A 57152-nucleotide genomic window follows, 5' to 3' on the forward strand; every position below is an offset into this window, starting at 1 on the left:
CGGGAAGTTCCACGGCGAGATTCCCTCAAGCACGAGGGGCATGACAGAAGAGCAGAAGAAGCAGATGGCGGATGATCTGAAGAAGAGCATCAAGACACGGGAGGCGGAGCAGGAGCGGCTGGGCTATGAAACCGGCCACGAGGAGAGGATCAGACGGGAAAAGGGCTTCCTCAGAAAGCTTCTAGGGGACTAGCAGCCGATGCAGACGCAAGCAGGCGACGACCTGATAGAGCGCATCCGTGTACATTCGGCCGACGACGCCGTCGTGGGCCCGGCGGCCAACGACCTGCTGAGCGAGTTGTTCGAGGGATACCCCGTCGAGAACCTCGGCAGGCTCCTCCACAGCGGCGACGACGCGGCCGTGCGGACGGGAACCTGGCTGCTGTCGGAACTCGGCGATCTCGCCGCCCCGATGATGAGCGACGTCCCCGATCTCCTCGCCCACCCGCTCCGCCACGTGCGGTACTACGCCATCGAAGTGGTGCTGGTGAACGGCGACGTCCAGCACGGGCCCACCATCGCTCAGGTCATGAACATGAGCGGGGACCCCGACAGCGCCGTCCGGTGGAAGGTTCTCGAGTTCCTGGCCTCCGCCACGGCCGACCAGCTAGTGGCCGGGGGGGCGTTCCTGGGAGCCGGTCAGGTCAGGGATCTGACCGAGTGGCTGATCCGCTACGAGATCGAGGAGCCCGACCCGCGTGACATCGCCGCCAGGCTCGAAGGGCACGATCCGGTGACCCGGCTGTTCGCCGCGGCGGCCGCGGCCCGACTGTCCGACGAGGACACGAGCCTTCTGCAGCACGCGGCCACCGTGGCGGACGAGGAGATCCGTTCGTTCGCCGAGCAGTGGCTGAGAGACCCACGCTGAGGCCGCAGATCAGCGACATCAGTCCAGGTGTCAGCCGCCGCCCTTGCTGAAGTGCTGGTAGTCACTGTCCGACCTTCTGACCTGCGGTAGCGGTGGTCAGGCTTCCTGGGAGGGCACATCGAGGGCACACGGCTCCGTTGCGTGTGCCCCGAAGACACGATCGACGGCCTTGCGCGTGCGGTCCTCGCTGGACGGCATGAGGTGTGTGTACGTGCGAAGGGTGAAGCCTGGATCATGATGCCCGAGGTACTCGCTCAGAGCCTTGATGCTCTCGCCGCCGTCAAGCAGTACGGAGGCGTAGAAATGCCGGAGGGCGTGCATGCCGTGTTCGCGATGCGACTCAGGCATCTCCCCTTTGGGCGGGGCGGGCACGATGCCCGCGCGAACAAGAGCCAACCGCCACCGCCCCTGGTTGAAGTAGGTGCAGTGGATCGCATTGCCGTTCGGCGTGGAGAAGATCAGCCGATGTGTCGTGGGCTTCCCGGCGAGCGCCAGCCAGGGCATCGTGACATCGACGGCTGGGAACGTAGTGAGGTGAGCGGCGAGCCGGAGGGCCACCGAATCAGGGAGCGGGACGTCACGCGTCTTCCCGCCCTTGGGGGGAGCGAAGACCTGACGGCCCCGGATGAGCTTCACCTGCCGTCGCACGTGGACGACCCGCCGCAGGAAGTCGACGTCATCGACGGCCAGCCCGAAGATCTCGCCCTGCCTCAGGCCGACGCCGGCCCCGATGTCGACTGTCGCGGCGTACCGCTCTCCGAGCGTGGCACGCATGCCCTCCACCATGTCGTACGTCCACGGCTTCACCTTGTCGCGAGAGATGGCGGGCGCTCGTACAACTGATGCCTTGCACGGATTCCTTGCCACGAGGCCGTCGTCCACAGCGGCGGAGAATACGGCGGAGACGTGTGCCAGCAGGACCTTGATGTAGGACGGGGCGAGCTTGCCTTGCAACCCACGAATCCACGCCTGGATCATGGATGGCCGGTTGGCGAGCACGCGCATCTCCCTGTCCCCCAGGACGGGATTGATGTGGTTGCGGAGCCGCATGGCGACCTGGTCGTGAACTGCCTCGTCGAACGGTGCTGTTCTCAGCCATTCGTCCGCACGCTGGCGGAAGAGGACCTTGCCTGCGCTCGGGTCGACGTACGTGCCAACAGCCAGTTCATTTTTGATCTTCGCGTCGAAGGCGTCAGCAGCGGCACGTTTATCGAAGTTCCTCTTCCGCTGCTCACCGCGGTCATCGCGCCAACGAACCTGCCAGCGCTCGCCTTTGCCGTGATCGGAGGTTGGTACGCGCTTGTGCTCGGGACACTTGGCGTCCCCAGGGCCCGGCCTGGACTTGTGCCATCTGTCGTAGACCGTCATGACTGCTCACGCACCCAGGCGTAGACATCCTCGGGGAGGTAGCGCACATGACGTCCGATCTTGCAGCCTTTGGGTCCTTTGCCGAGGTAACGCCATTGGTACAGGGTGGCCACGGGGACGCGGAGGTAGCGAGAGACGTCGTCGACGTCCCAGAGGCTGTCATCGGCACTCATCGGCGCTCCTCCTCTCGGCATGCGCGGCTAGAAGTGCGTCCACCGGCGAGAGGCCCTTGCCGACGTACTCCCAGTGGGCGATGACGAGGACGGTGTCTTCGTCGAAGAGAGGCAGGCGGCCGGTGGTGACCGCCTCGGCGCGGGCGTGCTCGGTGCGGTCGGCGCGGATGTTGCCCATGGTGGTGGAGTAGCGGCGGGACTTGGTGGAGAAGTGACCGCGGAAGCCGAGCATGTGGGCCCACTGGATCAACCGGAGGTCGGCCAGCTCGTCGAGGGCGCCCAGCCGTAGGCATGCGGCGATGAGGCGGCGGGCGTGGTCGCGGATCGGGAGGGTGTCGAGGTCGGTGAGTGGGTTGATGCGTTGGTCGAGGGCGCCGACGCATTCGACCGCTTTGGTGGCGTATTTGGCGACGTAGGAGGCGACCGCCTGCTCGGTGAGGTCGCCGTCCATGGCGATGCGCCGGATGTCGAGCTGGGTGCCCCACCGCAGGACCCTCGTCGGCTCGACACCCGCGGCCGGGATGGCGACGGTCACGGCTGAAGCAGCGTGCCGTACGGCGTCCGCCAGGGCCTCGGCGCTCGCCCAAGGCGGCGGTGGGGATTCGGGTCCGTCCGGGCCGTCGAGGCGGATGACAGCGTGCAGGTGGACGACGCCGCGTCGCTGGTATTCGGCCACCTTGGCGAAGGAGATCGTCACCTTCTCCTTCAGCGCCTTGAGGGTCAGGCCGGACAGCTTGGCGAAGCGCCGGCGAAGGGCCTCGGTGAAGCGACGCCACAACTCGGGGGCGACGGCGTTGAACAGGACCGAGCCGGAGTAGTCGTAGCAGTCGGGGCACAGTGGTTCGCCGAGGCGGGGGTCGTCGGCGCTGTGCTTGGCCGTACAGGACTGGACGCGGCCGTGTGGGCAGGTGCGGGCGTTGCGGCGGGGGTGGCAGGGCAGGGGCTTGGCGCCGCGCTCGCGGCGGGTGTGGACGAGACCGAAGGAGGGGGCGGTGAGGGTGACGAACAGGCAGGGGTGCGTGGCCACCGTGGCGGGCACTCCTTTGCCGCCGACGAGTCCGGCGCGGATCAGGTGGTAGGTGTCGGTGCGGTAGGTCTCGGCGCAGGACGGGCAGCGGGAGGCGCGTCGTGTCTTGCAGGGGACGCGCAGGATGCCGCCGGGTTCGGTGGCGGTGGTGTAGGTGTGCAGCCGGCGTCCGGTGGCGGGGTCGATGTGCAGGACGTGGCCGCGCAGGTGGATGGGCTGTCGGCAGCCGCCGGTACGGCGGATCTGGGTGGCCCAGCGGTCGTGGTCGGGGTCGTCGAGCCGGGCGATGAGCTCGGCGACGGTGTCGGGGCTTGCCATGATGGGGCTGTCCCTTCCGGGCTTCGCGGTTCGGTTCGGGATGGCCCCCCGACGTGACGGACGTCTTGGCGGATGTGTGGTCACGCCGGGGGCGCCGAAGGTGTCAGCAGTAGCCGTGGCCTTCGCAGTGCGGGCAGTTGTCGCCGTAGCTGTCGATGCCGGTCCCGCCGCAGGTGCAGCACTGGTGTCGAGGCGGGGCGGCGGGCGGGATCGCGTCTTCGCTCATGTGATCCACTTCCTTTCCGTCGAGCGGTCGGGGGCGGTGTTGATGAACACGCGCCAGGTGTACGGCCGGCCGGTCGTCAGCAGGCGCGAGACGGAGCCGACCGGCAGGACTGCGCGGATCTGGCGGATGGCGTGGGCGAGTTCGGCGTGGGTGCCGTCGATGCGGATGCGCATGGCTGCTTCCTTCGGGTTAGGCGGTTTCGGGGCTGTCGCGCAGGGTGCGCAGCAGGTCTGAGGCGAGTTGGCTGGATACGCCCAGCCGGGCGCGCAGGGTGTCGCGGGTGATGGGCTTGCCGTGGCGTGCCTGGTGTTCGTGGGCGACGCGGCGGGCGTAGTCGAGCAGTTCGGCGACCGGGCCGTTCTGGTCCGGTACGGCCGGCGGGGTCGTCTCCGGTACGGCGGACGGAACGGGGACGAGGTCTGAGGACGGTTCGGGACGGGGTTCGGAGGCGCGGCGCTCCAGCATCGAGACCGCGACGAGGAAGGCGCCGGCGGGTGTGGCGGCGGTGATCCATCCCCAGGGCGTCGGTTCGGCTTGGGCGAGGTTGGCGGCCAGCGACAGGACGATGCCGCTCGTCAGGACGAGGGTCGGCCAGGAGATCCAGCCGTTTCGTTCCCGTCCGTTCTTGCGGTCGCGCTGTCGTTCTCGGGCGGCCATGACGCAGGTGAGGTCGACGCAGACCGCTACCGCCCAGGCCATCCAGCCCGTCTGTCCGTGCTCGATGGCGGTGTCGCGGATGTGGGTGAAGCTGCCCGCTCCGGCGATCAGGGCGAGGATCAGCACCGGCGCGGTGTCGGCCAGGCGGGCGGCTTTGGGGGTCATCGGGGGCGCTCCTTTCAGGCGGCCAGCTCGGGGTTGCCGTTGGCGGGCAGCTCGTGGCCGAGTCCGCTGGCGGCGACCTGAGCCCAGGAGGGGGTGAGGTCGGCGAAGGTGTGGGCGGCGCGTTCGGCGGCTTCGGTGGAGACGTAGCCGGAGCGGGCCCGGTACCAGCGGCCGTCCGCGCCGGTGATCACGGCGACGCCGGGCATCTCGGGGGCGATGGAGCGGGCGGCGACCAGGGCGTCGGGGTCGAGATCGCCGAGGGTCATCACCGCGGTTTCGGGGTCGTTGACGCGGTGGCAGACGCGTCCGCCGATCTGGGCGCGCAGCGCGGTGACTCCGGGGCCGAGGTCGGAGCCGATGCGCTGTCCGGACAGGAGAAGGTGGATGCCGAAGGCGCGGCCGAGTTGGGCGATGCGCAGCAGGGCGGTTGCCGTACGGGTGACCTGGTCTTTTTCGGCCTTGTCTGCGGTCAGGAAGAGTTCGGCCAGCTCGTCGATCAGGATGACGACCGGGATGGGGCGCAGGGTGTCGGGGAGCTGCCAGATGTCGCGTACGCCGTGCCGGCGGCAGGCCAGCATCCGCGAGCCCATGACGGTGATGAGGTCGGCCAGCAGGTCGAGGCACTGTTCGCGGGTGGTGGCCAGTGCGGACAGCCGGGGTCCGTAGACCGACAGTTCGACTCCGCCTTTGAGGTCGAAGCCGACCATGGCGACGGGTTGCGGGGACAGTCCGACGATGAGGGCGTTGAGCAGGTTCGACTTGCCGGATTGGGTGGCACCTACGTTGATCCAGTGTGGGATGAGCCGGAAGTCCATTCGCCAGGCGGCGCCGGTCTCCAGTACACCGACGATGGGCCGCAGCAGATCGTCGGCGGACCAGCCACCTGACGGCTCGGTCGGGGGTACGGCCGGCGCGACGTGGGTCAGCGGGTCCTGGGTGATGCCTTGCAGGGTGACGCGGCCAGGCCGGGAGCCGACGACGCGGACCGCCTCGATACGCCAGGCGTGTGCGAGCCGTTCGCAGACCTTGGCGTAGTCGTCGGGGACCTGGCCGTCGAGGAGGTGGAAGGTGATGCGGAAGCCGTTCGGGGTCGGCTTCGGCAGGCCCATCCATGGCTTGGTGTCGACCGCGACCCGCTGGAAGCGGCGCTTGACGCGGACGACGCCGGTTGAGGCGACCAGGCCGGGGATGGTGGTGAACCACCAGCGCTGCCGCTTCTTGATGAGCCCGCACCCGGAGGCGACGTGCCGCCAGGACCAGCGCAGCCACACGGCCTTGCGGGGGAAGACGAACAGGTACCAGTAGGAGACCGGCGCCCAGCGCCGCCAAAGGATCAAGACAAGCAGTGCGGCGAGGGCCTTGACGGCGGGATGGTGAATGTCGATGTCGATCATTGGCCCGCCGCCGTTCTTCCGGCACCGGCCGGGATGAACGTCTGCGCCCGGTAGGAGATGCCCCACCGGCCGCCGGTCTCCCAGACGTAGCCGAGCAGGCCCACGGGGACGACTTCGTCACCGACGTTGATCTGTGGTTCGGGGGTTGTGCTGACCTTGACGAGTTCCATGCGGCTGGACTCGTCCTCGAACAGCAGCGTCAGTTCGTACATGACGTTGCCGTCCTTGTCGCGCTTGATCTCGCCGGTGTCCTTGCTGACCAGGCGGGGCTTGGGGGCTTTGACGCAGGTGATCTGGAGCTTGGTGACGTCGACGGGGATGGGGATGGCTCGCATGATCTTTCCTTCGATCGGGGGACGCTTAGAAGACATGGAACGCTTGGAATTCTAAGTTGTCAAGGAGTTCTTTGACCGCTTGGTTGCGGTGTGCTCAACTTGGGGTGGACGAGGAGGGCGCAGATGGTGGAGAAGTCGGGCCGACCGGCCTATTTGCAGATCGTCGACGACCTGAGCGAGCAGATCCGCCGGGGAACGTTGGCGCCTGGAGAAGCGCTCCCCTCCATCGCCCAGCTCGGCGAGCGCTACGACGTCTCGGCCAGCGTGATCAAGTCAGCCGTCAGCGTGCTTCGCACCCAAGGCTTGGTCGTCGGCCAGCAAGGCAAGGGCGTGTTCGTCAGCGAAGCCCAACCCGCGGCCGGCCCCGCCGAGGACATCGATGGCGAGGTCCTGGCCCAGTTGGCGGACATGCGCCGCACCCTCAGGGAATTGGGGGATCGGCTTGCGGCTCTTGAGTCGACGGTGTTCCCAAAGCCGAAGCGATCTCGCTGACTCGACAGGTCAGCTCCTCCAGTTCCGCCCTGATCTCTGCCAGTTCCCCGATGATGCGGTACCGGTTCGTCTCCATCGCCATCTCCTTGTGTTTCGCTCTTTCGGAGTGGCTTAAGTTCACCGTGACCTGGGGATTTCCGGTATCACGCGGATCTAGTTAAGCTTCTTCAGTTCGGCTCAACGGCATTTACACGTCTGTTTTCACATGCACGACCCGCACACCGCGCACCACCCCCCAGTGTGAAGGCGAAGGTATGCAATGAAGACGACCCAGCGAACCGGCTGGACCCCTTCCCGCCTGCGCGAACACCGCGAGGCACACGGACTTACCCTCGAAGCCGCAGGCGAGCGGCTACGTGAGGCCGCGGCCGGGCACGGCTTGACCGTCCCGGCGGCCAACTTCCAAACCCTGTGGGGACACGAGCAGGGAACGGTGTTTCCCGGCCCGCACTACCGACGCGCTTACTGCCTGCTTTACCAGGCCAGCGAACCTGAACTAGGTTTTCGTCCAGCTTTGCCCGGTGAATCACAGAAAGCGGAAATTGTGATTTCTGAATTGCCTCCACCGGCCGACCCTGCCGCGGACAATGCCGCCGCCCACGTCATCGAGGAAGCGTTCACCAGGGTCTCCATCGGCGGCATCGAGCCGGGCGACTCACCACAAGCTCTCCTGCGCAACCGTGTGGTCGACGCCTGGCGCCGGCGACACGGTGGAGGCAGCCCCAAGCCGATCCTCGTCCTGGTCGGCGGATACGCCGGATCAGGCAAGACCGAGTTCTCCCGCTTCCTGTCGGACATCACCGGGTGGGCATTCCTGGACAAGGACTCCCTCACGCGGTGCATCGTCGAACGGCTCCTGATCTCGCTCGGCGGCGACCCCAACGACCGGCACACCGATCTGTACCTCAAGGAGGTCCGCCCACTGGAGTACCGGTGCCTGATGGAGACCGCCTGGGACAACCTCAACATCGGCACCTCCACCATCCTCTCGGCGCCGTTCATCGCGGAGCTGAAGGACGAGGCGTGGTTCACCCGCCTGGAGAACAGGTGCGCGGCCAAGGGCATCGACGTCGCGGCGATCTGGGTGCGGTGCGATCCCGAGTCCATGCGCGAGTACATCGAGTTCCGCGGCGCCGCCCGTGACGCATGGAAGCTGGACAACTGGGACCAGTACGCCGAAGGGCTGGCCGTCGACGCCAGCCCACCAACCGCGCACATCACCGTCGACAACCGGCTCGGCGCCGCCATCAGCCTCGCTGACCAGACCCGCGAAGCACTCAAGCGGATCCTCGCGTGAGCCTGCAAGGCGTCGTCCTGTACGGCCCACCCGCCAGCGGCAAGGACACCGTCACCGCCGCCCTGAATCGCCTCGACCCACGGTTCGCCCTGCTGCCCAAGCTCAAGGTCGGCACCGGACGAGCCGCAGGGTACGAGTTCGTCACGAGCGAGCACCTCGACAAGCTCCGCAGCGAAGGCCGATTGCTCGTCGAGACGCGTCGCTACGGCAACGTCTACGCCATCGACTGCCAAGCGATCGAGACACGGCACGCCGCCGGCTACGTGCCGATCGTTCACATGGGCAACATCCCAGATCTCCGCCGGCTCCTCGCCCGAGTTCCCGACTCTTGGCTTCGCGTCCTGCTGTGGGTGCAGCGCGAGGTGACCGAGCAGCGTTCGCAAGCACGCGGGGACACCGACACGACCAAGCGCCTGGCCGCGTGGGACGAGACCGTTGAAGACCTCGGAGCGAACGCCGACGCGGGCTTCTTTCATCTGCGTCTCCACACTGACCAGCTCAGCCCGGACGCGGCGGCGAAGGAAATCACGAGCGCGTACGACCGTCTGCGGACCGCCGGATGTCCTCACGAGGAGGGTTCCCACCCCTGAGCCGCGCCGCGACGTCATCCGGGATCAGATCGAGCCGCCACCAGGTACCGCAATCCCCGCACCGCGCCCCGTCAGCGACGGGGCGCTGAAAGGTCCACTCGACGTTGAGGTGCTGGCAGCCGCGACCTGTTCCATAGCTCTCGACGCAGCGCTCTGGTGTCACGGAGGACTCGTCCACCGTGACGATGACCGGCGCGTCACCCCGCTCGCTGCCGCAGGCAGGACACGTGAACACTTGTGACATCGTCAGCTGCTCTTCGAGCTCCTGCTGCTGCTCGATGAGCAAGACCAACTCATGTGAAGACGTCGCGATCAACTGCCGCTTGAGACCCGCACACTCCTCCGACCGAGTCAGCTGCCGGTCAGGATCACGACAGGCCGAGAATCCTCCCCACTCACGCGCAACCGTGGCCCAACCGTCCACGTGAGGTCCACCGGTCGTCTCCGAGCTGATCCCTACGGTTGCCGCCACAGCGCCTCTCCCTCCTTGTCGAGACTCCCAGGCAAGGCCTCATGACGCCCGCCCATCGAGAATCGCCGCCCAGAGCCGCAGCACTTCGGCCGTGCGCAGCCACGAGGTCTCACGCACATTCACTGAGCCGTCCTCGCGCTCCAGGCGCCGCACGAACAGAACCCCCGCCGCGGCACACAGTTCATACACAGTGCTACGACAGCCGCAGGTGTGCTCCCGCACGCGGACCCGATCACATCGCGGAGTGCTCTCGTACCAGGCAACGGATTCGCAGTCCGGGCGCCTCGGCGCCGGGTGGGTGCCGTGATACGGCGCGAGCTCCACGTCTTGCCTGAGCATGACTTCTCCCTGCCGCTCATTGGGCTGCTATGACGAGGGCCGCCTCGACACAGCCGAGGGCGGCACATCATGCAGGAAGACTAACTCGCCTGTACACCCCTGCCTATGCCATGGCATGCCATGAGCTGCCTGATAGTGCCTGAACAGGGCTTCCTATGGTTAGAACTGTGATCGACTTCGAGCCGGATCGCCCCAGGTGGGAGCAGATATACGACGTGCTTCGAGCACGGATCGTGGACGGCACCTACCCGCCCAAGCATCTGCTATCCGAAGTCCAACTCATGCAGGAGTTCGGGGTCGCACGCGGCACCATCCGCAAGGCCATGCAGCGACTCCGCGACGAGAACCTGATCTACACCGTGCCGAACCTGGGAAGCTTCGTGGGTCAACGGAAGCTTCCAGAGGCCGACGACGCCGAGTAGCACATGTCTAGTCCCATGAGATGCCTGACGTTTCCGTCCCAGGACATGGACGACAGGTGATCTAGGAAACATGGCCGACCTTGCGGGGCCGGTGTGCTTTGACGTTGCGGACCGGTAGGTCGGTGGTGCGGTGCACGGTGCGCGGGCCTTCGTCCAGGTCGATGGTCAGCGTGCTGTCGCTGACATGGACGGTGACGACCTGGCCGGCGTACAGACGGCCGAGGGAGACGGTCTGCCGAGTGACCATGATCACGCCGAAGGAGTTGGCGCGGCGCTGCACCGTGATCGGCGACCGTTCCGGCACCGGTGGCGGGCCGGCGGGGCGGGCACCACGCAGCTGCAGGCACTTGGCCCAGATCAGCGGATTCGGGCGGGTGCGCAGCAGCTGGCGGGTATCCGGGTCGAGGAACATCAGCGTGTTCTCCTCGATCCTGATCGTGACCCGGCGCCCGCCCAGGATCTCGGCGGCCAGCAGGTAGCGGCCGGCCAGGCTGACCGAACCGTACTTGTTCACCGTCCGCTCCACCTCCACCACCGCGTCGTTCTCGGCCTGCGGCAGCGGCGACGGCCCGGCCGGGCGGCCACCATCGGCGAACAGGCGGGCCAGGTCGTTGGTCGACAGGTGCGAGCGCAGGCTCTTCAGCCGCACCCCGCCGACCAGCAGATGGATCACATTCACATCCGCCCAGAAGGTGATCACCTGACCGGCACGGGCCGGGCCGAGCCAGAACTGCTTGCCCGCCACGCCCAAGTTGCCGCTGGCCGGCACCACCCGGTCGAACTCGATCGGCCCACCTGACCACGACGCCGTCGGTGCCATCGGCCGCCTGGCCCCGTGCGTGCCCTCGTTGCTGCTCTTCCGACGCTCCGACGCCGCAGAGGCGACATCGGTGACTGTCTGATCCGCGGCAGGCGCCAGATCCGGTTGCGCGGCCAGGATCGTCGGCAGGCGCAGCGGCAGCAGCTCTCGCTCGGCCTCGCTCACGGGCGTGAACCGGTCGGCCGGGACCGCCATGTCCAGGCTCTGATGCGGCCGGGCGGTGTTGTAATGCTCCACCCACGCGTCCAGCTCGGCCTGGAACGCGGACAGATCCTCGAACGGGCCGGCATCCTCTAGCAGCTCGCGGCGCATGCTCTGATGGAAACGCTCCACCTTGCCGGTCGTCGTCGGCGAACGTGGCTGGGTCAGCCGATGGACGATCCCGTTATCCCGGCAGATCCGGTCGAACAGCACCTCACCGCCATGGCCGAACCGCGCGGTGAACTGCTTGCCGTTGTCCGTCAGCACCTCACCCGGCGCCCCGAACGCCCGCAAAGCCTCGGTGAAGGCCAGGCAGACCGCCCGGCCGGTGGCCCGCACCACCGCCTTGGCGATCACGCAATACCGCGAGTGGTCATCGACGCCGGTCACCACCTTGACCTCACGGCCATCGGCCAGAAACACGCTGCCGACGATGTCCAGCTGCCATAACTCCATCGGCGCCTCACGCTGCCAGCGGCGAAAGACACGCTTGCGGCGCCCCGCCCCCGGTTCGATCAGCCCATGACGCACCAGCGCCCGATACACCCCCATCCGCGACGGCGCCGGGTCCACACCCCTGCGCCCGGCTTCATGCGCCAACCGGACCGGACCCCACCGCGGATGCTGGCGCCGCAACTCACACACCAACACCTCCACCTCCGCGCTCATCTGCGACGGAGACGAATGCGGCCGCCGCGAGCGATCCACCAGCCCGCCCAGACCTGACTCCCGATAGCGCGACACCCAACCCGACAACGTCTGCCGCGCCACCCCCACTTCGCGCGCGACTTCGGTCACTGATGCACCGGCCAGCACTGCCAGCACGGCGCGATACCGCTGCTCGACAACGGACATGTCCACCAGGGCCAATCCCGGCCTCCTGACGCGCGACGCCGCAATGACGCACGACAGACTGGCCGAAAACAGCACCTGTCACCGATGTCTTGGGACTGACGTGTCAAGCATGTCCCGGGACAGGACAACGCCGAGTAGCACAGCTCGATGAGAACTTTCTGTTCTATCTCAAGGGCAGGTCGCCTACGGCGTCCTGCCACGCGTCGACGGTCGCTGGCCGCGCTGCGGCTCTTCGGCCGGTCGCGGCCCGCGCCGCCCACGCTGACCGATTATGGCCACTAGCCAGAACCGGTTCAGATAGGCGCTCACGTTCAACGTGGCGGCTCGCGGATACGAGCAATTGGCCTTATGCAAGATCTAAAGACCTATTTACGGGGACCTCATTTTGGACAACCAGTTCAAGAGCCTGAGGCGATGCAACTCGCTCCAACTGTAACGATCCAAAATATCTGACAAAATATCAATTGCGAGAGGTTCATCCATCTTTGCGAGCTTCTTAGATAGGACAATAAGCTCATCAACATCACTTCTTCGCTCTATAATCATTTCGGAAATGATCGAAGCGGCCCGGGCTGGATCGAGTTTCATCAGATAATCAGATGCATGATCGCGGTACATAATGTTGAGTTGTCGACTCATGGAAAGCTCGGCAAATGTATCAACAGCGCGAAGCGGGTCAAACTCGATTATCTTCTTAGATAGAAGTGCGCGATCCAGGAAGGTGATTCTCGGGTTCTTTAGAACTACCGATAGAACCTCCACTGCTGAGGAGATGTCGAGTGAAGCCAAATTCTCTGCAGCAAGAATTGTCGTTGAGAGATTACGTCCGCTCGCCATCTTTAGAAGAGTTTCAGCCACTGAATCGCGAACACCTTTGCCCAAATCGATACCGTCGCGAATGAGCTCCGAAATCCCAGCTGCCGAACTATAGTTGGCAGAAAGATGTAGCATTAGATCGCGCAGCCCCGGTGGTCGACAATCCTCCTCGAACCAGGCTGCAATAAGAAATCGATCATACGAGGTGAGATATGAGGGCGAATAGCGACCGTCTTTGTGAGACAGTCGACGGAACTCCTCTTCGCTGAATTTCGTATTCGAGGCAGCATACTTTGCGGCGAGAAACTCGCCAAGGGTCTGATGAACAAAACTGAGATCATCACCGTTAATTACCGCCAACCCCGTACGGCGCAAAACCTGTACTATGAGCGCCTCCCATCTGCTTGTTGGCATATCTTTGGGGCGCAGACAGGCAACGCTGGCTCTGATTTCCCCGAACGAATGAGAGGCGCGTTCATGCTGCTGATGTAGGGCCACATGCCCCAGGGCCTCCAAGATCTTTCCTGGCAAATCATTGATCGCAGTAATCGACTGGGCGCCGTAGCGCCGAAGCTGGTCATTTAACTGATCGCTAATTCCTGTCGAAGAGCAATCATAAAATCTATCTTTCAGCAGCTCATAGAAACGCTGGTACGCGGAAAACCGGCCTCTGGGGAGAGGGTATGCGGGGTCCGCTGCGTGGAGTTGACACAGGATGGTGGCCATTAGCGGGTTTCTGACTAGCTCGCGCAGCCGACCACGATTCACCTGCTCCATGAACGCTGCGACAGCTAACGTTGGATCAGATATACGAGCTGCTTCCATCCATCCTCTAACAAACCGGGGCAGCTCACTCAAGTCAAGAGGAAGTAGTTCGTACCTTCCTGCTGGGCCACTCTTTCTCTTCGTTCGACCTACTGAGATGTCTTCATCAAGGATCGCTAATTCAGATTCCGGTAGAGGCCTGCTCCCAATTATGAATCGATAGATCCCGTCCTTGTTAGCGTTAAGGGCCCGAAGTACTCGAAGGCGCTCATCGATATCTGATATCTCATCAAGGCCGTCTATCAGGATCAGCCATCGCGCCCCCACCTGAGGCAGGCTGCGAAAGAATCCCACAGATGGAGGGGCATAGTTATGACCTCTAAGCTGAACTTGAACCGCATTTACGATCTGTTGCGCAAATGAGCCTGGCTGTGTAAGAGTGTGCGCTGGGACGTATACAGGAAAGAGTGGCCTTTTTGTTGGTTGATCATTGTCTCTTGATGTATGGATAACGCCCGGATGGGTCGGTAATTTCGGCTTTGGTGGAGCTTGCGGTAGGCCCTCTTCGAGGAGCTGGTCCGCCAGGGTTATTATAATCATCCGGAGAAGGCTAGATTTCCCTGCACCCGGCCCACCTAGGAGCCATGTAATAGGGACGTCGCCCTTAATAATATCCTCGGCTGGCCGCCTATCCCAGCCGCCACTCGAGCGATCGGGATCCTGGTCGGAGCTCTCAACCCGTCGCAGCTCCGCTTGCTGTCGCACATAGACTTGAGACAATGGAGGAAGCGCGGCGCCCGGAAGAACCGCAGGGTACGGATGCTCGACTGCAATGACGCGGGTCGCATTTAGGAAATCAATTAGCTCCTCGGGCAGATTGTTTCTTCTCTTGGGCGCTCGGTCGGCGGCAGCGTACGCTGATTGCTTTTTGGCGGCCTCCCAGAGCCCCTTAAACTCGCTCTCTTTTCGGACCCACCAAAACTTGCTCTCTGGACCACTGGAGGATGTCCTTCGAAGCAACTCTCTTGTGAATATCCATAGGTCGGCAAATTCATCTGGAACTAATCCCCGCGCCATCCATCCGGACACGGTTTGCGGACTCAGCTTCGGCCCGTTTCCCCCGTCGTAAATCTCCTCAAGGAGCTTCTTCCGGCTATACCGACCTGGCCGTTTGGCTAGTTCCTCCAATCGGACAAGCTCTCGATGGAGTGAATGACGTTCGCTCGCCTCGCTCACCTGACCTCATTCATCCGATCCATCCGGGTGCTCATGTCGCAGACCATGGGATGACCTGCTGAAACACAGCTGAGATCTGACCTGTACGACTCTCGTGGACCTCCGGCACGCTCTGCCCTTGACTGGGATTTCATCAGCAACGCCTTGGGATTGGAAGGGCTCGGATGGACCCGGTAGTTCTGGCCGCTGCGGCAGCTGTCGGCATGGTCTTGATCGTTGCAGCTGCAGCGGTTGTGATCGTTTGGCTTACAGTTAGCCGCACGAGTTCGGCTGACCTTCCCGCAGTACTCAACGGTGTAGCCATCGTGATCCGTGCGATCCTCGGCAAGAAGTAAGGAAGCTGCGGCACAGGGGAACGTGATAGTGGTCGGTGCTACTGTGATCTTCGGCGAAGATGGTAGAAGTGCTGATATCCGCAGCGACCGCGGGCGGACATGAGCCCACGTGAGCGCTTGTGACCGTGAACATCGGCGAACCGACCTCACCTCCCGCAAACGGTGAGCCGCTCGTATGCATAGGCCAAGACCTCTACCAGTATCTGGAGTCTTCACTCTCCTCATGCGAGGGCCGGCGATCTGAGGCTGAGCTTCCGTTCTGCACCGTAGTACGGCCGTCAGCGATATCTGAGAGGGGGGTTTCCCCCTTGCATGCAGGTGGTCTGTCGGGACGGAGTGACGGCAACGTCGAGCACCGAGCCCGTACGGAGAGCACTCGCGGCGACCGCACGGCACCTGGTCGAACCGAATCGCGACTTCTGAAAGGCGGACGGTCTGACTGCCGCACGGCTTCCGGTGCTAACGACGGTAGGGCGGTCACGTCCCGTTTGACAGTAACCACGTGGGATGCCTACTTCCGGTGAAGATTTCGGCTGGCGATCAGCGCAGGCAAGCTCTTGAATTGCAGTACTCCTGCCCATGTAGGGCTTTCGCTCATGTCGAATCGAGGATATTCAACTCTTCCTCTATCCTTTTTGATTCTTCGGTATAACCCAGCTCTGCAAGGCAGGCGGCGAGATGAGATAAGGATCGAGCAAGATCTGGAAGGTAGCGGATGGGATAACGCTCGACAAGATCGCGATATATGTCGCTAGCCTCTTGGATAACCGGCAAGGCTTCGGTTGGACGGTTAAGGCGCGATAAGGTCGCGCCGAGGTTGGACAGAGCGTCGGCGAAGTCGGCCCGGTTACCTTCCGAATAGGTAGTAGGGAGCTCGCGGAGTATTATGACAGCTTCTTCGATTGCTTCAAGAGCCTCAGGCAGGCAGTTCGTGCTAGATAGCGTTGCAGAGAGGTTGGACAGCGCGATCGCAAGGTCGGAGCGGTGTCTATCCGGATATGTGACAGCCTGAGCTCGACGAATACGAACGGCCTCCTTCTCGGCGGCGAGGGCGTCCGAAATTCTCCCCAAGCGCCACAAGCAAGAACCGAGGCTGGCAAGGCATCCAGCGAAATAATGGTTATAGCGGTCGGGATAGCGCTCGACGAGCTCGCGATAGAGTGCAGTAGCTTCTTGGGCTGCAGTCAGGGCTTCCGGGGTTTGCCTTACTTTCTCGAAGCCCATACTAAGGTTAGCCAGGGCGCGAGCTAGTTCAGGACGATATCGGTCCGGGTAGTCCTCGGCCATATCCCGGTAGATGCTGACGGCCTCTTCAAGCACTAGGCGACCTTCGGTATGGCGCCCCATAGCCGAGAAACAGGCGCCAAGATTCGACAGAGACTCGGCTAAGTCGGAACGGTGAATATTTGGCCTGCTCTCCACCAGGGTCCGAAAGATGCTTACAGCTAATTCAATTGCATCGAGAGCATCGGCGTGGTGGCCTAGTTCTGAATACTGAACGCCAAGATGAGATAAGGCATTAGCGAGAGGTGCATAGTATCGGGCGGGCTGATGTTCGACTAGTTCGATATAAATGTTAGCGGCCAACTTGGCTGCAGTTAGAGCATCAGCCGAGCGTCCTAGTTGTGAGAGACATGTTCCTAGACTGCCCACCGATCGAGCAAGATCGGCACGATAGAGAGCAGGGTTCTCGTCGGCAAGATTGCGATAGTAGGTAACGGCTTCTTGATGTGCAGTCAGAGCATCAGTAGGGCGCCCCAAAGCCGTTAGGTGCATTCCGACCAAGCTTAACCACCGGGCACGCTCTTCAGCTTCTGAATCATTCGGAATGCTATCTAAAATGCGTTGCGCAAGGAGGAGATGTGTATTAGCCAGAATCACCGACTCGGAGGGTAGCACCTCATACAGCGCCACTAGCGTCTCCCGGGGTGCGGCGACAGAGCCTGCCTCCGCAGCGACCGCGGGCAACAACTGCTGCAGTATTTCCGCCGCCGGATCGAGCTCTTGGGCCGCCCGCGCCAACATTACCAACGCCCGCCGACCCTGCTCACTATCCAGGTCTTCCAGACAGGCGCTCAATAGTGCAGGGCTCCTGCACAACTGGTAGGTGACGTGGAACTCCGCCAGACGGTCTGGGTGCAATCGACCAAGCCACCCTCGACCATCATCTGGTGGATACAACTCCCGTAGCCAGTCCGCCACCCGTACTGACGCCGTCGCATCTGGAACACGCCCCACCACATCACACGCCTGTTCCCGATCTCTGGCCCCCAGCAGTGTGCCCGCTGCTACCGTCTGCTCGACCATCAGCGGACTCATCCCATACGCGCCCGCCAAAAACCCACGAGCCTGGGCCGTTTGCAACCAATACCGCCGTTCATGGCCCAACAGTTCCATCAGCACGTCCGCTACCCGCACCGTCACCGGCCGAGAATGCTCAGCACTGGTGGACCGCAATACCGCCGCCAACGCCGCAGCATGCAGATCCAAGATTCGCTGTGGCCCTTCCCCGAGCTCGACATCCACCCACTCGGGTGCCGCCACCCCCAACGCCGCAGCAAAATGCGGCACCGCCTCCAGCACGAGCTGATGATCAGCGGCGCTCTCCCTGACCGCTTCGGCCAGTACCAGCCCGTCACCAGCCGCAGCCACCATCTGCCGCACACGTGCTGCTTGCGCGCCCAATTGCTGCCACCACTCGCCGGCGCTACGAGCTAGCAGCAGCACCCGCACCTGCCTGTCCGTGTCAGAGACCACGTCTAGCAGCAACGCCGCCAAATCAGTGCGAGTCTCGGCATAGTCAACCACCAGAAGCACCCGATCCTCACTGACTGAGCGCCACCGCGAGAGCGCCTCCGTTTCAGCGTCGTCGCGGATTCCTAGAAAACCCCACGAGGGCCCCAAGCGCACTGCCAGCTCCAGTGCCAACCGAGACTTGCCCACTCCTCCCGGGCCCACCAACAGCCTCAACCGTTCCGTATCCGGATCACAGCACCAGGTCAGCAGTTCCGACAATTCTCGCTCTCGGCCGGCGAAAGGCACCACTGCTCGCAGTGGATGCAGCAAAGATGCAGGCCCTACCGGCGGTATTTCCGCCGTTCCCTCTAGTGCTTCCACCGCATCTCGACGGTCGCGCATGTACTCCCATAGCGTTGGAGCAAAGGCCGTCCCTACTCCGCCGACACCCGCCCAGATCACCGTCGCCCACGGCTTGCTGTCGGCCACCGCAGCGATTCCCGCCGCCAGTCCCGCCACCGTAAACGCCGTCAGCATCCGCCATAGAAGACCCACATTCCGTGTGTAAGGCACTCTGAGTGGCCGGCGAAGGCTGCGTTATCCAATCGCAAGGAACCAGGTGTTGCCGTAGCGAGTCTCCAGCCGGGCCGACCACCGTGGGAAGCGGAAGAGCATGCTGCCGCACGGCTTCCCTTCTTCGGGCCTGGCGGATGCCTGCAGTTCGCATCGAAGTAGTCAACGCCTTGACGATCGCTCACTTCGCTACTCGCCGACCGTGGTTGGGGCGATCGACGCCGAGGCCCTCCTTCGTCGGGTCTCGGCACCGGGTGGCCATGGCTGGGGTGACAGCAACGCTGACGGCAACGTCCCCCACCAGTAGCGCACACCCGCCATCGGCGAGCACCCTGTGTCCGCAGCTCATCGAGAAGCAGTAGGGCGATTGCTACACCTGAAAAGCGGAAGGTCGGTAGTTCGACCATCGTCCCCGGGATTGCTAACCCGCCTGCGGTCTGTGACCGTCTGGATCACTCGACGCCTCCTCCGGCCAGGTTTTGAATAGAGGTAGCGAACTGCTACAACGCCCTGAGGAGACGATCTCGATTGGCCGGACGTCCTAAGTGGTGGACACGACTGTTCAGACAGGCCGGCCCCATGCAGCGGCCGCGGCAGATCCTTGACCTCGGATTCCCTGAGGAGCTCGGCAAAGGGTTGCTGCACGACGGATTCCGTGTCGCGGCCATCGAGGCGGCCCCTGATGATCAGGAACGCTGTCGGCTGTCCTACGAATACCTCCGCAAAGTCCTCAAGCATGGCGGCCGGATGGCCGAGGAGACCGGTGACCACGAGCTGGCCGACCTGCTGAGGAAGCGCTACGAGTGGGTGACCAACCAGATTCTGCTGGCGGTCAGTGACCTCGAAGCAGACCTTCGGGAGCGCCGGTACGAGCTGGACTGACGCGTCAGCGATTAAACGCAGAGATCTTGCTAACAGTGTTGCTAACAACAACTCTGGACGCCGGTGTACGAACGTGTAAGCCGATCAAGCGAGGAGGGCTGCTGAGCAGGCGTTCATGACAGTGGTGGACACCCGTGGACGATCTCGAACTGGCTACGGATCAGAAGGTTAGGGGGCAGAGTCCTCTCGGCCGCGCCACAGCTCAAGGGACACTCCCCAGCGGGGTGTTTCGTGCACCACGGAGGTCACCCCCGAGGCGCCGGATCCACTCACCCCTGTTCTCTCGATCACCTTCTGGACGCTCGGCCATCATGACATTCAGCTCGCTGTTCACGGAGCTTGCTGCCGGTGAGCGCTGAGAGAATCGGGGGTGTGGCGGGAGATGTGTTCGGTTTTCATGTGCCTCGTGTGTGCAGGATCCGCAGCGCGCGCGATACGGCGGATTGGATTCCGCAGGCCTCCGAGGCATTTCGCACCAACGGTGAGGATGTGGTCACCGCGGTTGAGCGGCTGCGTGAGGGAGCACTGGCACTTCCCTCCGTGGTCGCGGCGGCCGGGGCGATGGTCGTGCTGGGCGAGCCGGGCGCCGGCAAGACCTCGGTGTTGACACACCTAACCAACATGCTGCCCCGCGTCATGGACGCCTGGGACGGGGACACCGACGCGTGCCTGTGGGTTGCGGGCGGGGACCTGACCGAGAACTCTTACCAGGAGGAGCTGGGTTGCCATCTCAGCTCCCTACCTTCGGAGGAAGACGCCGCCGGGGATACCGGAGTGTTGACGGTGGTCCTGGACCAAGTAGACGAGAGCCCGGTCTTCCTGCCGTACTTGCCGAGGTGGTTGAAGAGGTCGCTGCGCGGCAGGGACACCAGTCGGGTTCGTTTTCTCCTGGCCTGCCGCACGGCCGACTATCCGGCGACGATGACCTCTGTGCTTACTGAGGCGTTCGGGACGTGTCGATGCGTTGACATCGCCCCGTTGAGCCGCGAGGAGGCCGTGGCGTTGGCCGACAGCGCCGACGTGCCGGGCGAGGAACTCGTGGCGGCGGCCGAGGCCGCCGGAGCCGCCGTGATGGCGAGCATTCCGATGACCTTGGAACTGTTGGTCCTGACCTATCGGGTCGATGGTCGGCTGCATGGCAAGCCGGAGGAGCTGTTCGCGAGCGGCGTGGCACGGCTTGCTGAGGATCCCGATCCTCGTCGACTCAGCAGGAGTGTGATCACTACCGCCCAACAGCGTCTGACGGTAGCGGGACGCATCGCTGCCTGGATGCTGCTGTCCGGCCATCGGACCGTGTGGCGAGGCCCCGCTTTCGAGGCGGGCGCCTTCGACTTGCCAGGTGACGCACTGGCGGGCGGTTCTGAGCGGACCGCCGCAGGTCCGTACGAGGTCACGTTTCAGGCGTTGCAGGAAACCCTCGCGACGGCGCTGTTCACGAGGCCTGATGACAGCAGGGTGGCGTTTCGACATTCGTCCGTGGCCGCCTACCTGGCGGCGCGGTATCTCACTGATCGGGAAACCACGCAGCGGCAGTTGGAGAATCTCTTTCTCGTCGGCGCACCCGATGGCGGCACCGCGAGCATCCCGGTGCCGCTGCGCGAGACCGCCGCCTGGCTGGTGGCCATGAACCCCACTGCCACTGACTGGCTGGCCGCCGCTGACCCCGAGAGCCTTGCCGTGCACAGCGCACTGGTGCGCTCCGACGAGGTCCGCTGGCTGACCGTAAACAGGCTCCTGGAACGCGCCTTGCAGGTCGAGCTCAGTGACGCACGCTGGCAGCTCTCCCACTGGGACCTGCGCCATCCGCTGCTGGCGGACCAGCTTGCCGAGGTGCTGGAGACAGCCCCGAGTGAAGGTCCGGCGGACTGGGAGACCACAGCGCAGATCCGTTTGGCCATTCGACTAGCCCAGGAGGCCGGGACAGCTCACCCTAGACTGGCAGACGGCCTCCTGCGGCTGGTCGAGAACGAGGCTTGGCACCAGACGGAGCGCCGCTTGGCGGCGAGCGCGGCGTTCACCTGTGACGCCGACCGTTCCGTGCCCGTCCTCAAGAGAATTCTCGCGTTACTGGACGGGCCTTCCTACGCCGCGCAGACAGACCCCGAACATGATCTGCGGGGCACCGTGCTGAGCCTGCTGTGGCCTGGCCATTTGGACGTGGCGACGATGTTGGCCGCGCTCCGCCCACCCACCCCGCATACGTACAACATGTACGCCCACTTCCTGAGGAACATGCCCAGTCAGTGTGCGGACGAGCATCTGCCGGATCTCCTCACGTGGGTTCAGGAGACCGTCCTAGGAATGGGGTCTCTCGAAAGCGGCTTCTACTTCTCGCCCGAGCGCGTTGAGACCGCTTTGATCGATCCCGTGATCGACCGTGTGCTCGGCAGCCAGGATGCGGCGCAGTTCCTGGAAACCCTGGCGAAGATCATCCTTGGCCTCTATCGCGAGAATCACAAAGTCGACCTTCCCGACTGCCTGCAACCCGACGAACAGGGGCAGGAATCGCCGAAGGTTCAGTCGCTGCGCAGGCTCCTGGCCCAGGCGCTTATCGGCGAGGCCGTTCACGCCCAAATCCACCCTCGCGAGGCCGCATGGCGGATCGTGCACGACTGGCAACCCAGCTCGTCGTTGCGGTTGGCCGCGTCCTCGGCGCCCGAGCAGTCCATCCGCTACCAGCTGGTGGACGGGGCTGACTTTGCGTGGGCTTTGGAGCGGACGACCCGGGCAGCCGCGTCCGGGGACGACGCGCTTGTCGCGGCGTATGGTGAGCTGGCCGCCTATCTGTTCCCGCGCGATGACCGCGAGGCGTTCGAGCTGGCTTATGAGGAGGCGCATCCCTCCTGGCCGTATCTGTGTTCTTTCTACGAAGCGATAGCTCTCGACAGCCCGTTGGCACAGGCGCTGCGCCGAAGCCATCGCGCTGAGAACAATCTGTGGCCGCAGGCGGCGGAGTTCATCGCCGAACAGGCTCGGCTTCTCGCCCAGGCCAGAGAGGGGGACAACGACAGTCTGTGGCGGTTTTTGTGGCGCCTGCGCGTGGACCCCCGAACGGGCCGGCAGGAGGACTTGTCCGGCGCCATCCTCACGTGGCCAGGAGCCGGCGCCCTCGACGATGAACTTTCGGACCTGTCCGAACTCGCACTGCGCTACCTCGTCGTCGAACACGACCACGCCGATTCCTGGCTCCAGAGCTCCCTACACGACAAGCGCTCCTGGGCCGGATACGCCCTCTTGACTGAGCTGCACGGGGCCAACCGCCTCACTGAGCTGCCCCCGGCGGTCTGGTGCTCGTGGACCGCAGCGATCCTCACCGAGATCCTTGGCATGTCAACCAGCTACATGGAAGCCGCTCGGAGAGACCTGCTGCGTCAGGCCGCCGTGCACGCACCTGAATGCCTGGCCCGACGCATCACCCAACTTGTCCTGGCCGCACTCGCGCAAGCCCGGCAGCCCACAGTGCTCAACATCGTCGACCCGCGCTGGGCGCCGGAACTGGGCACGGCTATGGAACGCCTCGCCACCGAACTCTCCGCCTGCCTCGGAATTGTGCCAAGGCAGGTGGACGGCCCCGGGCTCCGCATTCCGGCAGGTGAAGATAGTCCATTAAACCTACCCGACAGCGACGAGGCACATGAGGCCGCCCTGCACACCTGGTACAGCCTTCTCCGCTCGCTCTTGGCCGCTGGCAGCACGACTACGAACGACATCATCGACGCCGCCCTCGATGGGCACCTAAACACGCCGGTCACTGTCCAGACCGCCGTTTTGGCCGCCCAAGCCCTGCTGATCACGGACGCCGGAGTGAATTGGCCCCGCATCAAAGCGTTCACCGCAACCGACGCGGAACTGGCACGCCGGCTAGCCGAGGCATGCGCCCACACCGAGACCACCAAGCTCATCCAGGATGCCCTCAGTGAGGCTGAGCTGGTGGATGTGTACCTGTGGCTCAGCGACTTGTACGTCCCGGAAGAAGACAGAACCCTTCTCGGAGCGCACGTGGTGAGCGCAGACGAGCAGGTGCGCAAGTGGCGTGACGACCTGCTTCTGGAGCTGAGTCAACGAGCCACCGCTGAGGCCGTCCACCAGCTGCGGCAGCTCACGAGCCGATATCCCAACCGGCTCGCCGTGGCTGCAGCACTCATCTCAGCAACGAAGCAACATGCCGCTGCGAGCTGGAGCCAAGTGCGCGCGGATGACGTGATAAGGGTCTTGCAGGACCCCGCGCGGCGCGTCATCCGCACGAGCACCGATCTCCTAGAGGTTGTTCAGGAGGTGCTGGAAGAGATCGGTGAGGCGCTCCCCTCGCACTGTGAGCTGCTGTGGGACCGGACGCCAGGCAAGCGCTCTCGGAGGAGAACTGCAGCGGCCACGGTCGACGAGGCCATCCCCGACGTCTGGCGTCCCAAACCCGAAGCGGCACTGTGCGCTTACCTCACGCACGAGCTGAGCCTAAGGCTCGCAGGTCACCGTGTCGCGGTGAACCGAGAAGTGCTGATTCACCCCACAGATCCATACGGCACTGGTGACCGTACCGACATTCTCATCGACGCGCTGTTCCCGCCCAGCGACCACCTCGGCACCGCCTCGGGTGGGCCCATAAAACTCGTCATCGAAGTCAAGGGCGCTTGGAATCCCGAGGTTATGACGGCGCAGGACGAGCAGTTGGTGGCTAGATACCTGCCCGAGGCGAGAACTGACGCGGGCATCTACCTCGTCGGGTGGTATCCGATCGAACTTTGGGACGCCCCGGAGGACGGCCGTAGGAGGCGGGCGAAGAAGCTAGTGCCCAATACGCTGCTGGCCGATCTGCAAAGACAAGCGGCGCACCTGTCCCAAGCGGGCTCAGTCCACGTTCGACCCATAGTGATCATCGTTCCGCGACCGCATAGGCAAGAGGTGGCTACGACACCGTCCTGACCAGGCGTTCGCCGGCTGCGAGGCGTGCGGAGTCCCGTATCAGTCCCCCGCCGAGTGAGCAGCCGCAAGACCTGCGCGACAGAACTACAAGCTCACCCGAGGATGAAAAGGGCTAATGATCAAAAAGCATGTGCCGTGGCAATAAGCAGCGACAAAGCTTGAACTATGTCAGGCACAACATGGTCTGGGGGCGTTTACGGGGAAGAGTTGGGCGTCGCGATTGATCCACACTGTCTTGAGTCCGGCTGCTCGCCCGCCGGTCACATCCTTGACCAGGTTGTCCCCGACCATCCAGCCGCCACCACTCAGCCGCATGCCGCACCACTTCGCAGCGATCTCGAATAGGCCTACATCCGGCTTGCGAATGCCTTCGGCGTCCGAGAGTGCCCAGCAGTCCACGACGTCGGCCAGCCCCGTGCATTGGATCTTGCCGAGTTGGTTGTCCGCCGTGCCGTTGGTGACGATCCCCACCCGCCACCCCGCGGACCGAAGCCGTGAGAGCCCGTCCAGGACTTCTTGGCGGCATTGGACAAGGTAAGGCATCCGTCGCCGGTAGTCGGCCCACAGGTCCACGGCCGACGCAGCCAGCCTGAAGTGGTCCTGTACCGCGGCGAAGAACGCCCTCTGAGGCGGTGAGGTTCGGCCGGCAAATCGTCAGACGGCGCCTACCGCTCCGGTGGTGCTGTACAGCAGCCGAATACAGCAACGCCGCCTCACCCGATCAGACGCCAGCAGTCTCCTACTGCCACTTGAGCAGGGAGAGGAGCCCTCTACGTTGTGACCGGCTCCCGTTTGCAAGGAGGCAGTCATGCCGGGTTTCGGTCCTGAGTCTGTGAGTGCGGGATATATACGGGATGACCTCGCATCCGATATGAGATATGCGGGGCGTTCACGCAGTTCACACTACGTGAGCCAGCCGTACGACCGCCGCTCTCGTTGAGATCCTGTCGGAAACTCCTGCGGACGATCAGCACCAGCAGCCACCCTTTACCGGGGCCTCCCAATCTCGACCACGACCCGGAACTAGGCGACGTCTGAGTCGACATGTGGTCCACCGAGCTCCGCAGCTACCTCGTGCACAGCGAGCCACTGCCGCCCAAATTCAGCGAGACCGAGCGGCAGATGCGCCGCCATCATCACGAGCATCCTGACACCGAGAGGAACAGCTCCTGATCATGCTGCCAGTTGTCAACTGGGACGCCGTCGCTACGGCAGCCGTGGCCGCCATCATCTTCAACCTGGCGCTGGACTACGTCGCCAAGCCCCGCCTGGAAGCCCGCAAGGAGGAGATCCTCGACGCGCACCGATCGCGCCGCGAACTGCTGGCCTCCGCCGTTCGCATCGCCCACGCGGCGGCGTTCGTCTCCGCAGCGGTACCCAGCAGCGCGGAGCCCGCGGTACGCGGCAACGTGTACGTCGAGCAGGACAGACAGTACGACCGGCTCCAGGCCGAGGTGCAGCAGCTAGCTGACGACGCGGGTCGGCACGCTGGCACCTTCCTGGGCCCCCTCCTCAACCTCGTCGTCGGCTACGTGAGCGCCTTGCAGGGGCTGCTAATGTCCGCGCGGCCACGCACCGAGCAGGCGGCGGATATCCAGAAACTCGCCGGAGCTATGGCCGTCGCGTTGTCGTCGCCCCGCCGCTGGCAGATCTGGAAGATCGTTGTGAAAGGACAGGCCATGGCGGAGGTGCGGCGCCTTGTCGCTGAGCACACCGGCGCAGCCTCCTGATCTATGAGCAAGGTGATTGGCTCCGTCTGAAGAGCGGCTTGCCATACTGCTGCCGTGCGGGAGGTTCGACGCGGCAACTACGCCCGTTTCAATTCAACACCGCATTTTGGACGTGACCTCTGGCGAAATTGGTTGCCTGAGCGCCGCTCAGGCAACCAATGAGCTGTCAGGCTAAGCCAGAAGTGCAACCAACTCCAGGGCTCCTGTAGCCAACATGTTGCCGAGGGCCCGCCAACCACCTGCGAATTCAGGATGTCGCTAGTTCAGCAACTCCGCCTCGCACAGCCTGCTCGTTCCCTACCGCGTCACATGGTTGTGCAGCTGCGCCGGCCCTCGACCGTGGTTTTCACAAGGTCTGTGATGATCACTGACTTCGGGCTTTGTCATACGCGTGAAATGATCGCTGCCAATGCTCGATAGCTGATTGAGAGAGCTTGCTGGTGTGGAAATCGAGTGCAGGCGCCAGCGTGCTTCGACAGGTAAGCCTCACTCCATCACCCCCTGGGATCCGTTCGACGCCCTCCGGTCGGCACCTCGGAACAGAGGCGCAAATCCCGATTCTAGTGCATTTGGAGCTCGAAGGACTTGAGCAAAGACCTTGAAAAGAGCCACCCTGTCACGGGATGGACTGCGCCTGAGCGTTATCGCTAATCCGATAAGCGCTACGACGTAGCGTCCAATGATCGCTGCACTTCCAGCCAACAGTACCGTGATAAGGTCGCTAAAAGTCATGGCAGGAACTCCCGCGGTCCGCCAGGGTGCCCCAGGTCTATACGCCGAACGATGATTCTTGGACGTTTATCCGCCCATCCAATCTCATGGCTGAGTGGTCGAAACGTTACGCTCCCTAAATCGTCTGGTGCTGTACCGTTGATTCCTTTAGAGGAATCGCACCTCGCCAAGAGACGGGACTTTTGAAGTTTGGTGGCGAGCTGAGACAGGGATGAGCCACAGCACCACTCGACGACGATGTCAGAATGGGCGTGATCGTAGAGGTTAGCCCCACCGTGAGTAACGCCAACCGCGTTGAGCAGCATCGCCCGCCGCATTAAGCTGCTGAGCATGCGGTCTCGTTCTTTGCGCTGATGATCCAGGCCGGAGCCCCAGAAGCGCAGTGTGTCCTCCTCGACATCGGTCAGCCGGCCCGGACTCGTTTTCCACAGTATGCGGGACTTTGGTTCCAGCCTGTAAACCGACGCGGGATCCTCGTGGCCTGATACCACCACGTGAACCGAGGCGCCCGTGACGATATCGGCTAGCCGCCAGAGTTGCCGCCCCACCCGACGAAGGCGTACGCCTGGACATCCCCATACACCGCCATAATCCGCATCATAGATTGGAAGAATGGAGGCGACCAGACGAGCGGTGAGGGCATGGGCAGGAACGAGCACAAGATTGTCTTCGTCTGGCCTTATCGCGCTAAGCCCGAGCACCTTGCCTTTCAGTCCATCGTCGTCACGGAAGGCATCGCAGAGCGCGTACAGTACCTGTGTCTCTAGCCATTGCTGAGCACGAGCTCGCGCCTCTGGGATCGGACGCTCACGCGTGATGACGCCTCTTCGGGCGAGTGGAAGGCACACAGCCTGATACGGAAGACCGGTCGCCAAGTGGAAGATCTTGGCTGTGCGCTTGAGCTGAGGACTATGAGACACGCAGGCTCCTCATGCTGCCCGGCTCAGCACTACAGGTCTGCGAGTGAATCAGCTGCAAGGCTGGAATACCGCGGGTGACTTCGATGAGCCCCTCATCCCATTTTGGGTCCGCCGGGCACCCAAAGAGATCGACGTCCGCGTACGTCTGATTGCCAAATACTAGGCTATCGATGTCCGGCGTGCCAGACTTTTCTGTCTTTGATGGTGTGGTTTCGGCGGACAACATACGGGCGATCTTTACGGCCGTGATCATGAGTCTCTGTTCTTGAGCAGGTGAAGAACTGTTCCACGGCAGAATGCACACCGCTCTCCTCGGGCAGATGCCAGATCGCTGCCGCGCGGCTTCTGCCCCTTGGGGCCTGGCGGTTTCGCGCTGCGGGTCCACCTGCCACTGGGCATGAGAGCCACGACCGTACTCGTTTGCTGTTGTACAGCAGCCCCGTACAGCAACACTGCCTCTAGCGCGATCACACTCCATCGACCTGTATCCACCGCTTCACCAGGCCTGAAGGCAGCTGACGAGGCATCTGCCCTTCCCTACGGATCAGATGCGCGGTCGCGATGGCGTCCGCGCCGATGCCGGTCCAGCGACAGAAACCGATGAGACCCAAGGGCCCAAGGGCGTCAGATAGGGTGCCATGCCGTGGCGCAACGGCTTGCCCTGTTCGACCTCGACAACACGCTCGTGGACCTGGACGAGGCTTTTCGGCTGTGGGCCGGCGAGTTTGCCGACCAGCACAGCCTTACTGACGAAGCGGTTGATTGGCTGATCGCTCTCGACCGTGCGGGACACCCGCACCGTGAAGTCTTCTTCTCCAAGGTCCGCGAGCACTTCAGCCTCTCCAGCTCTGTCGACGAGCTCTGGAGCCGCTATCGCCGGCGCATGCCGTACCTCGTCCGCTGTCGGCCTGAGACGCTCGACGGGCTGGCGCGGCTCCGCGCGTCGGGATGGAAGGTGGCGATCATCACCAACGGGACGGCCGACAATCAACGTGGCAAGATCCAGCAGACTGGATTGGCCGCGGCTGTCGATGCTTACGCGCTGTCGGGCGTCGAGGGGATTCGCAAGCCCGATGTCGGCCTGTTCGAGATCGCTGCGAGGAGGTGCGGGACGACCCTTGCTGACGGGGGTTGGATGGTCGGCGACCATCTTGTTGCCGATGTCGGCGGAGGGCGATCAGCTGGCCTCCGTACCATTTGGATCGATCGGGGTACGTGGCCGGAGCACGACCAGACTGCGGATCATGTAGTCACGGACGTTCTCCAGGCGATGGAGATCCTGCTACAGCACCGATAGCCAAGGGCCCCGAATCAGCTCGCTCAAGTGATACAGCGGCTTGACGGTATCTCGCCATCGACCGTGCCACCCTTCACGATGACCGGCATGGGGAAGCCTCACAAGCGTCAGCCAGCCAAGCCGGACGCCGCGACGGCCATGAGTACCGAGGAGCTCGCCATGCGCAGAGCCCAAAGCGAACACGACGCACGGCGGGCTGCCGCCGAGAAGCAAGGGCAAGAGTGGAAGATCCCTCCGAGGGAGAAGGAACGGCGAGTCACGCAAGCCGCCCTCTCACGTGGCCGAGCTCGCACACCCGGAACCTCGGAGTTCAAGAACCGCGAACGCCAGCGAGAAGCCGCCCGGGAGGACGAAGCGATCTGGAACAGCGCCCATGATCCAGAAACGTTCGGCTCCGCAGACTGGTGAGCGGATGCCCGTACCCCAGAAAAGCAGGGCACAACGAGGGCACATCAGATCGCGAATCCGCCAGAGAAGCCGAGACACAGCGAGGTGCCGAACCGCAGGTCGGAGGCCGTCCGGCGACATCAGCCCAGGTCTCAGCGGCCGGTCTTGCTGAAGTGCTGGTAGTCCTTGGTGCCCGACCAGTAGCCGCCCCATTCCCAGCCGACGGCGGCAAAGGCCCGCACCACCCGGTCGCCCGGGTTGATCACGCCGGGCTTGTCGAGGGGGCGTTCGGTGAACGCGCGGGCGTTGTCGTGGGCCGTGTCGCCCGACGCCGTGACGTACGGGTTCTCGCGTGGGTTGAGGTCGACGGCCTCGCCGTAGGCGTGCTTGGACCAGCTGCCCGACCCCGTCGCCTGGCGGCAGTTGAAGGCCGAGGTGTTGTTGGCGTCGATCGAGTCGAAGTCGCTGCCCTTGTAGACGTCCACGAGCTTCATGCTCTTGATCGGGTACCGCCAGCCGTACAGCCGCTTGAAGACGGTGATGATGTCGTCGGTGACGGTTTCGCGGACCACGAGCTCGCCGGTGTGCGCCTTCTCGTCGAAGCCCCAGTAGGTCATCGTGATCAGGCGCAGGTCCCTGTAATGGACGGGACAGCCAGGTCGCCACGAGTAGGGCAGCTGGTCGCGCTTGAGCGTGCTCACCTTCGACTCGAATGCGGGCGGCCCCGTCGGTGTCGGCGTCGGGGTCGCGGTGGGCGTCGGGGCCTGGGTCGACGTCGGGGTGGCAGTGCCCCTCGGCTCGAGGTCGGACGCCGCGGTCGGAGTGGGGCTGGTGCCGCAGGCGGTGACCAGCGACAACACGGCTACGATGACGCGTTTCACCTGTTCAAGCGTACTCCGTCCGGTCGAGACGAACGTGAGTCAGTGGTCCAAGCGCCAGCAGGGCGCGTGAGGTGGGGCGCAGCACGCCGGCGGCCACGGCTCTCGCCCTGTCGCCTTCGGGCAGGTCGTCGGGTGGCGCCATCCGCGCCACCGTCGTCACGAGCGCCGAGGGCCGGCCGTCCGCCCGTTCGACGCGCTGGGCGATGAGCTCGAGCAGCAGTCCCGCGAGGACCAGGTCGTCCTTGCTCGGCTGCCTGGGCGGCTCGACGCTGCCCCGCAGCGGCAGCTCCTTCAGGAACAGGACGGCGACGAAGCCGAGCAGCGCGATCGGCACGCCGACCATGAAGACGGTCTCGAGGCCCCTGGTGAAGGACTCCAGCACGATCCCCTTGACGGGCTCGGGCAGCTGCTGGATCGCCGAAGGGCTGCCCAGCGTGACCGAGCCGCCGCCTGGAGGGGTGATGTGCGCGGCCCGCATGAGCGCGGCCATCTCGTCCTTGAGCCGGTTGGACAGGATCGCGCCGAACGCCGCCACGCCCACCGCGCCGCCCAGCGACCTGAAGAACGACACGCCCGAGGTGGTGGCGGCCATGTCGCGCGGCTCGGAGCCGTTCTGCGCGGCGAGGATGAGCATCTGCATCGACAGTCCGAGGCCGGCGCCGAGCACCGCCACGTCCAGGCCGATCAGCCACTTCTCCGAGTCGACGTGCAGGCGCGACAGCAGGAGCAGGCCGACGGCCACCAGCAGCAGGCCGAGCACGGGGAAGATCTTCCACCTGCCGGTGCTGGTGACGATCTTGCCGGAGATCACCCCCGACAGGAACAGCGCGAACACCATCGGCAGCGTCATGAGACCCGACGCGGTGGGGCTCATGCCCTTCACGATCTGCAGGTACTGCGGCAGGTAGATCATCGCGCCGAACATCGCCACGCCGACGAACAGCGAGGCCAGGCTGGTCAGCACGAACGTCTTGTTGCGGAACAGCCTCGGCGGCAGGATCGGGTTGCGCGCGCTCCGCTCGGCGAAGATCGACAGCAGCAGCGACACCGCCGCGAGGGCGCCGAGGATGTAGCTCCAGAGGGAGTCCCAGGCGAACTCGTGACCGCCCAGCGTCAGCAGCAGCATCAGCGCGCTCGCGCTCGCCGTGATGGTCGTCGCGCCCCAGATGTCGATCGAGGTGTTCCGCCTGACCTTCGGCAGCTTGAGCACGCGCTGGATCACCGCGAAGGCGACCACGGCGAACGGGACGCACACGTAGAAGCACCAGCGCCAGCCGAGCCGGTCGGCGTCGACGATGAACCCGCCGAGCAGCGGCCCCGCCACCGTCGAGATGCCGAAGACCGCGCCCATGTAGCCCGAGTAGCGCCCCCGCTCACGCGGGGGCACGATGTCGCCGAGGATCACCTGCGAGAGCGCCGACAGGCCGCCCACCCCCAGCCCCTGTACGGCACGCGCCGCGATGAGCTGGCCCATGTCCTGGGAGAGGCCCGCCGCGAGGGAGGCGGCGACGAAGAGGCCGAGCGACACCTGGAAGAGGAGCTTCCTGCCGTAGAGGTCGGAGAGCTTTCCCCACAGCGGTGTCGACACGGTCATCGTGAGCATCGTGGCCGAGGCGACCCAGGAGTACTGCTCCTGTCCGCCGAGCTCGCCCACGATCGTCGGCAGGGCCGTACCCACCACGGAGGTCGAGATCATCGAGGTGAGCATCGCCAGCATCAGCCCCGACATGATCTCGAGGATCTCTCTGTGTGAGTACTGCCTGCTTTGTACCATGCGTCGAAGTATACGCTCGTTTACTAGCCGAGCGGCAAGTGAAGCTAGGCTTCTCCCATGGAGGCCCGGCTGCGCGATCGCGAGGCGACCAGGGAGCGCCTGCTCGCGGCGGCGCGTGCGCTGTTCGCCGAGCACGGCTACGAACAGGTGACCGTCCGCATGATCGCCGCGGCGGCCGACGCGAACATCGCGCTGGTTGGACGCTATTTCGGCTCCAAGGCCGGATTGTTCGGCGAGGTGCTGGCGGGGGAGCCGACGGTCCGTCAGGTCCTCGAGGGCGACCTCGAGGGGCTGCCCCGCAGGCTGGGCGAGTACGCGGCGCAGCGGATGCGCGCCGAGCCGGAGAGCCCGATCCTGCGCACGCTGGAGCGGTCGGCGGGCGATCCCGAGATCCAGGCGCTGCTGAGTGAGCGCCTCAGGACGGCCGTCGTCAACCCGCTGGTGGCCCGGCTGGAGGGGGACGACGGGGACGACGCGATGGCCCGCGCCCGCATGGCGACGGCGGTGTTCCTCGGCGTCGGCTCGGTCCGCCGGCTGCTGGGCCCGTCCGACCCGTCATCGGCGGACGTGGACCGACTGACCGCGGTCTTCGAGGCGTGCCTCCGCGCGCGGAGTGACCTGGGCTGACGCGGCCGCGTTTGGAGGTGGCGTCGAGGTCGGCGGCCGTGGGGCGCTCGCCGGTCGGTCAGGAAGGCCCGGGGTGCTCGACAGGGAATGTGCATTTCCTGTCATGGCGCCCTCATTCTTCGGTGGGGATGTCCAGGGCGGTGCCGTACAGACGTGACACTCGCAGCCTGATCACCACGCGTCGTTCCTTCACCATCTGTCGGAGGAACGCTGTTTCCTGCTCCGGGTTCTCAAAGCCTGAGGTGAGGGCCAGCAGTTCCCGGCCGGCAGCGTCTCCGGGCGTGGTCGACACCTCTGACACCTCCGCATCGCCCTCGGCGACGGCGAACGACCAGACGTCCGGCCCGTTCACGTGCAGCGCGAGGCGGGGGTTGGTGCGTGCCTGCCGTGCCTTGAGGCGGTCGTCCGTCGTGGAGATCCGTATGACGCGCTCGTCAGGATCCCAGTGGTACAGGACGGTGGACAGATGGGGGTGGCCGCTGCGCCTGACGGTCGCGAGTACGCCGAACTGCTGTTCACCGAGCAGCTTGCTCAGCTCTTCATCGGTGAGGATCCGCGGCGCGGGGCCGGAGTGGGATTCGTTCTCGTCCGTGGTGAGCGTGGTCATGTGAATGCACCCTTTCTGTCCTGCGTGTGGTCGGAAGATTGACGCGGTGTTCAGGCAGCCGGGCTGAGCCGGGCGGTGTCCCGGGCGGCAGTGTCCGGACGGGGCTGCCGCAGCACCAGGAGCGCGACGATGAAGGCGGCCACCAGCAGCGCGGCGGCGATGGCGAAGGCCACCTGGTAGCCGCCGGTCAGCGCGGCGGCCTGGCTCTGGCCGGCTGCCAGCAGCTGCTCGGTGTGCGAGGCGGCCAGCGTGGACAGCACTGCCACGCCGACGGCCATGCCGACCTGCTGGGTGGTGTTGAACAGCCCGGAGGCCAGGCCCGCGTCGTCGGCCTTGGCGCCGGACATGCCGAGCGTGGTCAGTGCCGGGAGCACCAGGCCGCCACCCGCGATGAGCAGCATGACCGGGAGCAGGTCGGTGACGTAGTCCGCGTTCACCGGCACGCGGGTGAGCCAGCCCATCGCCCCCAGCAGGAGCGCCAGGCCAGCGAGCAGGACGGGACGTTCGCCGAAGCGGGTGTTGAGCCGGGCCGAGACGAACAGGGACACCGCGCCGATGGCCACCGCGGCGGGAAGCATCGCCAGGCCGGTGTCGAGCGCGCCGTAGCCGAGGACCTTCTGCATGTAGAGCGCGACGAGGATCTGGAAGGCGAACATGGCCGACAGCGTCAGGATCTGGACGAGGTTGGCGCCGGAGACATTGCGTGAGCGGAAGACGCGCAGCGGCATCAGCGGGGTCCTGGCGGTCGCCTGACGGATGACGAACCCGGCCAGCAGGGCGAGCGAGAGCGCGCCGAGGCCGAGGGTGTGCGCCGCGAGCCAGCCGTACTGCTCGATCTTGACCACGGTGTAGATGCCCAGCATCAGGCCGCTGGTGACCAGCACGGCGCCGATGACGTCGGCCCCGGCGGCGAGTCCGGCCCCGCGCTCGCCCGGCAGCGTCCAGATCGCCAGCGCGATCGTGGCCAGCCCGATCGGCAGGTTGACGAAGAAGATCCAGTGCCAGCTGAGCGCGTCGGTGAGCACCCCGCCCAGGACCTGGCCGATCGAGGCGCCGGCGGCGCCGGTGAAGCTGAAGATGCCGATCGCCTTCGCCCGCTCCCTGGCCCCTGGGAACAACGTCACCAGGATGCCCAGCACGACCGCGGCGGCCATGGCGCTGCCGACCCCCTGCAGGAACCGGGCGGCGATCAGCAGGCCGGGCCCGGTCGCGGCTCCGGCCAGTAGCGACGCGGCGGTGAAGACCGCGTTCCCCGCCAGGAACATGGTCTTCCTGCCGATGAGGTCGCCCAGTCGGCCGGCCAGGAGGAGCAGCCCGCCGAAGGCGATCAGGTACGCGTTGACGGTCCAGCTGAGCCCGGTGGGCGAGAAGCCCAGATCCCGCTGGATGGCCGGCATCGCCACGGTCACGATGCTGCCGTCCAGGATCGTCATCAGCGTCGCGGCGGACAGCACGGCGAGTGCGATCCAGCGCGATCGGGGTGGGCCGGCGGGGGCCGCTGGAAGGGAGGGTGCGGTGTGCGACATGGCCGTCTCCTGCTCGAAGGGGGAACAGGAGCGACCATAGCAGATAGTTTTGTTGTAGACGATCCGTTGCGGATCTATTTATCCGCTCTGTCGAGCCCGCCGGACCGCTTTCGGCGCCTCGACGGGGGTGGCCAGATGTCCCGTCACCAGGCGATTCATGGCGCGCAGGAGCACCTCGCGCTCGTCCTCGGGTAGCGCGTCCAAGGTCGCCCGGTGCACGCCGTCGACGATCTCCTGGCTCTTCCTGGCAATCTCCGCGCCCTTCTCGGTGACCGCGATGATCCGGGCCCGCCGGTCCGTGGTGGACGGGCGACGCTCGGCGAGGCCCGCCTTCTCCAGGGCGTCGACGGTGACCACCATCGTGGTCTTGTCCATGTCGCCGATCTCGGCGAGCTGGATCTGCGTGCGCTCCTCCTCCTGGGCATGGACCAGCACGCAGTGCATGCGCGCCGTCAGCCCGATCTCGGCGAGCGCCGCGGCCATCCGGGTTCTCAGGACGTGACCGGCATGGTCCAGCAGGAACGACAGGTCCGGTTCGGTGCGAGCGGGTGCCATGGCAGTCATGTCCCAAGTCTACCAACCAGTCTCGTTCCAGATTATCTACAAACAACCAAAGTTCATCGATACCCAGGTGGAGCGACTCTCGAGTATCGCGCCGCGTCATGATGAGCCGTCGCTCCCGCTGAAACGCGCCTGCCGCAGGGCCCGCGATGCACCGCTGACGCGCGCCGGTGGCGTCGCTACGATCGGCAGGAGCAGCCACAAACGGAGGGCGACGAGATGGCCGTCCTGATCCGCACGCGTGACGTACCCGCCGCGCGCCGGCATGACGCGTGGCGGAGCATCGTCTGCGACACCCTCGGCCCGCTCGACCTGCGGATCGATCCTGACGCGCCGCTGCGGGGCGAGATCGACGCGGGGCAGCTCGGCCCCGTGGGCGTGGGCAGGGTGCGCACCTCCACGCCCCACAGCGTGCACCGGACACCTGGGCTGATCCGCCGCGACAGCCCCGCGCTGTACCGGGTGGTGCTGGCCATGTCGGGAGGGCTGGTCCTGACGCAGGACGGAAGGTCCGCGCGGCTCGACCGCGGGCAGTTCGCCATCTACGACTTCGGCAGGCCGTACGAGCTGGCCTATCGCTCGGCCGTCCACCTGGCGGTGTTCAGCCTCCCGCACGAGATGCTGTCCTTACCCTTCGACTCCGTCGCGAAGCTGACCGCGGTCCCGATCGAGACGGACGGCGGCAGCGGCGCCCTCGCCGCGCCGCTGCTGCGCAGGGTCGCCGTGGATCTGGAGACCTACCAGCCCGCCAGCGCCGCCAGGCTGTCCACCGTCGTCATGGACCTGATCACCACGGCCGTCGCCGAGCGAGCCGACCAGGCGGAGAGCCTGTCCGCCGAGTCACAGGCGCGCATGCTGCTGCTGAACATCCACTCCTTCATCGAAGAGCGCCTGGGCCTGCCGGATCTCGATCCGGGCACCGTCGCCGCGGCCCACCACATCTCCTTACGCCAGCTGCACCGGCTGTTCGAGACGCAGGACACCACCGTGGCCGCGTGGATCCGGCACCGGCGTCTCGAACGCTGCCGCAAGGACCTGGCCGACCCCGCCTTCCATCACGTCTCCGTGAGCTCGATCGCATCCAGGTGGGGGCTGGCCGACTCGGCCCATTTCAGCCGGCTGTTCCGGCACACGTACGGCATGCCGCCCGCCGAGTACCGCCGCGCCCGCCTCATGCCGCCGGCCGGAAAGACATGGCACGGAAAGTCAATCTGCCGGCACCAGGAGCCAAGTCAGGCCGGCGCCGGATCAGCAGACTGAAGGTGTTCGCCCACCCGGCGAACCACCATCGGAAAGGATCCAGTCATGTCGCACACCCTCTTCGTGAACCTGCCGGTCAAGGACCTGAGCCGCTCGAAGGCCTTCTTCACCGAGCTCGGCCTCACCTTCTTCGGCGCGACCGAGGACATGGCCTCCGTCGTGATCAGCGAGCAGACCCAGGTCATGCTTCTGGCCGAGCCCACGTTCGCCGGCTACTCCAGGACCGAGGTCGCCGACCCGACCAAGACGACCCAGGTGATCCTCGTCCTCGGCCTGGACAACCCCCAGCAGGTCGACGAGCTGGTCGGCAAGGCCATGGCGGCGGGCGCCGAGCCCGTCGGCGAGCCGGTGAACGACGGCTACCGCTACCAGCGCGGCTTCGCCGACCTCGACGGCCACCACTGGGCCGCCCTGTGCCTGGTGACCCCCGCGGGCTGAAGGCGCGAGCGCAGTGAGTGAGCCCGTGACAGGCACGGTGACCTCGGCGGACGGCACCCGCATAGCGTTCGACCGATCCGGCTCGGGCCCGGCGGTCATCCTGGTGCACGGGGCGTTCACCGACAGGAGCCACCCCACGCTGTCCAGCGTGGCGGCGGCCCTGGCCCCGTGGTTCACCGTGTTCAACTACGACCGTCGTGGCCGCGGAGCCAGCGGCGACACCCGGCCCTACGCCGTGCGGCGGGAGCTCGAGGACCTGGACGCCATCATCGAGACGGCCGGCGGATCGGCCATGGTGTTCGGCGGATCCTCGGGCGCCGCCCTGGCGCTGGAGGCCACGGCCCGGAACCCGGCCATCTCCAAGCTGGCCCTGTGGGAGCCGCCGTATCACGTCGACGACACCGCGCCCTGCCTGCCGTACGACTTCGGCTCCCAGCTGGAGGCCCTCATCAGGCAGGACAGGCGCGCGGAGGCCATCGGACGGTTCATGGTCGAGGCCGCCGAGCTCCCCGTCGAGGCGGTGGCCGCGATGCGGGCCGAGCCGTCCTGGCCGGAGCTGGAAGCGGTCGCCCACACCTTGGCGTACGAGGCGGCCGTCATGGGGCCGGGCAACGCCCTGCCCATGGGGACGCTCGCCGCGATCGCCCGGCCCACGCTCGTGCTGAACGGCGAGAGCAGCCCCGCGTGGATGGGCAACGCGGGAAGGGCCGTCGCGAAAGCCGTGCCAGGGGCCGTCCACCGGATCCTGGAGGGACAGACGCACAACGTGGCCGCTCAGGCCCTCGCTCCTGAACTACTGGAGTTCTTCGTCGCCTGACGGCGTCAGTGGGCGATGTGCTCGAGCCGTGTCCCCATGACGAGGAATGAACCGGGCGCCCGCGGCGGTCGTTGTACCGCCAAGGGCACACGGCGTCCGTCCCTCCAGCGACTCAGCCCTTCCAACGTCACGTGGACGGCGTGCGGTTCGGCCTCGTCGTCGAGACGTTCAAGCGCGTCCGAACGGCATCGGGTTCTACGACCTGATCGTTTGTCATGGGCGGTTGCCAGCCTCCCGTCCATGTTGGAGATCGGGGGTCGTCGCCGCCATACTCCTTCCGCTGGGCGGCTACGGCGCCTGCCAGGTGAGCGGCGTCAGCGCCGAGGCCTTCTTCGAGCCGGCACGACGCGCGGGGCTGCCCGATCCCGACGCGGCCGCCTGGTTCGACGACTGGCGCTACTTTTGACCCTGGCCCGGCGGCTGGCCGCCCACTCCACGGTCTCCACGCACCTCTCCCTATATGAGGCCGCCGAGTCGATCTCGTCTCACCGGTCGAGCGGTCGCTGCGGAGGGCGGGGGAGTGCGGCCGGCAGTCGAGCCTCGCGGAACCTGACCTTCCGAGGCGGAACAACCACCCTGCTCGGCTGATCGAGACCGTGGTCAGGGGCGTGTGGACGGTGGCACGGATACGTCGGTGTGTGGGGACGTTGCTGTCAGCGCTGCTGTCACCTCAGCCATGGCCAACCGGTGCCGAGTCCCGACGAAGGAGGGACTCGGCGTCGATCGCCCCAACCACGGTCTGCGAGTAGCGAAGTGAGCGATCGTCACGGCGTTGACCACTCCGATGCGAGCGGCAGGCAGCGCGGCTCTGGCGCCTCCCCAATGCTGCTGCTGTGACCGTGCATGCGCTTGCGGTAGCTCAAGAGCGGCTCTGTTCGGTGGTGTTGCTGTACAGCACCCGCGTTAGGAGTGCGATTGTTCTTCAACCTGGACTGCGGCTTTGACCTGCCGGTGCGACATCAAAGATGATCAATTCCGCATATGCTCCGGAGAGATGGAGTCGTCCGACGAGCTCGGAATCCTTTCATTACGAGGGGAGGGGCGGGTGCCAGCTCGGAGGGTTCCGGCCCTGGTCAGATGGACGATGGAGATCGGCGGCACGTGATCACGTGAGGCGGTGTTGCTGTATCGCGATGCTGTACAGCCTTCAAGGCGTACGAGGTGCTCAGCCCGCCGGCTGAGCCGGCTCGGCCGTCTCGTCAGCCGATCCGGCCTGCCCGCCGCAGAACACTTCATTGACGAGCCTCTGCTGGGCCTTCTGGAACGCCTCGGCCGTGGCGGCGAAGTCGAGCGCGGCGTCCCCAGTGGTCAGCGAGGCGGTCAGGGTCTTACTGCCGTCGGGCGTGCTGTACATCAGCGCCCCCCAGCCAAAGAAGCCGCCGTTGTGGGTGATGACGGTGCCGCCGCAGTCCGTCTCCTGCACGAACACCCCCAGGCCGTAGCCGATCTTGGGGTACGGCTTGCACATCTCTGCCAGCAGCGGGGCCGGGATGAGCTTGCCGCCCGCCAGCGCGGCGATGAACGTGTGGAGATCCTCGGTGGTCGAGATCATGTCACCGGCGGCGGAGACCCAAGAGGGGCTCATGCGGGTGACGTCGACCACCTTCCACTGGCCGGCGTCCTCGTACCGGTAGTAGCCGTGGGCGTGCGGCTCGGGGATCTCCGGCGAGGCGCCCGGCACCACGGTGCCCGACAGCCCGAGCGGACCCAAGATCCGCCGCTGCATCTCCTCGGCGAGCGAGCGGCCGGTGACCTTCTCGATCAGCAACTTGGCCAGCACGTAGTTGGTGTTGGAGTAGCTCCAGTCCGTCCCCGGCTCAAATCGCGCCGGCTTGGACAACGCCAGCCGTACCAGCTCCTCCGGCTGGTAGGTGTGGGACAGGCCGTCCACGTACTCCTGGCCCTGCCAGGGGATCCCCGGCACGACCGTCCCGTCGGGGTAGTACTCGCCGGTGAAGTTGAACAACCCACTCGTGTGCTGCAGCAGCATCCGCACCGTGATCTGGCGGTCCAGGTCGAACTCGGGCAGGTAGTCATCCGCCGGAGCGTCCAGCCCGACCTTGCCATCGGCCACCAGTTGCAGGACCAGGGTCGCGACGAAGGTCTTGGTGTTGCTGCCGATCCGGAAGTGGCCGTTCGTCGCCGGCTTGGCGGTCTCGCCCAGCTTGCGCACCCCGGCGCTGCCGACCCACTCGCCCCGCTCGTCGTGCACGCGCAGCTGCACCCCGGCGAAACCGGAGTCGACGATCTCCTGGATGGCCTTCTGCAGCTCCGGGCGATCCTGCCCGGTCCGCGGGGTGAGCTTGTCCTGGTCGGTAGGGGTGATGGACATGGTTGTGCTCCTTTGAATTTTGTTACGAAGTTCGATTTCGTGTTGGTGCCCGGGGTATCTGGATTGCTCAGGTCGGGTCGCCCGAGGGGATCTCACCCAGCCTTGAGGCCGCAATCGCTGAACCGTTCATGGCATCCACCATCGCCGACCGCTCTGATACCGGGCTGTTGCCGTCCTGACGCCGCAGCTGACACGCGGCCCGAAGCAGCCAGCCGGGCATGACCCCCGTGGCCGCGTTTGCGGACGTCATGCGGACAGTCGATGAATCGGGGCTCGGCACCGAGCACGATGAAGCTCGACATCCTCATCGGCGGTGATGAGCCGGGTCGATCAGCCCGCCCAGGGTGAGCGAGCCGGCTTGGCCGCCCTGGCGGGGCTCGGCCCCTTCCCTGACCCGGCATGCCGCCGTGTCACGGGGTCCGGAGAGGACCCCGTGACGAGCTGTGGCTGCGCAGGTCGACATCCATCAAGCGGCGTCGAGGGCCTCGGTGATCTTGCGGGCCATCTCCGCCATGGTGGGGCTGGGCTCGCCCTGGTGGGTCCGGGCGGCTGCTTCGATGGCGACGATGACGGTGCTGCGGAAGTTGTCGGCCTCTGCCGGAGCCTGCTTCTTGAGCAGGCTCATGGCTGCCGTCAGGGCCGGCAGCACCTGGTCGGCGAGTTCGGCCACGGACTTGCCGTACTTCACGCCCTTGGGCGCCTTGGTGAGCACGTGCCCGACCAGGCCGGTCGCGGAGGTCAGGGCGATGGAGCCGTGAGTGGCGACCTTGTGGGGCGAGCCGGCGGCACCAGCGGCGGACATCAGTGAGACGGCGCCCCACGCGGCGGTCCGCAGGGTGAGCTTGTCCTGGTCGGTAAGGGTGATGGACATGGTGGTGTGCTCCTTCAAATCTGCAATTCAAGTGAACGGACGGATAGTGGAATGCGGTCCTGCTGGTGCCCGGGGTATCTCGATTGCGCAGGTCGGGTCCCAACCCCGGCGGAAACGGTTCGGCCGCCAGGGGGCTGACCGTTGGATGTCGTGGGTCGCAGGCGGGCCTACCGGGCGCGGGCTCGGTGTCAGTCGTCGATCGCCTGGTAGAGCGTGGTCCAGAAGTCGTGGATGAGCCGCGCCGGATCCGGGACGGACATCCCGACCTGGGTGAGCAGGATTCCGGTGAGCTGGTTGTCCGGGTCGGCGTAGGTCGAGGTGCCGCTTCCGCCGTCCCAGCCGAACTGGCCGATGGGCGCGTAGTCGCCACGGTAGGTGCGCACCGCCATCCCCATGCCCCAGCCGCCGTGCTGCCCCTGGCCGAACGACAGGTGGACGTTGTTGGTGGCCAAGGCGTTGCGGGCGGCGTTCTGCTCGGGCGTGAGGCGGTTGGTGGTCATCAGCTCGACGGCGGGCCGGGACAAGATCCTTTCGCTCCCGTGCATCCCGCCATTCAGCAGCATCCGGAAGTAGGCGTGGTAGTCGTCGACGGTGGAGACCAGCCCGCCGCCGCTGCCCTGGAACGCCGGAGGCTTGCTCCACCGTCCACCCGCGGCCTCGTCCCACACGATGAACTCTCCGGTCTGCGGGTCGGGGGCGTAGAGGGTCGGCAGCCGGTCGATCTTGTCGGCGGGCACGTGGAAGGCGGTGTCCTTCATCCCCAGCGGATCGAAAATGCGTTCACGCAGGAACGTCTCGAACGACTGGCCCGTGACCCTGGCGACGAGCACACTGAGGACGTCGTGGCTGATCTGGTACTGCCAGCGCTCTCCGGGCTGGTACATCAGCGGAAGCGTGCCAAGGCGGCGCATCCACTCATCCGGCTCGGGCATCGGCTCCGGCAGATCGGGCGTGAGCCCCCGTTCGAAGATCGCGCCCATGATCGGAGCGCCCAGCGCCGTCATGTCCATGCCGAGCCCGAACGTGGAGGTCAGCAGGTCCCGCACGGTGATCGGCCGACGTGCCGGCACGGTGTCGTCCAACGGGCCGTCGATCCGCTTCAGCACCTGCCGGTCGGCGAGTTCCGGCAGCCACGGATCCACCACATCGTCCAGCCGCAGCCTGCACTCGTCGAGCAGGACCATCGCCGCCGCCATCGCAACCGGCTTGGACGTCGAGGCCATCCGGAAGATCGTGTCCCGGCGCATCGGCGTGCCACCGTCATGGCGCATCGTCCCGACCGCTTCGACGTGCGTCTCACCGCCCCGGCTGACCAGGGCGACAAGACCGGGAATCTTCCCGGACTCCACATGCCGTGCCAGCACCTCGCGCAGCCTACGCAGCCCCGTCTCGGAGAAGCCGCTGTTGCCCTTTTCCATCATGAATCTCCTTGCGCACAGTGTTTTCGATCTGCGAGACCCGTCCCGGCGTGACGCCCATGGCCTCGGCGAGCTGGGCCTGGTGAGCCCGTGGTGCTTATGCTCCGGCTCGACTTCCCCGCCGGACATCCAGGTCGATGCCGTCGAGCACGATCTTGTCTTCGTATGCCTTTCGCAGCCCCGAGGCCGCAATCGGTGAACCGTTCATGGCGTCCACCATCGCCGACCGCCCTGATACCAAGCCGTTGCCGTCCTGACGCCGCCGCTGACACGACACCGCATGGTCGACGGCGAGCACGAGGGCTGGTCAGCTGGGTCGAGGACGTCCGTAAGGTTCAGTGGCGGGCTGGAGGAGCGGCAGGAGTAAATGCCGCTGCTGGGGCTGGAGCCGATCGCTGGCGTCGACTACACCGGCCTGCGCTGGGACGCCTCGCCCGGCACCGCGGCGGCGCCGGCGGACGCGGACAGCGGCGGCCGCCAGCTGCCGGACGGCCGGCCCCCGGACGTGGCGGCGGTGTAGGCCTTGGCGGCACTGCCCGGGTGGAAATGGTCACCGGCCGCGCGCGGGCGCCCCGTTCTCGTCCTTGATCTCGACGACGGTGTCTGGCACGCCCTCTGCCACGACCTGGTCGAGCACGTTCTGCAGTGTCTCGTGGTTCGTCATGCCGATGACGCTAGGCAACGACCCACGCGCCCCGAATCTGTCGCGTTACCGAAGGTCCATGCGGGCGAGTTCGTGGCGGGAGGCGGCCCCGAGCTTGGGATAGGCCTTGTAGAGGTGATGACTGACCGTACGGGGGCTGAGGAACATCTGCGCGCCGATGTCGCGGTTGCTCATGCCCGCGGCGGCCAGCCGTACCACCTGAAGCTCTTGCGGGGTGAGCTGCGCCAGCAGCTCGGCGCTTGCTCGCGGGCCGGCGGGGTCTCGCCGGTGGCTCGCAGCTCGGAGGAGGCCCGCTCGGCCCAGGGGGTCGCGCCCAGGCGGAGGAAGATGTCCAGTGCGGAGCGAAGGTGGGGGCGGGCCTCGGCGCGGCGGCGGCCGCGCCGCAGGTACAGCAACTCTGTTCTGGCCTGCTCGATGGGCACCACGCTGAGTCCATGCAGCTGTACGGCTTGCGCGAACAGCCGCTCCGCCTCCTCGCCCTCGGCGATCAGCGCCTGGCAGCGTAGGGCGATGGCGGTGACCCACGGCTGCTCCGTCGTCCGCGCCCAGGCGGTCAGGCGCGAACCGGCTGGGCGGCAAGGTCAGGCCATCCGGCGCGGACGGCCGCCTCGACGTAACTGGCCTGGTGGGCGTAGGCGCGGTTCATGGCGAACGGGCCTGGGATCTCTTCATGTGCTACAGAGACCCTTGGCTGTGCTGGTCCCGGTACGTCTCGAGCAGCCGCAGCCACACCTCGCTGATGGTGGGGAAGGGCGGTACGGCGTGCCAGAGGCGTTCGATGGGAGTTTCGCCGATGATCGCCACGGTGGCGGAGTGGAGGAGCTCGGCGACGCCTGGTCCGGCGAACGTGGCGCCGACGACGGTGCGGCGATCGGGGTCGATGAGGGCGCGGGCTCTGCCGCGGTAGTCCGGGTTGTGCTGGATGGCGCCGGCGACGTGGCCGAGATCGTAGTCGACGACATCGACGCGGCGGCCGGTGCGCCGGGCTTCGATGGTGGTGAGGCCGACACTGGCGATCTCGGGGTCGGTGAAGACGACCTGAGGTACGGCTGCGGTGTCGGCGGTGCCGGCGTGAGGGCTCCAGCGTCCGGTGTCGAGCGGGGTGCCGAAGGCGCGGGCGGCGATGACGGCGCCGGCGATGCGGGCCTGGTACTTGCCCTGGTGGGTGAGCAGGGCCCGCCGGTTGACGTCGCCCGCGGCGTAGAGCCAGTCGCCGGAGGCGGCGGTGACGGTGAGGGTGTCGTCGGTGGTGAGCCAGTCCCCGGGGGTCAGGCCGACGGTCTCGAGGCCGATGTCGCCGGTGCGGGGTGCGCGGCCGGTGGCGAAGAGGATCTCGTCCGCGGTGAGCCGGCCGCCGTCGGAGAGGGTGATGCGGACCTCGCCGCCCGTACGGGCAGCGGTGGCGACGGTCACGCCGAACCGCAGGTCGGTGCCCGCTTCGCGCAGGCGGTCGGCGACGAGTTCGCCGGCGAAGGGTTCCATGTGCGGCAGCAGGCGGGTGCCGCGGGCGAGGAGGATGACCTCGGTGCCGAGGGCCTGCCAGGCGGTGGCCATCTCGGTGGCCACGACGCCTGCGCCGACGATGACGAGTCGTCCGGGCGGCTGCGGGGCGCTGGTGGCTTCGCGGCTGGTCCAGGGGCGCAGGGCGGCGAGCCCGGGCAGGTCGGGGAGGGCGGCTGTGCTGCCGGTGCACACGGCCACGGCGTGCCTGGCCCGCAGGTGGACGGTGCCGCCGTCGGGGGTGGTCACGGCCACGCGTCGTGGCCCGTCGAGTCGGCCATGGCCGCGTTGGAGGTCGATGCCGGCCGTCTTGAGCCATTCGACCTGGCCGTCGTCGTTCCAGTGGGCGGCCATGCGGTCGCGATGCGCCAGTACGGCGGCGGTGTCCAGCGGTCCGGCGGCGGCTGGGTCCAGGCCGGGCACTCGGCTGGCGTCGGCACGCAGGAGTGCGGGCCGCAGCAGGGCTTTGCTCGGTTCGCAAGCCCAGTAGGAGCATTCGCCGCCGACGAGCTCGCTTTCCACGATGACGGTGCTCAGGCCGGCGGCGGTGGTCCGGTCGGCGACGTTCTCACCGACCGGGCCGGCCCCGATCACGACCACGTCATAGGTACGGGTGTCTTCGGTGGTCACTGGTCCTCCATGGTGTGGCCGTGTCTCGGGTATGCCGCTGGTCAGCGGCCGGGTAGCCGTTGGGTGATCTCCTGCAGGAACCAGCGGTTGCCGTCGGGGTCGTCGAACGAGGCGAAGGTGCCGTAGCTGGCGCGCTGCGGGTGCAGGCCCATGACGCGGCCGGTCTCGCCGGCCTGGTGGAAGGCGCCGGTGGCGTCGTGGAACGGGCCGGTGACGTCGACGCCGCGGCCCGCCAGCTCCTTGTGGGCCTGCTCGATGTCGGACACGATCAGGTGCAGTCCCTGGACCGTGCCGGGTTCGGCGTCGGTGAGGCCGTCACCGAAGATGATCGAGCAGGCCGAACCGGGGGGAGTGACCTGAATGATCCGGTAACCGTCGTTGATGGGGAAGTCCGCGTCGAGGCGGAAGCCCAGCTGCCGGGTGTAGAAGTCCTTGGCGCGGTCGGTGTCGGATACGGGCAGGACGACGACTTCGAGCTTCATGTCCATGGTCGTGATCTTTCTTTCGCGTCGTGGGGCTATCGGGTGGCGCGTGCGGCCTTCTCGATGACGCCGGCCACGGTCTTGGGCTGGGAGACGGCGACGGAGTGGGAGGCGCGTACTTCGACGGAGTACGCGTGGGCGCGCTTGGCCATGTAGCGCTGGACTGCGGCGGGGATGTTGAGGTCCTGGGTCGTGATGATGGCCCAGGTGGGCTTGTCCTTCCAGGCGGCGGCCTCGGTCTTCTCCTCCAGGGCGGACTGGGCGATGGGCCGCTGGGTGGCGGCCATGAGGGCCGCGGTGCCGGCCGGTACGTCGGCGGCGAACTGGTGGTGGAACTTGCCGGGCTTGATGTACAGGTCGGTTCCGGTGGTGCCGTCGGGGAGGGTGAAGGGGGTGGGGTCGAGGGCGCCGGGGAGGGTGGAGCCGGGGAATTTGTTCGTCAGCTCCAGGGCGGTCTCGCCGGGGGCGGGCAGGAAGGCGGCGACGTACACGAGGGCCTTGACCTGAGGGTCGTTCGCACCGGCGACGCTGATGACCGAGCCGCCGTAGGAGTGCCCGACGAGGATCTTGGGTCCGGCGACGTGGTCGAGGACGCTGCGGAGTGCGGCCGCGTCGTTGGCCGGTCCGCGCAGCGGGTTGGCCGCGGCGACGACGGGGTAGCCGTCCGCGCGCAGCTCTTCGATCACCGCGTTCCAGCTGGAGGCGTCGGCGAAGGCGCCGTGCTCCAGCACGATGGTCGGCTTGGCGGGCTTGTCCGCCGCGAGGGCGGGCGTGGCGACGGCGGTGGTCAGGAGACCGATCGCGACCGTCGACAGGGCGCCCAACATGAGCCCCCGGCTGCGTACACCCTTGCTGCTGACCACGAAATTCCCCTTTCAGGAGGCTTCAGATGTCTGACGCCATCACTGTTGTCTGGGAAGGACCGCGGTCACATCCGTCACTTGACGGTCAGTCACGGCGAGTCAGCCGGGCCGTCGTTCGGTGCCACAACTGCGCTGGTCGGCGGGCTTCCTGGCCTTCCGTGGCACTCGTGTGCGCGCCTCAGCGCGTTAAGCCATTCAACTCATCAGTCTGTGACGTGAGCACGGGCGGCACCGCCTGGCCGTGGGCCGCGAGCTGCGCGCATGTCTCCGCATGCGGTCCGCTGACCTGCGCCGCGGCGTGTGTGACGTGCGCCCGGAGCGGCTCGCCGGTGCTGACCGTCAACTGACTGATGTGCCGGGTCCCGGCCGCGAACGACAGTGAGACGCACCGCAACAGCCGACGACCCGGCACATCAGCGAGAGGAACGTCATGAAACGCCTTCTGATCATCTTTGCGGCCGGAGTGTCGCTGGCGGCGGCGGCGTGCCTGCCGGCCGCGGCTTCGGCCGGCACCACGCGCTCCGCCGCCGTCTCGTTCACGTGCTCGTCCATCTCCGTGAATGCTCCGGAGGGCACCACGGTGGAGTCCGTGACGGCGGTGAGCCGGGAGGCGGGCACCGTGACCGTCCCTCCGGTGCCGCCGTTCACCAACGTGGTCGAGATCCCGGACGTGCCGGCCTACTGCGATGTCACGGTCACGCTCACCCACCCGGGCGTCGGCGACCACGCCAAGGTGCGGATCTGGCTGCCGGAGACGGGCTGGACCGGCCGTTTCCAGGCGTTGGGCGGCAGCGCCTTCGCCGCCGGCGACTACGGCGCGGGCCTGGCCGGCGCGATCAAGAGCGGCTACGCCGCCGCGACCACCGACGCCGGCGTCGGCACGTACCTGGACACCGGCTGGGCCCTGAACAGTGACGGCGAGGTCGACACGGCGCTGCTGAAGAACTTCGCCGACCGGTCCCAGCACGAGATGGCGGTCGTCGGCAAGCAGGTGGTCAACGAGGTCTACGGCAGGCCGGTCTCCTACTCGTACTGGACCGGCTGCTCGACCGGCGGCCGCCAGGGCTACATGGAGGCCCAGCGCCACCCCGGCGACTTCGACGGCATTCTGGCCACTGCTCCGGCGATCAACTGGGACGAGTTCGAGGTCGCGACCCTGTGGCCGCAGGTGGTGATGAACGAGGAGAACACCTTCCCCTCCCCTTGTGAGTTCAGCGCCTTCAACGAGGCCGCCGTCAAGGCCTGCGACCCGCTCGACGGCGCTCCCGACGGGCTGATCGGCGACCCCGCCACGTGCACCTTCGACCCGCGGAAACTCATCGGCAAGAGCGTCGAATGCGACGGCGAGCAGGAGACCATCACCGCGGCCGACGCCGCCGTCGTCCGCAAGATCTGGGACGGCCCCCGCACCCCGTCCGGGAGAAAGTTGTGGTCCGGCATCCCGATCGGAGCCGGCTTCGACCTCGCCGGCACCCGCGTCGACGCGGACGGCAACCGGGTGGGCGCGCCGTTCCCCGTACCGGCCACCTGGGTCTCGACGTTCCTGAAGCGGCAGCCCTCCTACGACCTCTCGACGATCACCTACGCCGAGTTCGCCAAGCTGTTCGAGCAGTCCCAGGCCGAGTACGACGCGATCATCGGCACCGATGATCCCAACCTGTCGGCGTTCCGCAGGTCCGGCGGCAAGCTCCTCACCTGGCACGGCCAGGCCGACCAGCTGATTCCCGCCCAGGGCACCGTGGACTACCGCCGGCGGGTGGAGCTGGCCATGGGCGGTGCGGCCCGGGTCGACGACTTCTACCGGCTGTTCCTGGCGCCGGGCGTCGCCCACTGCGCCGGCCCCACGAGCACCGGCCCCGCACCCACCGACGCCCTCGGCGCCCTGACGGCCTGGGTCGAACAAGGCAAGGCCCCGCAGACGCTGAGCGCCGCCATCACGGACTCCTCCGGCAAGACGGTGACGCGCGAGTTGTGTCGGTACCCGTCCGTCTCCCGCTATACCGGCCACGGCGACCCGGCCGACGCCGGCAGCTACTACTGCGCCCCCGCCCGGCACTGACAACCGTCCACTCTTCTGGAAAGACCGCCAATCATGAAAGCGTCATCCCTGCTGAAGCTGTACCTGGGCCGTGGAGTCCTGGCCGTGGCGTGGGCCGCGACGTTCGCCTCCGCGCACGACTCCATCGACACCCTCGCGATCACCTTGCTGGTCGTCTACCCGCTGATCGACGCGGTGTCGTCGCTGATCGAGCTGCGTGCGGTCCAGGACGGATCAGAGGGTCGCCTGACGCTGTTCAACGGGGTGCTCAGCACTCTGGCCGCCGTCGGAGTCGGCCTGGCGGGGGCGGGCGGGGTGGCGGCGGTGCTGCACGTGTTCGGTGCCTGGGCCGTCGTCTCCGGCGCGGCGCAGGTGCTGGTCGGGCTGCGGCGGCGCGGCCCGGAGCTGGGCAAGCAATGGCCGATGCTGATCGCGGGCGGTCTGTCGTTCCTCGTGGGCATCTTCTACAACATCCAGGCCCTGGGGGACGACGCCTCGCTCGACGTGCTGTCGGTCTATGCCACCGGCGGCGGCGTGTTCTTCATCATCCAGGCCGGGCTGCTGGCCTGGCGTGCCCGCCAGCGGCACACGCAGACCGTCTGACGGCACTCTGGGCTCGGCCCGATCCGGCCGAAGGGCAAGGCCTCCACTGCGCTGCGGCGCAGTGGAGGCCTTTTTGTGGCTGGATGTACGTTTCCCGCCTGCGGGGGGACGCCGACATCGGCTCCCTCGCGTGCGGCGCTTCGTGGCGGCTCGCGGAGGGCGCGGGTGCGACACGGCCACGAAGACACCGACAGCCTGCCGGATCGCATCCGGCAGGCTGTCGCGAAATCGCAGGCAGTGGGCTGGCTGTCGCGTTCGTCAGAAGTGGTCCACGTCGACGACGGCCTGGGCGAAGGCCGTGGGCGCTTCCTGCGGAAGGTTGTGGCCGATACCGCGAAGGAGGCGGTGTTCGTAGGCGCCGGTGAACATGTTGCGGTACGACGAGCCGTCGCCCGGCGGCGCCGTGAAGGGGTCGCGCTCGGCGTCAAGGGTGATGGTCGGCACCTTGATGACCGGCCGATCGGCGAGCCGCTGCTCCAGACCGTCGTAACGGCGCTCCCCGTCGGCCAGGCTCAGCCGCCACCGGTAGTTGTGGATCACGATGGCGGCGTAGTCGGGGTTGTCGAAGGCCGCGGCCGTACGCTCGAAGGTGGCGTCGTCGAAGTCCCACGTCGGGGAGACCGTGTCCCAGACGAGCCGGTTCAGGTCGTGACGCTTGCTCTTGTCCTCCATGGCCTGCCGCCCCCGCTCGGTGGCGAAGTAGTACTGGTACCACCAGGCGTATTCCGCCTTCGGTGGCAGCGGGGAGAGGTTGGCCTCGAGGTTCGTGATGACGTAGCCGCTCACCGACACCAGGGCCTTGCACCGCTGCGGCCACAGAGCCGCGATGATGTCGGCGGTCCTCGACCCCCAGTCGAAGCCGGCGAGCACGGCCTTGTCGATCTCGAGGGCGTCCATCAGGGCGATGATGTCGAGCGCGATCGCCGACTGCTGGGCGTTGCGGAACGTCTTCGAGGACAGGAACCGTGTCGTGCCGTGACCGCGCAGGTAGGGAACGATCACCCGGTAACCCTGCGCCGCCAGCAGCGGAGCGACGTCGACGAAGCTGTGGATGTCGTACGGCCAGCCGTGCAGGCAGATGACCACGGGCCCGCCGGCCGGGCCGGCCTCGGCGTAACCGATGTCCAACAGCCCGGCCTTGACCTGCTTCAGCGAGGCGAAGGACGTGTGCGTGCCGGGCGTGACCGCCGGCAACGTCGGGGCCGCCCCGCGCGTGGTGGCGGAGGCGGCCGGGAAGGCCTGCAAGCCCGCCAGCGAGGCGACGGTCGCGCCGGTGGCCAAACCGACGGCCTTGCCGAAGGTGCGCCTGTTGATCATGTGGAGTCCTCCGTGTCGTGTCACAGGGAATGCGGCATTTCTTACTGTTTCGGGCAGGGGGAATCCGACACATCAGTCAGATGACGGTGAGACATGGCGAACGGCAGCCGTGCCGGCCACACGAAACTTTCTCCCCGGGCCTGGTGTCCGGGCAGACCTCGCCGGACCAGCGACGCAAGGCGGACAGGGACATTCAGTCATTCGACTGTTCCCGCCCGGGCGCATCCGGACAATCCTTGATCAGACCTGGTCCTGAGCCTTTCGGAGGATCCGTGAACCCCACTCCCGTCGTCTTCATCCACGGTGCGTGGCTCCACGCGTCGTCGTGGGAGTCATGGAACGAGCGCTTCTCCAGTTTCGGGTTCGCCGTCTGCGCGCCGGGCTGGCCGGGAGAACCCGCCACGGTGGGCGAGGCCCGCCGGCACCCCGAGACGCTCCACGAGCTGGGGCTCGAGGCGCTCACGAATCACTACGCGCGCATCGTCCGTTCCTTCGACACCCCGCCCGTGATCGTCGGCCATTCGGTGGGTGGGCTCATCGCGCAGCACCTCCTCGGCACGAACGCGGGCCGTGCCGCGGTCGCCATCGCCCCCACCCCGGTCGATCACGCGACCGCCCTGGCGCCCGGGCAGCCGTGGCCGGTGTCGATGGACGCCGGGAGGTTCCGGCGGCTGTTCGCCAACGCGGTCACCGAGCAGGAGTCTGCCGAGCTGTTCGAGCGCCACGTCGTTCCCGGGTCACGCCGGCTGCTGGCCGAGCTGGGAGACGGCGGTGCCGTACGGCACCCGCGGGCGGTCGTGGACCACGGCAACACCGGCCGCGGCCCGCTGCTGCTGATCTCGGGACAGGAGGACCGGCTGGTGCCCGACCACGTCACCCGGGCCGTGTACAAGTTGTACGGCGACTCGACGGCCACCAGCAACCTCAAGCAGTTCCCGGACCGGGCCCATTCGCTGGTCCTCGACAGCGGCTGGCGGGCGGTCGCCGACTACGTGCTGGTTTGGCTCGCCGAGCAAGGGGTGCGCGCCGACCCGTCAAAGTGGTGAAGGAGGCTCACACGTCGCCACCGGCGCCGGTCTTGCCCAGAGCGTCGCGCAGCGCGGCCCGGGAGGTGATGCGCAGTTTCGGGAAGACGCGGTAGAGATGGGAGCTGACGGTGCGCGGGGACAGGTGCATGCGTTCGCCGATCTCCTTGTTCGTCAGCCCGCTTGCGGCCAGCTCGGCGATGCGGCGTTCCTGCCAGGTCAGCGCGGTCAGGGACGCCAGCGAGGCGCGGGCGGGCGCACCCGAGGAGCGCAGCTCGGCTTGGGCACGTTCGGCCCAGCCTTTGGCGCCGAGCCGTTCGAAGGACTCGGCGGCGCGGACCAGGACAGGCCGTGCGGCCTTGGGCCCCTGGATGTGCCTGAGCCGGACGCCGTGGGCTAGGCGGATGCGCGCCAGCTCGAACGGGAAGCCGGCTCCGGCCGGGTGGGCCTCGGCCCGGGCGTACATGTCCTCGGCCTCCTTCTCGTCGGCGGCCGTCATCGCCAGGGCGCCGTACGTGATGAGGGCCAGCCGGGGGGAGACACCGGGCAGGCCGGCGTCAGAGGCGGCCTGGGCGTGCCGGCGGGCCTGCTCCAGGCGCCCGGTGTGCACGGCGGCCTCGACCAGGTCGAGCAACGTGCGTGAGGCCTGGTGGGCGTAGCGTTCGAACGATCCGGGCGGCGTGATGCCGATGGCGTACAGGTAGGCGGCTTCGTAGTCACCTTCGCTCAGGGCCGCCGCCGTGCCGATGGCGTCGGCGATCTGGGTCAGGAATCCCACGCCGCGCGGGCGGGCCCAGGCGTCCAGGACGGCCTGCAACTCACGGGCCCGTTCGACCTGGCCGCGCATGGCGGCCAGGAGCCCCAGGTAGGCGCGGGTGTGGTGGGTGAACAGCGCGTTTCCATGGGACGTGGTCAGCTCCAGCGCGCGTTGTCCCGTACGTTCGGCGTCGTCCCACTCGCCGGCGGCCAGCTGGTCGAGCATGATCAGGTGCAGCATGGTCATGCCGGTGGCCACGGCGCCGGTCTCCACCTCACGGTCGACGGCCCGCTGCAGGAAGGGGCGGTACTGGCTCAGCGTGTCGACGTGGTAGGCGGCGACGGCCAGGCGCGAAACGTCCCACGGTTCCAGCTCCGAGACGCCGGCGAAGGCGCGCTCGACGCGCTCGTGCACGCCCGCGCCGTGACGGACGACGTCGCTCCACGCGTCGCGGTAGATCGCCGAACGTGTGTCGACTTGGTCCCCCAGAGAGTCCATGAGCTGCTCGGTGCGGTCCCACAGCGCGGCGTCGCCGGCGTACTGGCTGATGGCCAGCAGCACGTTCACCAGCCGGGTGAGTACTTCGGCGGGCTCGTGCGCGCTGTCTTTTCGCAGGCTCTCGATCGCCGCCGCGACGTGGCGATGCGCGGAGCGTACGTCGCCGTCTTCGTACAGGGCCACGTAGGCGGAGGTCACGACCGTGGCGGGGGACTCGCTCGCACCCGGCGGCAGGTCCGAGCGGACGAGTTTCTGCGCCTGGTCCAGGAGCGCGGCATGTCCGGCGATGAAGGCGGCGTCGCCGAGCCGCCTGGAGCGGTCGGCGGGGGTCTCGCTCAGCTCCGCCGCGCGGGTCAGCCAGGCCACGGCCGCGACCGCGCCGCCGCGCCGGGTCGCCGAGTCGGCCGCGGCCTCCAGCGCGGCGGCCACCTCCTCGTCGGGATCCACGATCGAGGCCGCCAGGTGGCGGGCGCGCCGCTCGACGTCGTGGCGATGCACCCCTGCGAGCTCGGCGTGTGCCGCGCGACGCTGGTTGGGGGTCGCCAGCTGAACGACGGTGGTGCGGATCAGTGGGTGCCGGAAGACGAGGTCGCCGGTGGCGGGGTCGGTGTCCAGGAGGCCCGCCGCGACCGCTTCGTCGGCCTCGCGCATGCGGTAGCGGGCGCCGGGAGCGCTGTTGCCGCCCGGTCCCGCCCCGACGCCGTCGAGGGCGCCGCGCAGCAGTTCCTCGCGCACGGGAGCGGCCAGGCGTTCGATGCGGATGCCGTAGACATGCTGCAGACGGCGCGACAGCGGGATGTTGCCGAATCCGAGGAGTTTCTCGGCCGTGCGGCCGGTGTGGCCGCCGTTCAGGTAGGTGGGTAGCTCCAAGAGCGCCAGGGGGTTGCCCATGGCGTGCTCCATGACGATGCGCCGGGTCTGCGTGTCGAGCTGCGGATGACGCAGGTCCAGCAGTTGCCCGGCGGCCTCCTCCGACAGGGCCGCCACCGGGAGCTCGGGAAGCGCGGCCGTGTCGAACCGCGAGCCGACGTCGGACCGTATGGCGATGAGCATCTTCACGGAGCTGCCGGTGAGCCGGCGCCCCACGAACCCGCACACCTCGGCGCTGGAGGCGTCCATCCACTGACCGTCGTCGAGCAACAGCAGCAGCGGCTGCTCCGACGCCGCCAAGGACAGCAGGTCGAGGACGGCGATGCCGAGGGACATGACCGACGGTGCCTTGCCCTCGCGCAGCCTGAAGACGACGTCGAAGACGGCACGGTGGGCTTCGTCGAGCCCGGCCGAGTGGGGCAGCAGCGAGTACAGCAGCTGGTGCAGGCCGGCGAAGGGCAGCTCCGCCTCCGCCTCGACCCCGGCGGCGCGAATCACCCGGTGGTTCTCCGGGGCGGCGAGGCCGGCCACGTAGTCGAGCAGGGCGCTCTTGCCGACCCCGGTCTCGCCCCTGAGGATGAGGGCCTGCCCCCCGGTGGCCGTCATGAACGCGGACAGTTCCCCTTGGACGTCATCCCGGCCCGCCATTGTCGAGACGAGCGACTCCACGCTTCCCTCACTCCTTCAGGTAGGGCCGATCAGGCCCGATCCGCGAGCGCCGCCGCCGTCTGTTCGACGAGGTCGACGCCTTCCTGCAGCGCGCCACCGACGAGGGCCTGCTGCGCTCCGACCCGCCCGGCTGGGTGACCGGGGTCCTGCCACCGCTGATGGAACACGCCGCCGAGGACCTGTCCGAGCTGAGCGCCGCACAGGCCGCCGACGTCGTGGTCGACACACTGCTGCGAGGCGTCGGCACCCCGCAGGCGCGCTGACCCTGCGCGGTGGTGGGCGTGCAGGGCCCGCGACAGGCGGTCTTGACGGCAGTGATCATGGATCTCCTTCGCGTACGATGCGGCCGGGCAGGCTCGACCTCAGGCAAGCCCGCCCCGGTGCGACCCTAGGCACCGCCTGCATGCGAACGGTTGACGACGCGTATACACGCCATGGCAGGGCCGCTCAGGAGTGGCCGCAGCACTTCCCGCCCCCGACGTTGACAGTGTGCGTGCCCGGCGACAGCGGGGTCGTGACGGCGGTGTTCATGTGTCTCCCTTGGACGCCTGTGTTATGGGGTGTGCTGTTGTGCGAGGCCGCCGCAGGCGAAGCCCGCCTCGCGCGCGGGATCGAGCTCGATCTGGCCGAGGTTGGTGGTCTCCATGGGCCTTCGGAGGGTCTCCAGCTTGTCGCAGTCGTACAGGACGTACGTGCCGTCGCTCTCGCCCAGCAGCATCATCCAGCGGCCGTCGTAGAGCGGCTTGTCGTCCTCGGCGCTCTTGACCACCGCCCACTGATCCTGGAAGCCCACGGCGTTCAGCAGTTCGTTGGACTGGCCGCTGTTCTGGACGTCGATCGCGCCCTCGACGAGCCCCAGGATGAGCAGGAAGCCCAGGCCGACCCCGGTCAGGCCGCCGACGAGCACCTTCGTCCCGGCGCGCCCGACCGGCTTGTGACGCAATAGCCGGAACGGGATCAGGAAGGCCAGCACGCCGAGCCCCACCGCGATGACGACCATGATGAACAGGTCCAAATCGCCGAAGAGGTTGAAGAGGCCCCAGTACGTAGCCCCGCACCACAGTGCCGCCAGCGCTGCGGCGATCCAAGGCTGCTCCCTGATCCTCCGGACGAGCCTGCCCGCCGCACCCCGGGTCATCCTGTCGGCCAGCCAGCCCAGGCCGACGAAGACGCCGAGCAGCGGGACGGCGACCAGCAGGAGCAGGACCAGGGTGCTCGTCATACGGCCGAGCAGGACTGCCTGATCGACGCCCACCTGCTGCGGGTTGACGCCGAAGACGGCGTACATCTGCTCGATGCCGATGTAGAGGACCGCGTAGAGCGCCACCGCGATCGGCACGACGACGGATCCGATGCGTTCGAGCAGTTCCAGGACACCGCCACCGTCCTCCCGCGTCACGGGGGTGTGGTCATCCGGAAATGCCGGTGTCTGCGGCGGTTCGAGAGATATCGGGTGACTCGACATGGCGTACGACCATAGGCGCCGCCTGCATGCGAAACGTTGACGACGCGTATACGCCGTGGCCGGGCAGGCAGGCAGGCCGCCGCACGTACAGCATGCGAAGTCCGTCAACCGCTGCCTTCGGGTGCCCAGTTCCGTACGGCGGGGGCGTACTCGGCTGGCTTGTCCCCGACCTTGACGCCCGGACTGACCAGCCAGCTCTGATAGTCCGGAGTGAACATTTGGTAGACCGACGGAGGCGGCACGGAACTGGCCTCGTCGAGCTCGGCGCGCAGCTCGGCCGGCAGTTCGAAGTCGAGGGCCACCATGTTGGCGTCGAGCTGGTCCGCGCTGCTCGCCCCGACGATCGCCGAGGCGACACCGGGCTGGGTGGCGACCCAGTTGAGCGCGACCTGGGCCATCGTCACGCCGAGCTTGTCGGCGACGCTCTCGACCGCCGCCAGCAGCCGCCAGTCCCGCTCCGTCCACGAGCGCCCAGGGGAGCCCGCGCCGCTGAGCCGGCCGTCTCCGGCCAAGCCCTGGTCGGCACTCCGGTACTTGCCGGTGAGGAAGCCACCGCCGAGCGGGCTCCATGCGGTGATGCCGAGCCCCAGGCTCTGCCCCATGGCGACGTGCTCCAGTTCGATCGTCCGGTCGATGAGGGAGTAGGGCAGTTGCAGGCTGACCACCGGTACGAGGGAGTGGGCCTCGGCAAGGGTCTGGGCCCGCGCCGCGTACCAGCTGGGCACGTCGGACAGGCCCGCGTAGCGGATCTTTCCGGCCCTGGTGAGGTCGTCGAAGGTCCGCATGACCTCCTCGACGGGGGTGATCCGGTCCCAGGTGTGCAGCAGGAACAGGTCGATGTAGTCGGTGCGCAGGCGGCGCAGTGACGCCTCGACCGCTCTGATCATGTGCTTGCGGCCGTTGCCCCCCGCGTTCGGATCTCCGGGGGCGACGCTGTTGGTGAACTTGGTAGTGAGCACCACCCTGTCGCGCACCTTGGCTTCCGCGATGAGGTTGCCGAGGATGGCCTCGCTCTCGCCGGCGGTGTAGAAATCCGCGGTGTCGATGAGGTTCCCGCCCGCTTCGAGATAGCGACGGAAGATCGGGCGGGCCTCCTCCTCGGTCTTGCCGTACGCGGCGTGGAAACCGCCGGTGCCGAAATTCATCGTGCCCAGTGCCAGCCGGCTGACGCGCAGTCCGGAACGTCCGAGCAGGTAGTAGTGGTCCAGGGACATGAGGGTGTCACTCCGTTCGCAAGCAGATTCGAGGAGGTTGGGACGAACACTCGTCAGCTTGCGCATCTGAAAATGGACTGTCAAGTCCAAAAATGCC

The 57152-nt window shown here is 66.6% G+C and carries 51 protein-coding genes (1 of these 51 cut by a window edge); 19 read left to right on the top strand and 32 right to left on the bottom strand.

The genetic code is table 11. The features are described from left to right. Nucleotides 1–193, top strand: partial view of a hypothetical protein gene (locus H4W81_RS36345; RefSeq protein WP_192778931.1) — the 3' end only. Its footprint begins 740 nt before the window's first position; 193 of the gene's 933 nt are visible here — the last part of the coding sequence; its start codon lies beyond the left edge, outside the window; its stop codon occupies nucleotides 191–193. A gap of 6 nt (nucleotides 194–199) precedes the next feature. Further along, nucleotides 200–868 carry a hypothetical protein gene (locus H4W81_RS36350; RefSeq protein ID WP_192778932.1) on the top strand — a complete coding sequence of 223 codons (669 nt, stop codon included), beginning with the start codon at nucleotides 200–202 and terminating at the stop codon, nucleotides 866–868. Nucleotides 869–964: 96 nt separating this feature from the next. Here H4W81_RS36350 and H4W81_RS36355 read toward each other — a convergent pair whose 3' ends face one another. From H4W81_RS36355 to H4W81_RS36385, 8 genes are all read right to left on the bottom strand, one after another. Further along, nucleotides 965–2236, bottom strand: coding sequence for a tyrosine-type recombinase/integrase (locus H4W81_RS36355; protein ID WP_192778933.1), 1272 nt, complete (start codon nucleotides 2234–2236; stop codon nucleotides 965–967). Next, entirely contained in the window at nucleotides 2233–2409 is a 177-nt protein-coding gene (locus H4W81_RS36360) for a helix-turn-helix transcriptional regulator (RefSeq protein WP_192778934.1), read from the bottom strand. Before H4W81_RS36360 ends, H4W81_RS36355 begins: the two co-directional genes overlap by 4 nt. Then, a complete protein-coding gene (locus H4W81_RS36365; RefSeq protein ID WP_192778935.1) occupies nucleotides 2396–3754 on the bottom strand; it encodes a replication initiator in 1359 nt (452 codons plus the stop codon). Before H4W81_RS36365 ends, H4W81_RS36360 begins: the two co-directional genes overlap by 14 nt. 103 nt (nucleotides 3755–3857) lie before the next feature. Beyond that, complete coding sequence (locus H4W81_RS48960; protein ID WP_264083215.1) at nucleotides 3858–3980, bottom strand: hypothetical protein; 123 nt, start codon at nucleotides 3978–3980, stop codon at nucleotides 3858–3860. Beyond that, a complete protein-coding gene (locus H4W81_RS36370; RefSeq protein WP_192778936.1) occupies nucleotides 3977–4153 on the bottom strand; it encodes a hypothetical protein in 177 nt (58 codons plus the stop codon). Before H4W81_RS36370 ends, H4W81_RS48960 begins: the two co-directional genes overlap by 4 nt. A 16-nt stretch (nucleotides 4154–4169) precedes the next feature. Beyond that, complete coding sequence (locus H4W81_RS36375) at nucleotides 4170–4802, bottom strand: DUF2637 domain-containing protein (protein WP_192778937.1); 633 nt, start codon at nucleotides 4800–4802, stop codon at nucleotides 4170–4172. A gap of 14 nt (nucleotides 4803–4816) precedes the next feature. Then, nucleotides 4817–6196: an FtsK/SpoIIIE domain-containing protein gene (locus H4W81_RS36380; protein ID WP_192778938.1), complete on the bottom strand. Its 1380-nt coding sequence runs from the start codon at nucleotides 6194–6196 to the stop codon at nucleotides 4817–4819. Further along, the gene (locus H4W81_RS36385; protein ID WP_192778939.1) at nucleotides 6193–6531 is read right to left on the bottom strand and encodes an SCO3933 family regulatory protein; all 339 of its coding nucleotides are present in this window, start codon (nucleotides 6529–6531) and stop codon (nucleotides 6193–6195) included. Before H4W81_RS36385 ends, H4W81_RS36380 begins: the two co-directional genes overlap by 4 nt. Nucleotides 6532–6654: 123 nt before the next feature. Here H4W81_RS36385 and H4W81_RS36390 point away from each other — a divergent pair, with 123 nt between their 5' ends. From H4W81_RS36390 to H4W81_RS36400, 3 genes are all read left to right on the top strand, one after another. Beyond that, a complete protein-coding gene (locus H4W81_RS36390; RefSeq protein ID WP_192778940.1) occupies nucleotides 6655–7023 on the top strand; it encodes a GntR family transcriptional regulator in 369 nt (122 codons plus the stop codon). Nucleotides 7024–7282: 259 nt separating this feature from the next. Beyond that, on the top strand, nucleotides 7283–8320 hold the full coding sequence (locus H4W81_RS36395) for a P-loop nucleotide/nucleoside kinase family protein (RefSeq protein ID WP_192778941.1): 1038 nt from the start codon (nucleotides 7283–7285) through the stop codon (nucleotides 8318–8320). Beyond that, complete coding sequence (locus H4W81_RS36400) at nucleotides 8317–8910, top strand: nucleoside/nucleotide kinase family protein (RefSeq protein ID WP_192778942.1); 594 nt, start codon at nucleotides 8317–8319, stop codon at nucleotides 8908–8910. Before H4W81_RS36395 ends, H4W81_RS36400 begins: the two co-directional genes overlap by 4 nt. 511 nt (nucleotides 8911–9421) lie before the next feature. Here the strand turns inward: H4W81_RS36400 and H4W81_RS47990 are convergent. After that, nucleotides 9422–9721, bottom strand: coding sequence for a hypothetical protein (locus H4W81_RS47990; RefSeq protein WP_225958961.1), 300 nt, complete (start codon nucleotides 9719–9721; stop codon nucleotides 9422–9424). Between the two features lie 167 nt (nucleotides 9722–9888). Between H4W81_RS47990 and H4W81_RS36405 the strand changes: the two genes are divergently transcribed. Beyond that, the gene (locus H4W81_RS36405) at nucleotides 9889–10143 is read left to right on the top strand and encodes a GntR family transcriptional regulator (RefSeq protein ID WP_192778943.1); all 255 of its coding nucleotides are present in this window, start codon (nucleotides 9889–9891) and stop codon (nucleotides 10141–10143) included. Between the two features lie 61 nt (nucleotides 10144–10204). Here H4W81_RS36405 and H4W81_RS36410 read toward each other — a convergent pair whose 3' ends face one another. From H4W81_RS36410 to H4W81_RS36420, 3 genes are all read right to left on the bottom strand, one after another. Next, nucleotides 10205–12019, bottom strand: a complete 1815-nt coding sequence (locus H4W81_RS36410) for an IS481 family transposase (protein ID WP_420538761.1) — start codon at nucleotides 12017–12019, stop codon at nucleotides 10205–10207. A gap of 369 nt (nucleotides 12020–12388) precedes the next feature. Beyond that, nucleotides 12389–13660 carry an NACHT domain-containing protein gene (locus H4W81_RS36415; protein ID WP_192778945.1) on the bottom strand — a complete coding sequence of 424 codons (1272 nt, stop codon included), beginning with the start codon at nucleotides 13658–13660 and terminating at the stop codon, nucleotides 12389–12391. Between the two features lie 2105 nt (nucleotides 13661–15765). Continuing rightward, nucleotides 15766–18444, bottom strand: a complete 2679-nt coding sequence (locus H4W81_RS36420) for a tetratricopeptide repeat protein (protein WP_192778946.1) — start codon at nucleotides 18442–18444, stop codon at nucleotides 15766–15768. 615 nt (nucleotides 18445–19059) lie between these two features. On the opposite strand from H4W81_RS36420, the gene H4W81_RS36425 reads away from it, so the two are divergent. Further along, nucleotides 19060–19362, top strand: a complete 303-nt coding sequence (locus H4W81_RS36425) for a hypothetical protein (protein WP_192778947.1) — start codon at nucleotides 19060–19062, stop codon at nucleotides 19360–19362. Nucleotides 19363–19734: 372 nt separating this feature from the next. Then, complete coding sequence (locus H4W81_RS36430; RefSeq protein WP_192778948.1) at nucleotides 19735–24282, top strand: hypothetical protein; 4548 nt, start codon at nucleotides 19735–19737, stop codon at nucleotides 24280–24282. Nucleotides 24283–24450: 168 nt separating this feature from the next. Here the strand turns inward: H4W81_RS36430 and H4W81_RS36435 are convergent, their stop codons facing one another. Then, on the bottom strand, nucleotides 24451–24825 hold the full coding sequence (locus tag H4W81_RS36435) for an HAD-IA family hydrolase (RefSeq protein WP_475717189.1): 375 nt from the start codon (nucleotides 24823–24825) through the stop codon (nucleotides 24451–24453). A gap of 632 nt (nucleotides 24826–25457) precedes the next feature. Between H4W81_RS36435 and H4W81_RS36440 the strand changes: the two genes are divergently transcribed. After that, nucleotides 25458–26012 carry a hypothetical protein gene (locus tag H4W81_RS36440; RefSeq protein ID WP_192778949.1) on the top strand — a complete coding sequence of 185 codons (555 nt, stop codon included), beginning with the start codon at nucleotides 25458–25460 and terminating at the stop codon, nucleotides 26010–26012. A gap of 728 nt (nucleotides 26013–26740) precedes the next feature. Here H4W81_RS36440 and H4W81_RS36445 read toward each other — a convergent pair. After that, nucleotides 26741–27664: a hypothetical protein gene (locus H4W81_RS36445; protein ID WP_192778950.1), complete on the bottom strand. Its 924-nt coding sequence runs from the start codon at nucleotides 27662–27664 to the stop codon at nucleotides 26741–26743. Between the two features lie 643 nt (nucleotides 27665–28307). Here H4W81_RS36445 and H4W81_RS36450 point away from each other — a divergent pair. Next, on the top strand, nucleotides 28308–28961 hold the full coding sequence (locus H4W81_RS36450; protein ID WP_192778951.1) for an HAD family hydrolase: 654 nt from the start codon (nucleotides 28308–28310) through the stop codon (nucleotides 28959–28961). A gap of 539 nt (nucleotides 28962–29500) precedes the next feature. On the opposite strand, the gene H4W81_RS36455 is transcribed toward H4W81_RS36450, so the two are convergent. Continuing rightward, nucleotides 29501–30229, bottom strand: coding sequence for a M15 family metallopeptidase (locus tag H4W81_RS36455; RefSeq protein WP_318782231.1), 729 nt, complete (start codon nucleotides 30227–30229; stop codon nucleotides 29501–29503). 4 nt (nucleotides 30230–30233) lie between these two features. Continuing rightward, nucleotides 30234–32003, bottom strand: coding sequence for an MDR family MFS transporter (locus tag H4W81_RS36460; protein WP_192778952.1), 1770 nt, complete (start codon nucleotides 32001–32003; stop codon nucleotides 30234–30236). 57 nt (nucleotides 32004–32060) lie between these two features. On the opposite strand from H4W81_RS36460, the gene H4W81_RS36465 reads away from it, so the two are divergent. Continuing rightward, nucleotides 32061–32630, top strand: a complete 570-nt coding sequence (locus tag H4W81_RS36465; RefSeq protein WP_192778953.1) for a TetR family transcriptional regulator — start codon at nucleotides 32061–32063, stop codon at nucleotides 32628–32630. Between the two features lie 112 nt (nucleotides 32631–32742). Here H4W81_RS36465 and H4W81_RS36470 read toward each other — a convergent pair whose 3' ends face one another. The 3 genes from H4W81_RS36470 to H4W81_RS36480 form a co-directional block, all read right to left on the bottom strand. After that, entirely contained in the window at nucleotides 32743–33237 is a 495-nt protein-coding gene (locus H4W81_RS36470) for a PPOX class F420-dependent oxidoreductase (protein ID WP_192778954.1), read from the bottom strand. 50 nt (nucleotides 33238–33287) lie between these two features. Next, a complete protein-coding gene (locus H4W81_RS36475; protein WP_192778955.1) occupies nucleotides 33288–34763 on the bottom strand; it encodes a DHA2 family efflux MFS transporter permease subunit in 1476 nt (491 codons plus the stop codon). Between the two features lie 78 nt (nucleotides 34764–34841). Continuing rightward, nucleotides 34842–35327 carry a MarR family winged helix-turn-helix transcriptional regulator gene (locus tag H4W81_RS36480; RefSeq protein WP_192778956.1) on the bottom strand — a complete coding sequence of 162 codons (486 nt, stop codon included), beginning with the start codon at nucleotides 35325–35327 and terminating at the stop codon, nucleotides 34842–34844. A gap of 216 nt (nucleotides 35328–35543) precedes the next feature. Between H4W81_RS36480 and H4W81_RS36485 the strand changes: the two genes are divergently transcribed. Genes H4W81_RS36485 through H4W81_RS36495 form a run of 3 tightly spaced genes read left to right on the top strand, consistent with a single transcriptional unit; the run spans nucleotide 35544 to nucleotide 37839 of the window. Next, nucleotides 35544–36584, top strand: a complete 1041-nt coding sequence (locus H4W81_RS36485) for an AraC-like ligand-binding domain-containing protein (protein WP_192778957.1) — start codon at nucleotides 35544–35546, stop codon at nucleotides 36582–36584. Between the two features lie 45 nt (nucleotides 36585–36629). Then, nucleotides 36630–37022 carry a VOC family protein gene (locus H4W81_RS36490; RefSeq protein ID WP_192778958.1) on the top strand — a complete coding sequence of 131 codons (393 nt, stop codon included), beginning with the start codon at nucleotides 36630–36632 and terminating at the stop codon, nucleotides 37020–37022. Between the two features lie 25 nt (nucleotides 37023–37047). Continuing rightward, on the top strand, nucleotides 37048–37839 hold the full coding sequence (locus tag H4W81_RS36495; protein ID WP_192778959.1) for an alpha/beta fold hydrolase: 792 nt from the start codon (nucleotides 37048–37050) through the stop codon (nucleotides 37837–37839). 1165 nt (nucleotides 37840–39004) lie between these two features. Here the strand turns inward: H4W81_RS36495 and H4W81_RS36500 are convergent. The 4 genes from H4W81_RS36500 to H4W81_RS47995 all read right to left on the bottom strand — a co-directional run bounded on the left by H4W81_RS36500 (nucleotide 39005) and on the right by H4W81_RS47995 (nucleotide 42758). Further along, entirely contained in the window at nucleotides 39005–40171 is a 1167-nt protein-coding gene (locus H4W81_RS36500; protein ID WP_192778960.1) for a serine hydrolase domain-containing protein, read from the bottom strand. Between the two features lie 466 nt (nucleotides 40172–40637). Continuing rightward, nucleotides 40638–41042, bottom strand: a complete 405-nt coding sequence (locus tag H4W81_RS36505) for a hypothetical protein (protein WP_192778961.1) — start codon at nucleotides 41040–41042, stop codon at nucleotides 40638–40640. Nucleotides 41043–41230: 188 nt separating this feature from the next. After that, nucleotides 41231–42460, bottom strand: a complete 1230-nt coding sequence (locus tag H4W81_RS36510) for a serine hydrolase domain-containing protein (protein WP_192781257.1) — start codon at nucleotides 42458–42460, stop codon at nucleotides 41231–41233. A 97-nt stretch (nucleotides 42461–42557) separates the two neighbouring features. Continuing rightward, nucleotides 42558–42758 (bottom strand): hypothetical protein, encoded by a 201-nt coding sequence (locus H4W81_RS47995; RefSeq protein ID WP_225958964.1) that lies wholly within the window; start codon nucleotides 42756–42758, stop codon nucleotides 42558–42560. Nucleotides 42759–42827: 69 nt separating this feature from the next. Between H4W81_RS47995 and H4W81_RS36520 the strand changes: the two genes are divergently transcribed. Continuing rightward, nucleotides 42828–42980: a hypothetical protein gene (locus tag H4W81_RS36520; protein WP_192778962.1), complete on the top strand. Its 153-nt coding sequence runs from the start codon at nucleotides 42828–42830 to the stop codon at nucleotides 42978–42980. Between the two features lie 189 nt (nucleotides 42981–43169). Here H4W81_RS36520 and H4W81_RS48965 read toward each other — a convergent pair whose 3' ends face one another. From H4W81_RS48965 to H4W81_RS36540, 5 genes are all read right to left on the bottom strand, one after another. Next, complete coding sequence (locus H4W81_RS48965; RefSeq protein WP_264083216.1) at nucleotides 43170–43298, bottom strand: helix-turn-helix domain-containing protein; 129 nt, start codon at nucleotides 43296–43298, stop codon at nucleotides 43170–43172. Further along, complete coding sequence (locus H4W81_RS48970; RefSeq protein ID WP_264083217.1) at nucleotides 43295–43549, bottom strand: hypothetical protein; 255 nt, start codon at nucleotides 43547–43549, stop codon at nucleotides 43295–43297. Before H4W81_RS48970 ends, H4W81_RS48965 begins: the two co-directional genes overlap by 4 nt. 250 nt (nucleotides 43550–43799) lie before the next feature. Continuing rightward, nucleotides 43800–45254 carry a dihydrolipoyl dehydrogenase family protein gene (locus H4W81_RS36530; protein ID WP_192778963.1) on the bottom strand — a complete coding sequence of 485 codons (1455 nt, stop codon included), beginning with the start codon at nucleotides 45252–45254 and terminating at the stop codon, nucleotides 43800–43802. Nucleotides 45255–45295: 41 nt separating this feature from the next. Then, nucleotides 45296–45736, bottom strand: coding sequence for a VOC family protein (locus tag H4W81_RS36535; RefSeq protein WP_225958966.1), 441 nt, complete (start codon nucleotides 45734–45736; stop codon nucleotides 45296–45298). A 35-nt stretch (nucleotides 45737–45771) separates the two neighbouring features. Continuing rightward, nucleotides 45772–46599: an alpha/beta fold hydrolase gene (locus H4W81_RS36540; RefSeq protein ID WP_318782233.1), complete on the bottom strand. Its 828-nt coding sequence runs from the start codon at nucleotides 46597–46599 to the stop codon at nucleotides 45772–45774. Nucleotides 46600–47029: 430 nt separating this feature from the next. Here H4W81_RS36540 and H4W81_RS36545 point away from each other — a divergent pair, with 430 nt between their 5' ends. After that, on the top strand, nucleotides 47030–48658 hold the full coding sequence (locus H4W81_RS36545; RefSeq protein ID WP_192778965.1) for a DUF6351 family protein: 1629 nt from the start codon (nucleotides 47030–47032) through the stop codon (nucleotides 48656–48658). A gap of 33 nt (nucleotides 48659–48691) precedes the next feature. Next, the gene (locus H4W81_RS36550) at nucleotides 48692–49240 is read left to right on the top strand and encodes a DUF308 domain-containing protein (RefSeq protein ID WP_192778966.1); all 549 of its coding nucleotides are present in this window, start codon (nucleotides 48692–48694) and stop codon (nucleotides 49238–49240) included. A gap of 258 nt (nucleotides 49241–49498) precedes the next feature. Here H4W81_RS36550 and H4W81_RS36555 read toward each other — a convergent pair whose 3' ends face one another. After that, nucleotides 49499–50557 carry an alpha/beta fold hydrolase gene (locus H4W81_RS36555; RefSeq protein WP_192778967.1) on the bottom strand — a complete coding sequence of 353 codons (1059 nt, stop codon included), beginning with the start codon at nucleotides 50555–50557 and terminating at the stop codon, nucleotides 49499–49501. A 272-nt stretch (nucleotides 50558–50829) separates the two neighbouring features. On the opposite strand from H4W81_RS36555, the gene H4W81_RS36560 reads away from it, so the two are divergent. Then, the gene (locus H4W81_RS36560; RefSeq protein ID WP_192778968.1) at nucleotides 50830–51603 is read left to right on the top strand and encodes an alpha/beta hydrolase; all 774 of its coding nucleotides are present in this window, start codon (nucleotides 50830–50832) and stop codon (nucleotides 51601–51603) included. 7 nt (nucleotides 51604–51610) lie between these two features. On the opposite strand, the gene H4W81_RS36565 is transcribed toward H4W81_RS36560, so the two are convergent. After that, a complete protein-coding gene (locus H4W81_RS36565; RefSeq protein ID WP_318782234.1) occupies nucleotides 51611–54376 on the bottom strand; it encodes a LuxR family transcriptional regulator in 2766 nt (921 codons plus the stop codon). Between the two features lie 134 nt (nucleotides 54377–54510). On the opposite strand from H4W81_RS36565, the gene H4W81_RS48975 reads away from it, so the two are divergent. Beyond that, entirely contained in the window at nucleotides 54511–54639 is a 129-nt protein-coding gene (locus H4W81_RS48975) for a hypothetical protein (protein ID WP_264083218.1), read from the top strand. A 290-nt stretch (nucleotides 54640–54929) separates the two neighbouring features. Here H4W81_RS48975 and H4W81_RS36570 read toward each other — a convergent pair whose 3' ends face one another. Both H4W81_RS36570 and H4W81_RS36575 read right to left on the bottom strand, forming a co-directional pair. Further along, nucleotides 54930–55775, bottom strand: coding sequence for a hypothetical protein (locus tag H4W81_RS36570; RefSeq protein ID WP_192778969.1), 846 nt, complete (start codon nucleotides 55773–55775; stop codon nucleotides 54930–54932). A 170-nt stretch (nucleotides 55776–55945) separates the two neighbouring features. After that, entirely contained in the window at nucleotides 55946–57055 is a 1110-nt protein-coding gene (locus H4W81_RS36575) for an aldo/keto reductase (RefSeq protein ID WP_192778970.1), read from the bottom strand. Between the last annotated feature and the right edge of the window lie 97 nt (nucleotides 57056–57152).

The sequence above is a fragment of the Nonomuraea africana genome, assembly GCF_014873535.1.
In the GTDB taxonomy this organism is placed as follows: Bacteria; Actinomycetota; Actinomycetes; order Streptosporangiales; family Streptosporangiaceae; genus Nonomuraea; species Nonomuraea africana.

Excerpts from the sequence above, each read along its gene's own strand:
- H4W81_RS36550 (WP_192778966.1), top strand. The coding sequence starts at position 48,692 with ATGAAAGCGTCATCCCTGCTGAAGCTGTACCTGGGCCGTGGAGTCCTG.
- H4W81_RS36425 (WP_192778947.1), top strand. The coding sequence starts at position 19,060 with ATGCAGCGGCCGCGGCAGATCCTTGACCTCGGATTCCCTGAGGAGCTC.
- H4W81_RS36475 (WP_192778955.1), bottom strand. The coding sequence starts at position 34,763 with ATGTCGCACACCGCACCCTCCCTTCCAGCGGCCCCCGCCGGCCCACCC.
- H4W81_RS36440 (WP_192778949.1), top strand. The coding sequence starts at position 25,458 with ATGCTGCCAGTTGTCAACTGGGACGCCGTCGCTACGGCAGCCGTGGCC.
- H4W81_RS36470 (WP_192778954.1), bottom strand. The coding sequence starts at position 33,237 with ATGACCACGCTCACCACGGACGAGAACGAATCCCACTCCGGCCCCGCG.
- H4W81_RS36535 (WP_225958966.1), bottom strand. The coding sequence starts at position 45,736 with ATGAAGCTCGAAGTCGTCGTCCTGCCCGTATCCGACACCGACCGCGCC.
- H4W81_RS36410 (WP_420538761.1), bottom strand. The coding sequence starts at position 12,019 with ATGTCCGTTGTCGAGCAGCGGTATCGCGCCGTGCTGGCAGTGCTGGCC.
- H4W81_RS36520 (WP_192778962.1), top strand. The coding sequence starts at position 42,828 with ATGCCGCTGCTGGGGCTGGAGCCGATCGCTGGCGTCGACTACACCGGC.
- H4W81_RS36480 (WP_192778956.1), bottom strand. The coding sequence starts at position 35,327 with ATGACTGCCATGGCACCCGCTCGCACCGAACCGGACCTGTCGTTCCTG.
- H4W81_RS36555 (WP_192778967.1), bottom strand. The coding sequence starts at position 50,557 with ATGATCAACAGGCGCACCTTCGGCAAGGCCGTCGGTTTGGCCACCGGC.
- H4W81_RS36390 (WP_192778940.1), top strand. The coding sequence starts at position 6,655 with ATGGTGGAGAAGTCGGGCCGACCGGCCTATTTGCAGATCGTCGACGAC.
- H4W81_RS36365 (WP_192778935.1), bottom strand. The coding sequence starts at position 3,754 with ATGGCAAGCCCCGACACCGTCGCCGAGCTCATCGCCCGGCTCGACGAC.
- H4W81_RS36485 (WP_192778957.1), top strand. The coding sequence starts at position 35,544 with ATGGCCGTCCTGATCCGCACGCGTGACGTACCCGCCGCGCGCCGGCAT.
- H4W81_RS36435 (WP_475717189.1), bottom strand. The coding sequence starts at position 24,825 with ATGCCTTACCTTGTCCAATGCCGCCAAGAAGTCCTGGACGGGCTCTCA.
- H4W81_RS48960 (WP_264083215.1), bottom strand. The coding sequence starts at position 3,980 with ATGAGCGAAGACGCGATCCCGCCCGCCGCCCCGCCTCGACACCAGTGC.
- H4W81_RS36545 (WP_192778965.1), top strand. The coding sequence starts at position 47,030 with ATGAAACGCCTTCTGATCATCTTTGCGGCCGGAGTGTCGCTGGCGGCG.
- H4W81_RS36355 (WP_192778933.1), bottom strand. The coding sequence starts at position 2,236 with ATGACGGTCTACGACAGATGGCACAAGTCCAGGCCGGGCCCTGGGGAC.
- H4W81_RS36500 (WP_192778960.1), bottom strand. The coding sequence starts at position 40,171 with ATGTCCATCACCCCTACCGACCAGGACAAGCTCACCCCGCGGACCGGG.
- H4W81_RS36420 (WP_192778946.1), bottom strand. The coding sequence starts at position 18,444 with ATGCTGACGGCGTTTACGGTGGCGGGACTGGCGGCGGGAATCGCTGCG.
- H4W81_RS36380 (WP_192778938.1), bottom strand. The coding sequence starts at position 6,196 with ATGATCGACATCGACATTCACCATCCCGCCGTCAAGGCCCTCGCCGCA.
- H4W81_RS47990 (WP_225958961.1), bottom strand. The coding sequence starts at position 9,721 with ATGCTCAGGCAAGACGTGGAGCTCGCGCCGTATCACGGCACCCACCCG.
- H4W81_RS36460 (WP_192778952.1), bottom strand. The coding sequence starts at position 32,003 with ATGGTACAAAGCAGGCAGTACTCACACAGAGAGATCCTCGAGATCATG.
- H4W81_RS36465 (WP_192778953.1), top strand. The coding sequence starts at position 32,061 with ATGGAGGCCCGGCTGCGCGATCGCGAGGCGACCAGGGAGCGCCTGCTC.
- H4W81_RS36575 (WP_192778970.1), bottom strand. The coding sequence starts at position 57,055 with ATGTCCCTGGACCACTACTACCTGCTCGGACGTTCCGGACTGCGCGTC.
- H4W81_RS36350 (WP_192778932.1), top strand. The coding sequence starts at position 200 with ATGCAGACGCAAGCAGGCGACGACCTGATAGAGCGCATCCGTGTACAT.
- H4W81_RS48965 (WP_264083216.1), bottom strand. The coding sequence starts at position 43,298 with ATGAGCAACCGCGACATCGGCGCGCAGATGTTCCTCAGCCCCCGTACG.
- H4W81_RS36360 (WP_192778934.1), bottom strand. The coding sequence starts at position 2,409 with ATGAGTGCCGATGACAGCCTCTGGGACGTCGACGACGTCTCTCGCTAC.
- H4W81_RS36490 (WP_192778958.1), top strand. The coding sequence starts at position 36,630 with ATGTCGCACACCCTCTTCGTGAACCTGCCGGTCAAGGACCTGAGCCGC.
- H4W81_RS36510 (WP_192781257.1), bottom strand. The coding sequence starts at position 42,460 with ATGGAAAAGGGCAACAGCGGCTTCTCCGAGACGGGGCTGCGTAGGCTG.
- H4W81_RS36415 (WP_192778945.1), bottom strand. The coding sequence starts at position 13,660 with ATGGAAGCAGCTCGTATATCTGATCCAACGTTAGCTGTCGCAGCGTTC.
- H4W81_RS36505 (WP_192778961.1), bottom strand. The coding sequence starts at position 41,042 with ATGTCCATCACCCTTACCGACCAGGACAAGCTCACCCTGCGGACCGCC.
- H4W81_RS36370 (WP_192778936.1), bottom strand. The coding sequence starts at position 4,153 with ATGCGCATCCGCATCGACGGCACCCACGCCGAACTCGCCCACGCCATC.
- H4W81_RS36375 (WP_192778937.1), bottom strand. The coding sequence starts at position 4,802 with ATGACCCCCAAAGCCGCCCGCCTGGCCGACACCGCGCCGGTGCTGATC.
- H4W81_RS36385 (WP_192778939.1), bottom strand. The coding sequence starts at position 6,531 with ATGCGAGCCATCCCCATCCCCGTCGACGTCACCAAGCTCCAGATCACC.
- H4W81_RS36395 (WP_192778941.1), top strand. The coding sequence starts at position 7,283 with ATGAAGACGACCCAGCGAACCGGCTGGACCCCTTCCCGCCTGCGCGAA.